The organism is Herbiconiux oxytropis, from assembly GCF_024979315.1.
Classification (GTDB): Bacteria; Actinomycetota; Actinomycetes; order Actinomycetales; family Microbacteriaceae; genus Herbiconiux; species Herbiconiux oxytropis.
In genome coordinates this window covers 55,924-111,833 of sequence record NZ_JANLCK010000008.1, presented here as the reverse complement: position 1 = coordinate 111,833, position 55,910 = coordinate 55,924, and the positions used below count along the sequence as shown (strand labels likewise).

Here is a 55,910-nt window from a genome sequence, read left to right as displayed (position 1 = left end):
AAGGGCATGTCCTCGTCGAACTCCTCGTAGTAGTGCAGGGCGTCGGAGGCCAACAGCACGTCGCCCTCGCTGGTCGCGATTCGGGCGATGGCCTGGCCGGGCGTGTGCCCGCCGACCTCGATCAGTTCGATGCCGGGGGCCACCTGGAACGACCCCTCGAAGGCCGTCACCCGGCCCTCGTCGAGGGCCTGCCGCAGCGCGTCGATCTCCTCGGGCTCTGTCGACCAGCGGAACTGCGCCCGCGTGCCCATCGACGAGAGCCAGAAGTCGAGCTCGGCCTGCGCGATCACGATCTGCGCCTTCGGGAAGGCCGCGAGGTTGCCGATGTGGTCGTAGTGGGCGTGGGTGATCACGAGGGTCTGCTCCGCCGACATGTCGATGCCGAGGGCGTCGTAGATGTCCGGGATCTCGGCCACGAAGGTGCGGTTGCGATTGGCCCCGCCCTGCACCGAGAAGCCGGTGTCGAAGAGGATCGTGCGGTTCTCGTTGCGCGCGACCCAGACGAAGTAGTCCATGTCGATGGGGCCGTCGGGCTGCCCGTGCACGTGGTAGTTGAGGTAGACCTCGGAGCGGTGGCCGTGCCGGGTGCCGTACTTGACGACGGTGAACTGGTACTGCTCGCTCACCGTCAGGCCCCCTCGGGCACGACCGTGGGCACAGGCGGCCAGCCGGCCCGCCGCTCGAGCATGAGATCGCGGAGGGTGCGCGGAGCGCGGCCCGTGAAGCGCTCGACCACGTCGGTGGTGCGGCCGAGGTGCCCGGCGCGGATCATCTGCCCGAAGGTCACCATGCCGTCGCTGGCCCACGGGACCGGCGAGTTCGAGAAGTCGCCCGTGGCGTCGCGCGGCACGCCGAGCGCATCCCACATGGCGTACATCTCGTCGTCGGTGAGGTCGACGATCTGGATGGGCGCACCGCTCAGCTCGGCGATCATCTCGCCGACCTCGCGATAGGTGAGGAGCTCCGGGCCCGTCACGTCGTAGCCCGTGTTCGGCTCGCCCTCGCCCTTCAGCACCGCGGCAGCCACGGCGGCCACGTCCTCGCGGGCCACGAACGCCACCGTGCCGTCGCCGGCGTTGCCGATGCTCTGGCCGGAGGTGATGGCGATCGCGGCCTGGTTCTCGGCCATCGCGTCGGCGTACTGGTTGTTGCGCAGGAAGTTCCAGGTGATGCCGCTGTCCTTGATCAGGCCCTCGGTGAACTTGTGGTCGGCCACCTCCACCGAGTTGACCTCGGGGCGCTCGGTGCCGATGAACGAGGTGTAGACGATGTGCTCCACCCCGGCCTCGACCGCCGCCTCGACCGCGTTGCGGTGCTGAGCCTGCCGGCTCGGCCCCGCCTCCATGGCCGAGACCATGAAGAGGTGCGTTCCCCCCTGGAACGCCGCCACGAGCGACTCCTTGTCGCCGTAGTCGGCCCGTCGCGTGGTGGCACCGAGCTCCCGCCACTCGGCGAGAGTCGCGTCGTCGCGGCTGGTCACCACGAGCTGGTCCGGTCCGAGTTCTTCCAGCAGCTGCCGGGCGACTGCGCCCGAGACGTAGCCGCCCACTCCGGTCACGATGTACATGCGGTTTCCCCTTCGAAACTGCCGGACCGCGTCGTCGCGGTTCCGAGACCCATGGTTGCCCACGGATTGTATGATGTCAATATCGTATGACAATCAGGCTTCGAATGCGGCGATGAGGTCCGCATCCACGGGCGCCGGATCCCAGAGCCCTGCGCCGCCGCCCCACCGGTTCGTGTTCTGCACGCTCGCGCCGCCGTCGACCGAGAGCACGGCCCCCGTGACGTAGGAGGAGTCGTCGCTGAGCAGGAATGCCACGGCAGCGGCCACCTCGTCGGGCTCTCCGGCGCGGCGGAGCGGAGACGTGCTCGCGCGCTTCTTCATGTCCTGGATGCCCGCCTCGCCGAAGATCGGCGTCGGCACGATGCCGGGAGCGACCCCGTTCACGCGCACGCCGATCGGACCGGCGTAGACGGCGGCGCCGTGCACCAGGCCGATGACGCCGTGCTTCGACGTGGTGTAGGCGAGGAGGTCGGACGCGCCCCGGAGGCTAGCGATCGAGGCCGTGACGACGATCGATCCCGTCGTGCCGGTCTTCACGAAGTGGCGTAGCGCCGCCCGGGTGCCGAGGAACGGGCCACGGAGGTTGACGGCCATCACGGCGTCCCACTCGTCGACGGTCGCGTCGGTCAGCTGGATCCGGGGCTTGCCGGCGATCCCGGCGTTGAGGTGGTGGAGGTCTGCCGATCCGAAGGTCTGGATCGCCGCCTCGAGGTAGGCGTCCACGCCCGCCTCGGTCGAGACGTCGGCGCCCACACCGATGGCCTCGCCCTCGAGCGCGTCGGCCGCCGCCTTCGCGCGGTCGCCGTCGAGGTCGACGATCACGAGGCGCGCCCCCGCCGCCGAGAGCCGGTCGACGACGGCCGAGCCGATGCCGCCGACGCCTCCCGTCACGATCGCGACCTTGCCTTCGAGTCCTGCGTACGTCATCGTGCCGCCTTTCACTGCCCCGGAGAACCGGTCGTCGCGGCCGCCGGATGCGTCGTCGCATCCGATCGTCTGCCGCAGATTGTCTGACGATAATATATTGTCAAGCGCCGCGCCTGCGTCGCAACCCCGATTCGCGCCGCCCGCCTTCCCCTGGTCCGTCACGGGCTCCCTGTATGATCGGCACACCATCACGCAGTTAGGACCTATGATGACCGCTCCCAACACCCTCTCCGCGGCCTGGTCGAGCGCCCATGTGGAACGCGTGGCGGCACCGCTGCGCGAGCAGGTGATCACCGCTCTCCGCTCGGCCATCCTCGACTTCACCCTCCGGCCGGGTCAGCGGCTCGTCGAGCGCGAACTGATCGAGCAGCTCGGCGTCTCCCGCACCACCATCCGGGAGGCCCTGCGCGAGCTGACGAGCGAGGGGCTCGTGACGGTCGTCCCCCAGCGCGGTGCCATCGTGAGCGCTCCCTCGCTGGCCGAGGCGGAGGATCTGTACGAGATCCGCGCGGTGCTCGAGGCGATCCTCGTCGAGCGATTCGTCGAGCGCGCCACCGACGAGCAGCTCCAGCGCCTGAAGGACGCCGTCGACCACTTCGCGACCGCCACGGCCGGCAGCAACGAGATCCGCGTCGTGCTCGACGCGAAGGACGTGCTCTACGTCGTGCTGATCGAGGGGGCCGCGAGCCCGGCACTCAAGAACATCATCGAGGGCATCCAGGCCCGCGTGCGCATCCTGCGGGCCACGTCGATGGGCGAGCCCGGGCGCGCCGAGGAGGCCGCGGCCGAGCTGCAGGCCATGGCCGAGGCGGCCCTCCGCCGCGACGGCGCCCTCGCCGCGCAGCTGTGCGCCACCCACGTGCGCAACGCCTCGAAGACGGCGCTGAAGAGCCTGCGGCTCTCGGAGAAGTCGTCCGACGCGACCTGAGCAGTCGCCCTCCGACACCCTCCGAACGGGGGTGGGGGGCCTTGACCATTCCGGCAGATCATATTATTGTCCGACAAAAGCCATGATCTGTCTCAATGGAGAGGACCCTTCATCATGTCTGCACGTCCACAGCACACTCAGCGCCTGATCCGCGCCCTCGCGGGCGTCGCAGCCCTCGGCCTCGCGGCGTCCCTCGCCGCCTGCTCCTCGGGCGGGTCCTCCGGGGGAGACTCCGGCGGCAGCGTCGCCGACGAGGTGGCCCCGGGCGATCCGTTCGCCCCCGAGACCACCGACGTCTCACTCACCGGCATCAAGGGCCCCGGGACCATCCCGCTCCAGACCGCCGCCGACGAGTTCGGCGCCGAGTACGGCCTCACCATCGAGCCCTACTTCGTCGACAACAGCGGTGTGGCCGTCACCTCGGTGATCTCCGGCGACGCCGCGGCCGCGAACACGAGCTACTTCGGCGTCATCGACGCCATCCAGCAGGGCCTCGACCTCGTGGTGATCGCGGAGGGCTGGGCCAGCTCGCCGCTGACCAGCTCGCTCGAGGCGCTCCCGTCCTCCGGCATCACCGAGCTCGCCGACCTCGAGGGCAAGACCGTCAACGTGATCTCGCTGTCGTCGAGCCACGCCATCAAGCTCCGCGACGCGATGCTCAAGGAGGGTCTCGACCCCGACGCCGTCGACTGGGTCGAGCTGCCCTACGGCGAGGTCGCCGCGGCGCTCGAGCAGGGCACGATCGACGCCTCGAGCGCCGTCGGGCCGACCCTCGCGGCCGTTCGCGCCCTCGGCGGCGTCTCGGTCTTCGACTACGGAGCCGGTGACTACGAGGGCATGGCCGAGTCCGGCTGGGTCGCGTCGCGGGAGTTCGCCGAGGCCAACCCCAACACGATCGCCGCGATCCAGTGCTCGCTCTTCGACGCGCAGGGCGCCCTGGTCGAGGACCGCGCCTACTTCGAGGAGCAGTTCTCGGCCTTCCTCGGCGCACCCCCTGCGGTCGCCGCCGCCGAGGTGATGCTCGACTACCAGTCGGAGAACCGTCTCGACGAGATCCAGCGCAACGCCGACGTCTACTTCGAGAGCGGACGCCTCACCGAGGAGTTCGACCTCACCGAGTACGTGCTCCCGGCTCCCGAGAGCTGCGACGCCGCGTGAGGCACCGGGGCGCCCTCACCACCGCGTGAAGGCGCCCCACCCCCTCCTGCCAGCCCGCTCGACCGGCCGCATCCGTCCGTCTGGAGACCCGACCTTGGCGATCGCCACCCCTGCTCCCCCCGCCCCCACCACGGGCCCCACGCCGCCCCGCGCGCAGAAGCCGCGCAGCACCGCCCGACGCAACGCCGTGCTGCGGGGGCTCGCGGGCGTGGTCGGGCTCATCCTGCTGCTCGAGATCGTGTCGCGCTCCGGGCTCGTCAACACCAACTTCCTGCCGCCGTTCTCGAGCGTGCTGTGGAAGGCCATCACCCTCTGGGGCGACGAGGTCTTCCGCGCCGACGTGCTCTCGACGCTGCTCACCTACGTCTACGGCATGCTCATCGCCTGCGCCATCGCGATCCCCGTCGGCGTCGTGCTCGGCATGTTCCGGCCCGCCTACCGCGGCGCCCGCGCGATCGTGGAGCTCATGCGCCCGATCCCGCCGGTCGCCCTCGTGCCGCTCGTGCTGCTCGTGCTGGGCGCGGGCCTCGAGATGAAGCTCGTGATCGTGGTCTTCGCCGCGATCTGGCCGATCATGTTCAACACCCTCTACGGCGTGCACGACGTCGACCCCTACGCCAAGGAGATGGCGCGCAGCTTCGGGGTGAGCCGCTTCGGCGTCATCCGCCGCGTCGTCATCCCCTCGGCCGCGCCCTTCGTGGTCACCGGCATCCGGATCGCCTCGTCGATCGCGCTCATCGTGGTGATCACGGTCGAGCTCATCGCCGGCGGAGCCCAGGGCATCGGCGCCTTCATCTCGCGGGAGCGCGCGTTCAGCGACGCCGAGAGCTATCTCGCCGTGCTCGCCGCCACCGTGACCGCCGGTCTCCTCGGCCTCGTCATCAACCTCGGCATCGGCTGGCTGGAGCGTCGCTTCTTCGGCTGGGACGCCACCGCGAGAGGAGGTGCGTGATGACCGTCGCACCCGAGAAGAACACCCGGAAGTCCGAGCGGGCCGAGCGCGCAGCCCGGCCGGGGCGCCCCGGCCGTGGACGCGGCGTGCTCGTGGCCCTCGGCTACTTCTTCATCCCGCTCGCCGTGCTCGTCGTGCTCTGGCAGATCGCCACCACCGTCGCACCGTCGCCCTTCTTCCCGCCGCCCGTCGACATCGCCGAGAACCTCGTGAAGCTGCTCTTCGGCGGTGACGCGGTCTTCACCGAGGTGTTCTACAACGACTTCCTCGCCACCGTGGGGCGGATGCTCGCGGGCTACGCCATCGGCGCGGCGTGGGGCATCGTGGTGGGCACGGCCATGGGCCTCAGCCAGGGCTCGCGCGAGACCGTGACGCCCATCGTGGAGTTCCTGCGGTCGATCCCCGCCACGGCCACACTGCCGCTGTTCATCATCCTGCTCGGCGGCGGAGACGACATGCGCATCATCTTCATCGCCTACGGAGTCTCCTGGTTCGTGCTCATCAACACCGCCTCCGGAGTCGGCTCAATCCACCGCACGATGCTCGATCTCGGCAAGGTCTTCAAGATCTCGCCCGCACGCCGGCTGTTCAGCATCGTGCTCCCGGCGGCGAGCCCCAAGATCTTCGCCGGCCTCAGGATCGCGAGCACCGCGGCGCTGCTGCTCGCGATCGTGTCGGAGTTCATCCTCGCCTCCAACGGCATCGGCTTCCAGCTGATCCAGGCTCAGGGCCGGTTCCAGCTGCTCAACATGTGGTCGTGGATGCTCGCGCTCGCCATCCTGGGCCTGCTCATCAATTTCGTGCTCGACGCCGTGGAGAACCGCGTCCTCTCCTGGCACAAGCTCTCCCGACAGAAGATCTGAAAGACGGTGCTCCCATGACCGACAGCCTCCCCACGACCAGCGCCGGTGCGCCCACGCAGGGTGCGGCTCCGACGCGACCGGCCGGCACCGCTCCCGGCACGCCGGGCGCCGCGGTCGTCGTCGACCACGTCTCGCACACCTACGGGCGCGGCGACACCGCCCACCACGCCATCCACGACCTCAACTTCGAGGTCATGCCCAAAGAATGCGTCTCGATCGTCGGCCCCTCCGGCGCCGGCAAGACGACCCTCCTGCGCACCCTCGCCGGGCTCCTGCAGCCGAGCGAGGGGGCCGTGTGGGTCAACGGCAAGAAGAACACCGGGGTGCCGGACGGCATGGCGATGGTGTTCCAGGACTACAGCCGCTCGCTCCTGCCGTGGCTCTCGGTGGAGCGGAACGTCGCGTTCCCGATCGCCGGCTCCTCGCTCTCGAAGCCCGAGCGCAAGGCCCTCGTCGACGAGTCGCTCGAGGCCGTGGGGCTCAAGGGCTTCGAGAAGCGCTACCCATGGCAGCTCTCCGGCGGCATGCAGCAGCGCGTCGCCATCGCCCGCGCGCTCGCCTACCGGCCGAAGCTCATGCTCATGGACGAGCCGTTCGCCTCCGTCGACGCTCAGACCCGCGAGGGCCTCGAGGATCTCGTGCTCTCGATCCGCGACCGCTACGACATGACCATCCTCTTCGTCACCCACGACATCGACGAGAGCGTCTACCTCGCCAACCGCGTGCTCGTGCTCTCGCGCCCGCCCGCGACCCTCGTGGAGGACATCCGGGTGGAGCTCGCCGAACCGCGCGACCAGATCACGACCCGCGAGGATCCCGCGTTCATCCACCTCCGTGGCCACGTCGCGCGCCTCATCCACAGCGGCGGGGAACCGGTCTAGCCGCCGTGCAGACCCGCGCCGCCGTTCTCACGCAGTTCGAGAGCGATTTCTACGTCGGCCCCATGCAGCTCGCCGAGCCGGCCCCCGGCCAGCTCGTCGTGCGCACGACGGCCGCGCCCTTCTGCTCCACCGACTGGATGGGCTGGCGAGCGATGCGGCGCAAGCAGCCGCCGGTCGTGCTCGGACACACCGCGGTGGGCGTGGTCGAGCACGTCGGCAGCGCGGTCAGGGGCTTCGCACCGGGAGACCGCGTGGTGGTGGCCGGCACCCCGGAGTGCGGCGAGTGCTTCTACTGCGGGATCGGCCGCCCCGACCAGTGCTCGGTGCTGATGGACGGCTCGGATCCCGTCGTGGCCACTCTCCCCGACGGCCGCGACGTGCGGGCGGCCGGGCGCGTGGGTGCCTACTCCGAGCGGATGCTCGTGCAGGCCATCCAGGTGCACAGGCTCCCCGACTCGCTGCCGGACGAGGTCGCGTGCCTGCTCGGCTGCGGGGTCTCGACCGCGCTCGGCGCCGTCTTCACGATCGGTGAGGTGCAGCCCGGTCAGTCCGTCGCCGTGGTGGGCCTCGGTCATCTCGGGCTCTGGGCCGTGCAGGCCGCCCGGCTCGCGGGCGCCGGGCGCATCATCGGGATCGACGGCCACCCCGGCCGTCGGGAGCTCGCCGTCTCGATGGGGGCGACCGACACCGTCGACTCCGGCAGCAGCGATCCGGTGGCCGCCGTGCAGCAGCTCACCGAGGGCCGGGGCGCCGACGTCGTGATCGAGGCGGCGGGGCCCGCGATCGCCACCCGCCAGGCCGTCATGATGGCCAGGCGGGCCGGCACGGTCGTGCTCGCCGGTGTGGCCCACTCGGCCACCGAGGTCGACCTGCCCCAGCTGCAGCTCACGGTGCACGGCAAGCGCATCCTCGGCTGCCAGAACGGGCAGATCAGCCCGCGCACCGACATGCCGCGCTTCATCTCGCTGCTCGAGTCGGGCGAGCTCGATCCGAGCCCGTTCGTCACGCGCACCTACGCGCTCGACGAGATCGACACCGTCGTGCGTCGCTCGCTCGCCCTCGACGACATCACCGGCGTGCTCACGCCCTGACGGAAGGAACCCGATGGACAGCACGAGCGGAGCCGCCCACGTCATCGTCGCCGGAGCAGGGCCCGTGGGGCTCCTCGCGGCACTCGCACTGGCCCGCCAGGGCGTCACGGTCACGGTCCTCGAGCGCGAGACGGCGCTGAACGACTCGCCGCGCGCCGCCGTCTACCACTGGTGCGTGCTCGAGGTGCTCGAGAAGTTCGGGGTGCGCGCCGACGCCGAGGCGGAGGGTGTGATCGTGAAGGGCAACTCCTTCCGCCGGCCCTCCACCGACGAGTCGGTGTTCATCGGCAACTCCGTGATGGAGGGCGTCGTGCCCTTCCCCTACAACCTGAACCTCGGGCAGGGTGCGCTCGGCCGCATCTGCGTGGAGCACCTCGACGAGCTGCCGAACGCGACCGTGCTCTGGGGCGACGGCCTCGCCGCGATCGAGCAGCACGACGACTCGGTCACCGTCACCCTCGACTCCGGTCGCACGATCACGGGCGACTGGCTCATCGGTGCCGACGGCGGGCGCAGCACGGTGCGGAAGCTCCTCGGCCTCGGCTTCCCGGGCATGACCTGGGACGACCGGTTCGTGGCCACGAACATCCGCTTCGACTTCGAGGCGCACGGCTACCACCGGGCGAACATGGTGATGGATGCCGAGCTCGGCTGCATCGTGGCCCTGCTCGACCGCGACGGCCTCTGGCGGGTGACCTTCGCTGAGAGCGAGGAGCTGCCGGAGGAGAGCATCCCCGAGCGGATCGACGCGTTCATGCAGGCGTTCCTGCCGGGCGACAAGCAGTACGAGCTCGTGCAGTACTCGCCGTACCACATGCACCAGCGCTCGGCCGAGTCGTACCGAGTGGGCCGCGTGCTGCTCGCGGGCGATGCCGCGCACCTCACCAATCCCACGGGGGCGATGGGGCTCACGACCGGGGTCTTCGACGTGGAGCTGCTCGTCGACCGCCTCGGCGCCGTGCTCGCGGGCGAGGCCGGTGAGGAAGCCCTCGACGACTACGCCGAACGCCGGCGCACGGCGTTCCTGGAGAAGGCCTCCCCCACCGCGAGCCGGTTCAAGCATCTCGTCTACGACGGCGTGAAGGCCGACATCGACGAGGCCTTCGAGCTGTACCAGCGGGTGGAGGGCGACCCCGTCGCCTCCCGCGCCTTCTTCCTGGGCGTGCAGAACCTGCGCGAGCCCGAGTTCCGCAGCGTCTGACGCCGTCGGCCGCAGACCGGCTTGCCAGCCGACCAGGTGACGGAGTCAGGCCAGGGGCTGTGAGCCGAGCACCGAGAGCAGCTGCAGCTTCTCGTGCGACTCGGTGCCGGGAGTGGCGGTGTAGACGAGCAGCGAGTGCGACTGCACCGGGTCGAGCAGGCTCTGGCAGGTGAGCTCGAGGGCGCCCAGCTCGGGATGCACGAAGTGCTTGGTCTCGTGCGGGCGGAGGCCGACCTCGTGCTCGTCCCACAGCGCCCGGAACTCCGCGCTGCGCTCGAGCAGGTCGTCGCAGAGCGTCGCCGCGCGGGACGGTCGGCCCCGGCGGCCCAGCACCTCGCGGATCCCCGAGACCCACAGCCGGGAGAGGTACTCGTGCTCGTCGGCTCGGTACAGCGAGCGGCTGGCGGGATCGGCGAACCAGCGGTAGCCGATGCTGCGCATCGGGCCGGGCAGGGCGGCCATGTCTCCCGTGAGCGCGACGCCGAGTGGGGTCTGCCGCAGCGTCTCCCCCAGCTCCGTGACGATCTCGGCCGGGGTGTCCTGCAGGCGGTCGAGCACGCGCAGCAGGCCCGGACTGATGTGGTCGGCCGAGACCCCACGCACCGGAGGGCGATGGCCCGCCAGCTCGAAGAGGTGGTCGCGCTCGTCGACCGTGAGATGCAGCCCCTGAGCGATCGACGCGATCATCTGCTCCGAGGGCTGCGGGCCCGTGCCCCGCTCGATCCGGGCGTAGTAGTCGGGCGACATGTGGCAGAGCGCCGCCACCTCCTCCCGACGCAGCCCGCTCGTGCGGCGCCTCGGCCCGCGCGGCAGTCCCACGTCCTCCGGCTGCAGCGCCTGTCTCCGCCGCAGCAGGAACCCGGCCATGCCCTCGCGATCGATCACGGTCGCACCGCCCTCCTCGTCGACTCCCTTTCTACCGGAGCCGTGGCATCCGCAGCAGTGACCTGACGAGTCCTGGATGCGGATCGGCGGATGCCGGAGGCTCGGGGGACACAAGACCACAGGAGCCGCACATGCCTCACACCACGACCGATCTCACCCTCCCCGACCTCACCGGCCGCCGCGCGGTGCTCACGGGCGGCAGCGACGGCATCGGCCTGCGGATCGCCGCGCGCCTCGCCGCCGCCGGCGCCGAGCTCGTGCTGCCGGTGCGCAGCCCGAAGAAGGGCGAGGCGGCCCTGGCGATCATCCGTGAGCAGGCGCCGGATGCGACGGTGTCGCTCCGCACGCTCGACCTGTCGTCACTCGCGTCGGTCGCGGCCCTCGGCAGGGTGCTGCTCGACGAGGGCGCGCCGATCCACCTGCTCGTGAACAACGCCGGGGTCATGACACCCCCCTCGCTGCAGCGGACCGCCGACGGCTTCGAGTCGCAGTTCGGCACCAACCACCTCGGCCACGTCGCCCTCGTGGCGCACCTGCTGCCGCTGCTGAAGGCCGGGAAGGCGCGCGTGACCTCGCAGATCAGCATCGCGGCGAACAGCTACGGCATCAACTGGGACGATCTCGCCTGGGAGCGCTCGTACCACGGTGGGCGCGCCTACAGCCAGTCGAAGATCGCCTTCGGGCTCTTCGGGCTCGAGCTCGAGCGCCGGAGCTCCGAGCTCGGCTGGGGCATCTCGAGCAACCTCTCGCACCCGGGCGTCGCCCCCACGAGCCTGCTCGCGGCGCGGCCCGAGCTCGGGCGGAGCGTCGACACCCGGAGCGTCCGGGTGATCCGGTGGCTGTCGGCCCGGGGCATCCTGCTCGGCACCCCCGAGTCGGCGGCACTGCCGGCGCTCTACGCGGCCGCCTCGCCCGACGCCGTGGGCGGCCGGCTCTACGGCCCGAAGGGGCCGGGGCACCTCGGCGGCGCCCCGGCGGAGCAGCCGCTCTACTCGCGGCTGACGGGGCTCGACCAGGCCCGACGGGTCTGGGAGGTGTCGGAGGAGCTCACGGGCGTGGGTTTTCCGACGAGCTAGCTGTGGTTCCCCGGGCGAGTGCCTCCGCGATCTCACCGAGCACCTCGGCCGCGATGGCGAGCCGCTCGTCGGAGGCCGTGGAGAGCGGCTCGAGGTGCTCGGCCCAGACCTGACGGTAGCCCTCGAGGTTCGTGCGGGCCGTGACCGTGGGGTAGACCCGCACCTCCCGGCCGTCGCCCGCCGCCGAGCGCTTCTCGGCCAGGCCCTTCTCCACGAGGGCCGCGATCCTGGCGCTCGTGTTGCTCTTGTGCTGTCCGAAGGCGCGCGCGATCTCGGTCACGGTCGTGCCCGGCTCCTCCATCAGGATGCGCATGATGTCGGCCTCGGAGCGAGTGATGTGGATGAGGCCCGCGTGCGGCACGGTGACCTCGCGCTGGAGGTAGCGGAAGGAGTCGATCACGGACTGGCCGATCTCGCCGAGGAGCTCGGAACGGGGCGGGGTGCCGGTCATCGAAGCAGTGTAACGCGCGGCCGAAGAGGTGCTTGCAGGACGAGCCGGACATCCATATAGTTATAACCACTATAAATACCGAGTCTCGGCCGCGCGCCGGAACCGCAATGACGCGAATCGGAGACGCACGCATGTCGCTACTGCAAGACACCCCGGTCACGGACTCCCCCACGGCCGACGACCTCGTCGCCTACGCCAGGGGGCTGCGCGACCGCCTCCGTGAGCTCCAGCCCGAGCACGCGAAGCTCGGCACCTACTCCCAGGAGATCCACGACGCCTTCGTGGCCGGCCGGCTCTACGACATCCTGCGCCCCAAGAAGTACGGCGGGCTCGAGCTCGGCCTCGAGACCTACTTCAAGGTCGCCGTCGAGATCTCGCGCGGCGACCCCGGCGTGGGCTGGTCGTGGGAGCTCGGCTCGAGCCACGCCTACCAGTTCGCCTCGCACTTCCCCGAGCGCGCCCAGGAGGAGGCGTTCGCCGCCGAGCCCTTCATCTCGGCCTCGCGCGCGTTCCCGCAGAAGGCCACGGTCACCCTCGTCGAGGGCGGCTACCGGCTCTCCGGCCGCTGGGACTACAACTCGGGCTGCACCTTCAGCACCCACTTCATGCCGGTCGCGTTCGTGGAGCAGCCCGACGGCTCGAAGAAGCCGTTCATGTTCATCCTGCCCCGCGAGGACTTCACGATCATCGACGACTGGGGCGAGGGCCGCACCATCGGCCTGCACGCCTCGTCGTCGAACTCGATCGAGATCGACGACGCGTTCGTGGCCTCCTACAACGCGGTGCCGTTCAACTTCAAGGACATCGAGTGGGGCGCCGACGGGACCCCTGGCTACCAGCTGCACGAGAACCCGCTCTACCTCGGGCGCACCTCGTCGATCTTCATCGCCGGGCTCACCCAGACCATGGTGGGCTGCGCGCTCGCCTGCATGGACGAGTACGAACGGCTGATGGACCGCGGATCGAGCTTCCCGCCGCGCATCCCGCGCAGCGAGTCGCCCGAGTACCAGCTCTGGTACGGCAAGGTCGTGTCGCTCGCCGAAGCCTCCGAGGCCCTGCTGCTGGCCGCCGTGCGCGAGTTCGCCGAGCGCAACCAGGCCTGGGTCGACGGCGGGCCGGAGTTCACCACGCGCGACGACGTGCGCATCCGTGGCCAGATCGTGCAGGCGGCCCGGCTCTCGCAGGAGGCCATCGACGTGGCGTTCTCGACCGCCGGCACCACCTCGGCCGGCCTCGCGGGCACCAAGCTCGGCAAGTACTACACGGACGCGGCGATGTACCGCACCCACATCGGCGCCCAGCACGACGTGCTGCTCGCCTCGCTCGGCCGCGTGCTGCTCGGCCAGCCGCTCACGATGTAGCCCCTGCGGCCGGCTCGGCGATCGCGGGGCCGGCCGCCTGTCTTCTAGGAGTCCGACACCGTCCATCGGCCCGCCGCACCGTAGCCGACGGATTCCAGCGTGGCCCCGCTCTCGACCATCAGGAGCTGGCAGCCCTCCGCCTGCCCCTCGGTCACGTCACCGGTCGGGTTGCAGTCGAAGTTCCCGCCGATGTCGATGATGTTCAGCGGAGTCACCTCGCCGCTCGAAGCGGAACCCTTCCACAGGCTCCTGTCGAGGGAGTCGTCAGCTCCGTCGAACTCCACCTCGTAGTGCACGAAGTACGGGGTCTGGCCCTCGAGCTCGTCGAGTTCGATATCGACGAGATCGGAGGCCGGCCGCTCCTCGATCGAGGTGATCGTCAGGGATCCACCGGAGATGCCGGCGCTCTCGCCCACCGTGAGGTCGGCAGGCACACCGCAGGCCGCCAGCAGCAGCGCGACGGGCGCGGCGAAGGCGACCGACGCGATCGAGCGTCGGAGGGTTGTCGTCCCCCCGCCCCACCGCCGGTGTGCACTCGTTCTCCGTGTCGCCGTCTGCGATTCGCTGCGCATCGATCTCCCCTTCGGTCGTGTCCGGGCCTTATGGCTCCCTCCAGCGTCGCCCAGCACCGCGCCGCCCTCAATGGGCACAACTCCCCATCGGGCCGGGGTTCAGTCGACGGGCGGGACCGGCGTGCGACTCTCGGCGCCGCCCTCGCCCTCGAAGCGGCGACCCCAGCCGGTCAGCACCGAGATGGCGATCACGAGGGTGAGCGCGAGCGGGTAGAAGGCGCCGAGGAAGATGGCGGGCGCCGCGACCTCCGGAACACCCTCGTGGCCCTGGGTGAGCAGGCTCGCGATGAGCAGGAACGAGCTCACGATCGGCACCACCGAGCCGAGGCCGAGGGTGAAGCCCTCCATCACGTTGGCCCGGCGGTAGGGGTGCAGCCCGGCCGCGGCGCCGATCCGGTCGGCCACGGGGCCGAACATGATCATCGACGGCCCGTTCACGCCCGCGAACACGGTCGCCGTGGCGAGTGCACCGAGGCCGATCACGACCTCCGCTCCGCGTGGCGTCCTCGCGAACGCCGAGCGGCTCGCGGCGTTCACGATCGCGTCGAACACCCCGGCCTCCTGCAGCACGCCGATCATGCCGAAGATCACGATGCCGAGGCCGATCAGCGGGATGATGTCGCCGACGCCCGCCACGAGGAATCCGCCGGGGGTGCCGTCGTCGTTCGCCGAGATGATGTCGGAGAAGTCCAGCAGACCGGTCACGAGGCCCAGCACGGTGCCCGCGATGAGTCCCACGGTCGTGGCGAGGAAGATGTCGCGCTTCCAGAACGCCGTGAAGAGCAGCAGCGCGATCGGCACGAGCATGATCAGCGGCAGCGGGCCGGCCCCCGTTGCGTCGACGATGTCGGCGGCGCTCATGTCGGTGCCCGGCGACACCGCGGAACCGATCACGAGGAACAGGATGGCGCTGACGGCTGCGGCCGGCAGCGCGAACTTCGCCCGCGACCGCACGACGCCGCCGATCTCGGCCGTGCCGACCTTGCGCCGGTAGCGCTGGGTCGAGGCCGAGACGATCGTGGAGTCGGAGATCGGCGCGAGGCTGTCGCCGAAGAGCGCTCCCGAGAGGATGGCTCCGGCCAGGAGCAGAGGATCGGCCCCGAGCAGCACGCCGGCCGGGTAGAAGATCGGGAACGCGGTGAAGAGCGTGCCGATCGAGGTGCCGGTCGACATCGAGATGGCACAGGCCATGAGGAAGATGACGGCGATGAAGACTCCACCGCTCACGCCGAGGGTGCTCGCGAGCCAGACGAAGCCGCCCGAGACGTCGGTGGCCGTGATGAGCGCCGAGACGAGGCTCACCGTCAGCAGGATCAGCAGAAGCGTGACCGAGGGGCGCGACGAGACGCCCGAGATCACCGCGTCCCAGAACCGGCTGTACTTGCGCGAGAACAGCGCCGCGATGATGAGGCCGGCGAGCCCGGATGCGGTGAGGGCGTTCATGTCGAAGACGGCGAAGACCACGAAGTAGGCGATCACGCCGATGAGGAAGACGAAGGGCGCGATGAGTGCGCCGAGCATGCCGACGCGGAAGGTCAGCGGCTCGTGGGCCGTCGCCTGCTCGCTGGCCGGGGCCTTGCTGTCGGTCACGATGCGTCCTTCCCATGGCGCGCGGCGGCGATGGCGGTGAGCGCGGCCTTCACGTCCGCTTCGGTGTTGTAGTAGTGCAGCGACAGCCGCAGCAGGCGGCTGCGGGGCGCCGACATGACGCGGTGCTCGTGGATGGCGGCCGAGAGCGCCACCGGGTCGTCGTCGTAGAGCGCCACCTGGGGGCCGCGGCGCGCCGCCGAGGCCGGGCGGCTGAGCTCGACGCCGAGCTCGGTGAGCCCGTCGGCCAGCAGGTCGCTGAGCCGCACGACGTGCGCCCAGCCGGCCTCCTGGTCGATCGACTCGAGCAGAGTGAGTCCGGCGCCGGCGGCGTACACCGCGGGGACGGCCGGGGTTCCGCTCTCGAAGCGGCGTGCGGTCTCGGGGTAGTCGACGAGCGCGGGGTCGAAGGCGAAGGGGTCGACCCGGCCGAACCAGCCGGTGAGTTCTGGCATCCGATCGCTCGTGATGCCACCGCGCACGTAGAGGAACGCGACGCCGGCGAGACCGAGCATGTACTTCAGGGATCCGGTCGTGAGGTAGTCGCAGTCGAGCGCCTTGACGTCGATGGGCACGACGCCCGCGCCCTGATAGGCATCGACGAACACCCGGGCGCCCGCCGCGTGCGCGAGCTCGGTGACGGCGGCCGCGTCGGCACGCGATCCGTCGTGGTAGCTCACGAGCGGCACAGACACGAGCCTGACTCCCTCGTCGATGAGGGGCGCCCACGCGTCGGCCTCGAGCGCGGCGATGCGGTCGTCGATCGAGCGGATCTCGGCCCCGTTGGCCTGCTGGGCCCGCAGCACGTGGCCGACTGAGGGGAACTCCAGATTCGAGGTGAGGATGGCGCCGCCCTTCGACCAGTCGAAGCTCGAGACCATCTGGTACGCGGCCTCGGAGGCCGAGGGGACGATGGCGATCTCGTCAGGCGAAGCGTTGATGAAGGCCGCGATGCGCACGCGCAGGGATTCCACCTCGTCCATCCAGAGACCCCAGGGGGCCGCGGAGTCGGTGATGGAGTCGGTGACCGCGGTCAGCGAGGCGGAGAGCTGATTCGAGAGCGCACCCTGGCTGCAGCTGGCCAGGTGCACCATGTTCGCAAGGGGCGGGAAGTTCGCTCGGAAGTCCTCGGCCGAGAAAGGCGTCGAGGAGGGATGCGTCGTCGTCATGCGGGCGACTCTAATGCCGATCGTCACCTGGATGAAAGAGAGTTAACGTGATTGAAACTTATTCTGACGCCGCCCCTAGGATTCCATCATGACTTTCCGAATCCGCGAGATCCGGGCCCAGCGCGGCCTCACCGTGGCGCAGCTGGCCGGTGCGGCGGGCGTCTCGAGCGGGCTGATCAGCCAGGTGGAGCGGGGTCTCGCCGATCCGAGCCTCGAGACCCTGCGCCAGATCGCGCGGGTGCTCGAGGTGCCCCTCTTCGAGCTCTTCGTCGACGAGGAGGAGTCGAGCCGGGTCTCCGTGATGCGCAAGGGCGAGCACATCGAGATCACCACCCCGGCGACCTCGATCACCTACACGCGCCTGTCGAAGGCGCGCGGAACGATCGAGGTGCTGCAGGGCGACATCGCGCCGGGCGGCGAGTCGAGCACCGAGCCGCGCAGCCACGCGGCGGAGGAGTGCATCGTGGTCGTGGCAGGAACCCTGTCGATCGACGTCGACGGGTCGACCGTCGTGCTCGAGGCGGGGGACAGCTGCCACTACGACTCGCGGCTGCCCCACCGCCTCTTCAACGACAGCGAGGAGAAGGCGACCTACATCGTCGCCATCACCCCGCCGAGTTATTAGACGGTCCTGCTGCTGAGAGCCGGCTGCTAGGAGATGCGGCCTATCCATTCCAGGATCGGCACGATCGCCTCGTCGGAGTTCTTCTCCAGCATCATCGCGTGTCCGTTGCCGCGCGCTCCGTGCTCGCCGAGATTGAGGAACTCGGCGCTGCCCCCGGCGGCATTGACGTAGTCGACCATGAGGGGCGCCCACGCCGTGAACGGCGAGGTCTCCCCCACCACCACGACCACCGGCAGATCCTTCAGCGCCGGGAGCGTGTGGCTGCCCGGGTTCTCGGTCACCGCCGCCTCGAGCGCGGCCGCGTCCGACACGGGCGGGTCGTAGGTGAGCGGCGACGCCGCGATCCCCCAGTCGAGCCGGGTGCCGGGGCCGAACTCGTGGAACGGGGGCCCCATCGGCTCGATCGCCACATGCGCCTTCACGAGCTCCGGCCGGGCGTCGGCCACGAGCCACCCCGTCGGCCCGCCCGCGGAGTGCGTCACGAGCACCGCGGGGCCGATCCGGTCGAGCAGCCGGCTGATCCGGTCCTGGTCCATGCGGTGCGACTCGGCGAGGTCGGCGGGGAGGAACCCCATGCCGGAGATGAGCTGGTCGAGCATCGGATCGCCGATGCCGCCGGACCAGAGAGACTGGTCGTGCCCGTCGATCTCGGTGTCGAACAGGCCCATCGCCATCTCGTAGCTGAACTGGGCGCCCGGGGTGCCCACGACATCCGGATGCGCCCACGAGCGACCGTGCGCCGGCCGGTCGACGAGGTACACGAGGTATCCGGCGTCGACGAACTTGTCCGACCAGCCGGGCCGGCCGTCGGGCGTGCCGCGCCAGTCGGTGATCTGACCGCCGCCGCCGTGCACGAGCACGAGCGGATATGGCCGGGTGATCTCCTCGGGCGCCTCCCACTCCACGAAGAGCGGGGCGCGCTGCACGGTGCCGCGCTCGCTCTCGACACGCTCGCCCGCGATCCAGAAGTGACCGCGGCGGACCGCGCGCACGGGGTAGTGCTCGAACTCCGCGGGGAGCGCCGCTACGCGGCCTTCGGCGACGTCGGTCGCTGCACCCTCGCTCACATCTGGCCCAGGGCCTGGCGGGCGATCAGCTGGAAGGTCGCATCCCGCAGCTGCGGGTTGCGGTGACCGGCGGCCTGCGCCATGTCGCGGAAGATCTGCTCGAACCGCTCGCCCTTCTTCGAGGCCGAGGCCCCGATGGTGCGGTAGAGGTCGCGCTCCACGACCTCCCAGGTCTGGATGATGACCTCGCGGCCGATCGCGCCGAGGATGGCGTCGGTCTCCTGGGAGAACGGCGCGATGCCCGCCACGTTGTCGGCGGCTGCGTCCTGCCACATCTCGAGCGCCTTGTAGGTGGCGGCCTCGTTCATGGCGAGCTTCGCGATGGCTCCGCCGTAGTAGCGCAGGAAGTCGGGGTCCTGGCTGCGCATCACGAAGGGCGGGATGGTCGTCTTGCGGGTGGTCATGAGCGCCGCGAACTCGTCGAGGGCGCCGTACGCTCCGCCGAGGCAGAGCGCGGCGAGGGCGAGACCGAACGAGCTCATGTGGCGCGCCGAGTACATCGAGTTGCCGTAGGCCGCCGATCCGGGGCTGTCGCCGTCGAAGGCGTAGTCCATGAGGTCGGCGTCCTCCACCAGGAAGCGCTCGGGCAGGAAGGTGCCGTCGAAGCGGATGCTGTTCGAGCCCGACGAGCTCAGGCCGATCATGTTGCCCCAGTCGTCGAGGATCTCGAACGTCTCCTTGGGCGCGATGTAGAGGCCGAGCCGTGGCCCGCCCTTCTCGGTCTTGCCCGGCAGCATGCACTGACCGAGGAAGTAGGTCGACCACGGGATGCCGGAGCAGAAGTTGACGACGCCGTTGAGCTCCCAGCCGCCCTCCACGGGCGTGGCCTTCACGGTGGGCGCGTACATCGATGCGGCCCGGAAGTCGCCGCCGGCGTAGACCTCGGCGTGGATCTCCTCGGGGAACCAGTTGGCGAACATGAGGGCGTGGTTGGCCGAGAGGCAGAAGCTCCAGGCGATCCCCATGTCGGCGCGCGCGATCTCCTGCACGACCTTGAAGAACGTCACGGGCGGCACCTCGAGCCCGCCGTGGGCGCGCGGGATGTACATCCCGTAGAAGCCCTCCCCGTCGAACCGGCGGTGCAGCCCCTCGGGGATGTGGGTGACCTCCTGGCCCTCGGCCGAGTAGGAGATGATCTCGTCCCGCATCGACCGGGCGGCCGCGACGAGCCGCTTCTCGAGCGCGGCGGGATCCTCGTGGGGCGTGCTCTCGGCCTGGCTGGGCCGGGCCTCCTCGGTGATCGTCATCGTGCGTTCCTTTCGTCGTTGAAAAGGCACCCGGAGAGGGTGTCGGGTCAGGTGATCGACCAGCCGCGGTCGACGTAGAGGTTGACGGCCGAGACGCCGCGGTTGCGCAGCAGGAACTGCGTCGCGTCGACGACGTCGGCCATGGTGGCGAGCTTGCCGCCAGGGGTGCGGCTCTCGTAGCCGTCGAGCACGCCCTCTGGCTTGTTCGCCCAGAACGGGCTGTCGCCGATGATGCCGGGGTGCAGGGCGTTCACGCGCATGGGGGCGAGCTCCAGAGCGAGGGTGTTCACGAGCCCGGTCACGCCGCCGTTGATGGAGGAGACGGTCGTCGAGCCCGGATACGGCAGGTCTTTGGCGCGGCCGCCGAAGAGCACGATGCCGGTGTCGACCGTGGGGTCGAGGCGGTCGAGCAGGGTGTGGATGGTCTCGGTGTAGCCCACGAGCTTGAGGGTCACGAGGCGGATGGCGCGCTCGATGTCGTAGTCGCGGATGGTGTTCTGGTCGCGCTCGATGGCGGCGAGCACGAGGCCGTGGGCCTGGCCGACGGGCTTCAGCTGCTCGGCGATCGAGCGGGGCTCGGAGATGTCGAGGGCGATCCCGGTGGCCTTCGGGCCGAGCGAAGCGGCGATCTCCTCGGTGCGGGACTGGTCGCGGCCCGTGATCACGACGCTGTCGCCGCGATCGATGCAGTCCTTGGCGAGCTCCAGGCCGATGCCGGAGGTCCCTCCGACGACCACGATGGTTCTGTCGCTCACTTCAACCAGCCCTTCTTCGCGCTTGTGTTCGTTCTACATACTATAACTAGTTGCTTCGGATTGTCTGTCAAACTTTGTCTGACAATAGTGCCAAGCTCTACTGGACAACCTGTGCAGTAGAACTTAATCTGAACGCAGCAGTGAAACGCAAGTCAAGGAGGATGAGCGCCCACATGTCCAGCACCCCCACACCCGATCAGCCCATCGTGTTCCGGAACGGGATCGTCCTCACCATGGACGATGCCCACACCGTCATCCCGAACGGTGACGTCCTGGTGATCGACGGGAAGATCGCCGACGTCGGCGTCGGCCTCGCCGCTCCCGACGGAGCCTTCGAGATCGACGCCAAGGGCGGCATCCTGCTGCCCGGCATGGTCGACACGCACCGCCACATGTGGCAGTCCGCCATGCGCGGCTACGGCGCCGACTGGACCCTCACGCAGTACTTCGTCTGGTACTACCTCGAGCACGGCATGAAGTTCCGCCCGCAGGACGTCGCCGCCGGCAACCTCATCTCGGCGCTGGACGCCGTGGAGTCGGGCGTCACCACGAGCGTCGACTGGTCGCACGGACTGCGCACGCCCGAGCACGGCGAGGCGGCGCTCGAAGCCCTCGCCGACTCCCCCGGCCGCTTCGTGCTCGCCTACGGCAACCTTGCCGCGGCACCCTGGGAATGGACGCAGGATCCGGAGGTGCGCCGCCTCGTCGAGCGCGCCCGCGACGACTCGCGCCTGTTCGGCGCCCAGCTGGCCTTCGACGTGCCGGCCGCCGAGGAGGAGTTCCTCGAGAAGGCCGCCTTCGAGGCCGCTCGCGATCTCGGCGTGGGCGTCACCACCCACGTGGGCGTCTGGGGAGCCACCAACGACAACGGCGTGCGCCGGATGTACGAGAACAAGGTCATGGATCCCGGCACGGTCTACGTGCACGCCGCGAGCCTCAACGACGAGTCGTACCAGATGATCGCGGGCACGGGCGGCACCGTCTCGCTCTCCACCGAGAGCGAGCAGACCTGCGGTCAGGGCTACCCGCCCGCGCACGCGCTCCGCCGCCACGGCATCCAGGCCTCCCTCTCGGTCGACACCAGCGTGTGGTTCAGCGCCGACATGTTCGCAGCGATGCGCTCGACCATCGGCGCCGACCGCTCGCTCGAGCACCTGCTCGCGCACGAGAAGAACGAGACCGTCACGCACGCTGTGCTCCGGGTGGAGGACGTGGTCGACTGGGCCACCCGCGGCGGCGCGAAGGCGCTCGGCAAGTGGGACCAGATCGGCAGCCTCGAGAAGGGCAAGCTCGCCGACATCGTGCTCATCAAGAACGACGACTCCCCCACGATGACCCCGATCCTGAACCCCTACGGCCACGTGGTCTACCAGGCCGGCCGCGGCGACGTGCACACCGTGCTCGTGGGCGGCAAAGCGGTCAAGTTCGACGGCAAGCTCACGGGCGGCGACCTGCCCTCCGTGCGCGCGAAGCTCGAGGACACCGTCTCGTACCTGCAGGGCGAGCTCGGCGACGACACCTGGAAGTCGGGTATGAACCCCGAGATCCCCGAGGTCGAGATCCTCACGAACCCGTACCAGTACCTCAAGGACGAGGCGGACCAGCCGGCCGCCGCGCACGCGCACAAGCACTAGAGCAGCGCTTCGATCACGGATGGCGGATGCCCGCCCGGGAGACCGGGTGCGGCATCCGCCATCGCTCGTCTGGGCGCCCCTCGTGCTCAGGCGACGATGGCGAGCAGCTCGTCGAGCGAGCGGATGACGTGGGCGGCTCCCGCCGAGCGCAGCGCCTCGCAGTCGGGGTGCTCGTCCGGCACCGCCGCCGCCACCCCCACCGGCGTGTAGCCGGCGGCCGAGGCCGAGCGGATGTCGTCGGGCGAGTCGCCCACGAAGAAGGCCAGCGGGCGGATCGGCCGGTGCCGCAGGAGCATCCCGTAGGTGTCCGAGACGGCGGCGTCGATCGAGTTCCAGACGGGCGGCACGGCGAGCGAACGCTGGTCGAACCGCACGGCCGCGGGCGAGGATCCGGAGACGACCCCGAGCCACGCTCCTCCACCGCGCAGGGCGCCGAGGCACTCGACCGCACCCTCACGGAGGTGCGCCCGCACCTCGGAGAGCTCGGCCATCCACTCCTCCTCGGCCCCGGCGCGGTCGTCCTCGGCGAGGCCGAGGCGCTCGAACAGCTCCGCGAGGGGCAGCCGGAAGCGCATGGCGAACTCGGCTTCCCCGAGGCACGGCAGACCCCGCCGTGCGAGCACGAGATTGAGCGCGGCCCTGGCACGATCGGCGTCGACCACGATCGTGCCGTTCCAGGCGAACATCACCATGGTCTCGGCGAGCGGGCCCGGGGGCGCGCTCGAGCGGGTCGCCTGCGCCCGCCCGGTTCCCGCACCCATGGAGCAATCCTCGACGGCGCCGGCGGCCGGCCGACGGCACCGCACCCCACCGGAGGGTGAACGACGGGTGAAGAGCCGGTGCGCGGTGAGGTCGGGGCACTGTGCTGTCAGCACGCTCTGCGGTCAGTGCGTGCCGGTCTCGCGAGCGTGCTGCAGTTCGAGCTGATCGAGGATCAGGGCGAGCCCGTAGCCGAACTCGTCTGCGAAGGCGAAGTCCTGGCCCACCACCATGACCGCGAGGTATTCGGCGAGAAAAGGGTACTGCTCGAGCGGCACCCCGATCTCCTCGACGAACTCGTCGGTGCGCTCGCCCTCCTCCATCGGGAGGTTCTGCTCGGTGAGCGCGAAGCCGTAGACGTAGGAGTCGATCGCGGCGAACGCGTGCGCGGCGAGCGGCACCGACAGCCCGCTCGTGCGGAGGCAGGCGAGCACCGCCTCGTGATCGGCGAGGAGCGTGGGCCCTGGCGATCGGCGCGCCTCCACGAGCGTGAGCGCCCACGGGTGCGCGGTGAGCACGCCCCTCAACGATCCGGCCCGCGCCTCCATCGCCTCGCGCCAGGGGTCGTGCCGGCCGGGGACCGCGACGCCGGCGAAGATCCAGTCGGCGAGCGCATCGAGCAGATCGCCCTTGCTCCGCACGTGGTGGTAGAGCGACATGGCCTCGACGCCCGCCTCGCGGCCGACGTTGCGCATGCTGACGGCCGACAGGCCGCCCCGGTCGGCCACGGCGACGGCCGCCTCGAGGATGCGCTCGCGGGTGAGGGCAGGGCGGTCCTTCACGCGATCGGCCTCCTCATCCCGTGCCGCCCCTCGACGGCCGGTTGCGCTTCTTACAGGTGTAAGGATACTCTCCTGGAAGAGGCTTACAGGTGTAAGGAGATGTCATGCGGGCTGCGGTCAACACGGAGTACGGCGACCCCGAGGTGGTTCGGGTCAGCGATATCGAGCGGCCGGTGCCCGGGCAGGGCGAGGTGCTCGTGCGGGTGCACGCCGCCGCGGTCACCGCCGCCGACTCGAGGCTCCGCGCCCCCCGGTTCCCGCGCGGCTTCGGGCCGATGGGGCGGCTCGCACTCGGCCTCCGCCGGCCGCGCCGGCCGGTGCTCGGCAACTGCGTCTCGGGCGTGGTCGAGGCCATCGGAGGCGAGAACGCGGGAGCCGGCGGAGGACGTCTGCGCGTGGGTCAGGAGGTGGCCGGCATGACCGGGGCCCGGATGGGCGGGCACGCCGAGTTCGCGCTCGCGAAGGCCTCGCGCCTCGTGCCGAAGCCCGCGGGCGTCTCCCACGATCAGGCGGCGGGGGTGCTCTTCGGTGGCACGACGGCGCTGCACTACCTGCGGGAGAAGGGCCGGCTGGCTCCAGGTTCCTCGGTGCTCGTGGTGGGGGCATCCGGAGCCGTCGGCACGAACGCCGTGCAGCTCGCGGTGCACCTCGGCGCGCGGGTGACAGCGGTCACGAGCGGAGCCAACGTCGAGCTCGTGGAGCAACTCGGGGCCTCCTCGATCGTCGACCACTCCGCGCCGGGCACGCCCGCCGCCTGCGGTGGGCGCGGGCACGTGCCCTACGGACTCGCCGAACGCTTCGACCTCGTGCTCGACACCGTGGGCGTGCTCTCGCCGACGACCGGGCGGCGGCTCCTCACCGGGCGCGGTGTGCTGCTGCTCGCCGTGGCCGACCTCGGGCAGACGCTCCGCTCCGTGGGCCGGGTGAAGAGCGGGCCCGCCCCGGAGCGGCCCGGGGTGTTCGCCGAGCTGCTCGACCTCGTCGACCGCGGACTGATCGAGGTGGTCGTGGAGTCGGTGCATCCGCTCGATGACATCGTGACCGCCCACCACCGCGTGGACTCGGGGCGGAAGGTGGGCAACATCCTCGTGCACCCGTGACGCGCGCTGCAGCCGCCCGGTCGGGTGCCGGCAGCAGGCGTCAGCAGCGGGCGTAGACGTGGCCCTCGGCGCCGGCCGGAGCGAGATCCCGGTCGCGGAGCACGGTGCCGAAGGGGCGGGCCGGGTCGGCGCACGCCTCCTCGAAAGAGGTGAGGGCGCCCTCGAACCCCTCTGCGCCCGCCTCGAACGCGTCGGCGTACTCGATGTCGATCACGCGGTCGCCGTAGACATCGGTGTAGGCCGAGCACTCCTCGTAGTAGGCGCACTCCTCCGCCACGGCGAAGTCGAACCCCATCTCGTCGTGGCCGCGATCGGCGAGCTGCGGCGTGTTCTTCTGGCCGGCGGCGAGCCCCGCCGCGTGCGCCTCCTCGACGAGGAGGGTGCCGAAGGCGACCGCCTCCTCGAGGCCGAAGGCGCCGTCGGACCGCGTGTACGAGTCGAGGTTGTCGAACTCCACCGCCTGGAACCCCGCGTCGGCGCAGCCGCCGATGACCGGAGCGAGAACCTCTGCGGCCGCCTCCCGGTTCTGGGCGGTGCGGATGTCGAGCAGGCGCTCGTCGGGCCAGCCCGGGTCGAACACCTCGGCTCCGGATGCGTCGTGCAGCACGAGCTCGTCGGGCCAGTCGGCGCCGGGCTGGGTCTGGAAGCCGTTCACGTAGCAGATGCTGTAGACGCCCGCGGCGGGCTCGTCGGTGCTGTCGCGCGCCACGACCGTCACGCCCTCGGGCTGCGTGTAGCCGCCGCCGAGCTGGTAGTCGACCACGGGGTCAGCGGGGAAGAGCGTGGGGTCGGTGGTCGGCCCCGCGCATCCCGCGAGCAGCAGGGAGAGGGCGCCGGCCGCCGCGACGGCGAACGCGGCGAACGATCCAGCCGCCCTCACCCGCGCTGCCCGAACCGGTCCGTGGCCCGGATGAGCGCATCCAGGATGCCCGGCTCGTCGAACGCGTGACCGGCATCCGGGATGATCTCGAGGTCGGCCTCCGGCCACGCCCGGTGCAGGTCCCACGCGTTGTAGAGCGGCGTGCAGAGGTCGTAGCGGCCGTGCACGATCACGGCGGGGATGTGCTTCAGCCGCGGGGCGTCGCGGAGCAGCTGCGACGGCTCGAACCAGCCGCCGTGCACGAAGTAGTGGTTCTCGATGCGCGCGAAGGCGAGCGCGTACTCCGGCACCGCGAACGCCTCGACGAGAGCGGGGCGCGGCAGCAGGGTGAGCGCCGACGCCTCCCAGGTCGACCACGCGACGCCCGCGGGGCCGTGCACGGCGGGGTCGGGGTCGTTCAACAGGCGGTGATAGGCCTCGATCAGGCTGCCTCCCCGCAGCTCCTCGGGCACCGGGGCGAGGAACGACTCCCAGAGGTCGGGCAGGATCGCCGAGGCGCCGCCTTCGTAGAACCACTCCAGCTCGCTCGGCCGAAGCATGAAGATGCCGCGGAGCACGAGCTCGGTCACCCGCTCCGGGTGGGTCTCGGCGTAGGCGAGCGCGAGCGTGCTGCCCCACGATCCGCCGAGCACCTGCCAGCGCTCGATGCCGAGCGCTTCGCGGAGGCGCTCGATGTCGGCCACGAGGTGCCAGGTGGTGTTGGCCGCGAGATCGGCGCCCGGCGAGCTCGCGTGCGGCAGGCTGCGACCGCAGCCGCGCTGGTCGAACAGCACGATGCGGTAGACGGCCGGGTCGAACAGCCGGCGGTGCGCCGGGCTCGTGCCGCCGCCCGGGCCACCGTGCAGGAACACCACGGGCTTGCCGTCGGCGTTGCCCGACTCCTCCCAGTACACGGACTGGCCGTCGCCGACGTCGAGCATCCCGTGCGCGTGCGGCTCGATCTCGGGGTACAGGGTTCGCATGCTGCGAGCCTATTGCTGCTCGGCCGCGCCGGCTCAGCCCCGGGGGTTCAGCCGCGGGGGTTCAGCCGCGCGGGTCGGCCGCGATCTTCTCGATGATGATCGGCAGCGCGGGCGCGGCCGGCTCGGCGGTGACGGTCACAGCGGCCCGGATCCGAGCCGCCCCCCGCTCCCACTCGGCCTCGCTGCGGGCGTGCAGCACGCAGATCGGCGCGCCCGGGCCGACAGCGTCGCCGAGCTGGGCGAAGCGGCTGAAGCCCACGGTGAAGTCGATGTCGTCCTCGGGCTTCTGCCGCCCGCCGCCGAGCTCCACGAGCGTGAGCCCCACGTCGGTCGTGTCCATCGAGGCGAGGTGCCCCGCCGTGGTGGGCTCGACCGGGCGGATGACGGCGGCCGAGGGCAGGTGATCGCGCGCGTTCTCGACGAAGTCGGCGGGGCATCCCTGCGCCGTCATGATCTCGCCGAACTTGGCCGCCGCCCGGCCCGACTCGAGCTGCTCGAGGGCGATCGCGCGGGCCTCGTCGAGCCCAGCGGCGAGCCCGGCCAGCACGATGATCTCGGAGGTGAGCTCGAGCACGAGCTCGAGCACCCGGGCGTCGCGCTCGGCACCCGTGAGGAAGTCGACCGTCTCGATCATCTCGACTGCGCTGCCGACGGTCGTGCCGAGCACCGAGTTGAGCTCCGTGATCATGATGACGCTCGGGATGCCGGCGCCGGTCGCCACGTTCGACATCGAGTGCGCGAGCTCCCTGGCCCGGTCGAGCGTGTGCATGAAGGCGCCCGTGCCGCAGCCCACCGAGATCACGACGCCAGACGGGTTCGCCGCGAGCTTCTTCGACATGATCGAGCCCGTGATGAGCGCCACGCTCTCGACCGTGGCCGTGGTGTCGCGCACCTTGAAGATGGTGCCGTCGGCCGGCGCGAGGTCGGGGCTCGGGCCGATGATCGCGCCGCCCGTGCGGGCGACGGTCTCGACGAAGGTCTGCACGCTCGGTGCGCCGTCGTAGCCGGGGACCGAGTCGAGCATGTCGATCTCGCCGGGGCAGTAGTCGAGCCCCCAGGCCGACATGTTCGGGATGAAGACGCCGGCGGCCGCCACGATCGGCACCACGAGCAGCGTGATCTTCTCGTCGCCGACCCCACCCGAGGAGTGCTTCTCGATCACGCGCGCGTGGTCGACGCCCGCGGCCTCCCAGTCGGCCACCGTGCCGGAGTCGCGCATGGCGAGCACGAGGTCGACGATCTCGCGGGTCGTCATGCCGTTGAGGTAGGTGGCCATCGTGTAGGCGCCGATCTGCGCCTCACCCACCTCCCCCGTGCCGATGCCGGCCACGAACGAGCGGATCTCCTCGGTCGAGAGCTCGAGGCCGTCGCGCTTCCTGCGGAGCACTTCCTGGGCTTGGAACATGGGGGTCCTTCCGAGTTCAGTGTGCGGCGGCCGCGGTCTGCTTCTTCGGCAGCACGCGCCGGATGCCCGCGATCACGAGCACGATGAGCATGCCGAGCACGAGCCCGAACACGGCCGACATCGCGGTGTCGGCGATCCAGACCACCACGGGCCCGGCCGCCTCGACGGCGTGGGTGACCACGTGCACGAGGTCGTGGGGCCCGTGCCAGAAGGTCTCGGCGAGGTTGGCGATCACGAGGTGCCCACCCACCCAGAGCATCGCGACGGTGCCCACGATGCTGATCACGCGGAACACCGCGGGCATCGAGGCCACGATCCGCGCGCCGGTGCGGCGCACCTTCCGCGAGGGGCTCTTCATCAGGCGGAGGCCGACGTCGTCGATCTTCACCAGCAGCGCCACGGCGCCGTAGACGAGCGCGGTCATGCCGAGGCCGATCACGGCGAGCGCGCCGAGGGTCATCCAGATGCCGAAATCGGGGTCGAGGCTCGCGAGCGCGATGAGCATGATCTCGGTGCTCAGGATGAGGTCGGTGCGGATGGCGCCGAAGACGAGCTTCTTCTCGTCGCGCGCCCCTTCGTCGTGGCCGCCGTGGTGCACCCCGAACCACTCGGTGACCTTCTCGGCGCCCTCGAAGCACAGGTAGGTGCCGCCGATGATGAGCAGGAACGGCAGCACCCAGGGCGCGAACGCCGAGAGCAGCAGGGCGAGCGGGATGATGATGACGAACTTGTTGAACAGGCTGCCGAGGGCGATCCGCCAGACCACAGGCAGCTCGCGGGCGGGCGTGAGGCCCTGCACGTACTGCGGGGTCACGGCCGCGTCGTCGATCACGACGCCGGCCGTCTTGGCGCTCGCTTTGAGAGCGGCGGTGAGGATGTCATCCACCACGGCGAGGAGGCCTACCGACATGTTCGCTTCTCCTGGATCAGGGGGTGGTCGGTCTCCAGATTAGCGCGGCCGGGCTCACACCAGTCCCGCACCGTACGCGTAGATGACCGCCTGCACGCGATCCCGCAGCTCGAGCTTCAGGAGCACGCGGCCCACGTGGGTCTTCACGGTCGACTCGGAGAGGTAGAACCGGGCGGCGATCTCGGTGTTCGTGAGCCCCTCGGCCATGGCCACGAGCACGTCCCGCTCGCGTTCGGTGAGGCTCGCGAAGCGCTGGTCCGGTGCCGGGGCGGTGTCGGCCGCCGCGCCTCCCGGCGCACCGGAGGGCAGCTGCGGCCCGAAGAGCTCGAGGAGCTTGCGGGTGACGCGCGGCGACACGGCCGCGTCGCCCGAGGCGACCGCGCGGATGGCCGCGGCGAGCTCGGCCGGCTGCGCATCCTTCAGCAGGAAGCCGCTGGCGCCGGCGTTCAGCCCCGCGAAGGCGTACTCGTCGAGGTCGAAGGTGGTGAGGATGATGATGCGGCTCTCCGGGTGCGCCTCGACCACCCGGCGGGTGGCCTCGATGCCGTCCATGCCGGGCATCCGCACGTCCATCAGCACGACGTCGGGCCTCAGCCTGGCCACAGCGGCGAGCGCCTCGTGGCCGTCACCGGCCTCGCCCACCACCTCGAAGCCGGGGTCGGCCTCGAGCACCATGCGCATCCCGAGCCGGATCAGCTGCTGGTCGTCGACGAGCAGCAGGCGGATGCGCGGTGCGGCTGCAGGGGCGGGGGCGGGGGCGGGTGTCGAATCGGTCATCGTGGGCCTCCGGGGTCGTGAGGGGTCGAGGGCAGGGTGGCGTTCACGCGCCAGCCGCGGCTGCCGGCCGGGCCCGCACTCACGGTGCCGCCGTAGACGGCCACGCGCTCGCGCATACCGATGAGGCCGCGACCGGATCCGGCCGAGGAGGCGCCGCGGCCGGGGTCGACGCCGTCGTCGGTCACCTCGATCGAGACGGCCGATCCGCCTCCCGGTGTGCCCACGTAGCGGAGCACGACGTCGACGGCGGTCACCTGCACGGCGTAGCGAAGGGCGTTCGTGAGGGCTTCCTGCACCACGCGGAACACCGTCACCTGCAGGGGGAGATCGGCCGGTGGCTCTCCCGAGGTCGTGAAGCGCACCGGCAGACCCGCGGCCCGGAACGAGGCGATGAGCTCGGGGAGGTCGGCGAGCCCCGGCTGGGGTGCGATCGGCGCTGCGCCGCCGCCGCGACCGTCGGGCTCGGTGAGCACGCCCAAGGAGCGCCGCACGTCGGTGAGCGCGCGCCTGGCCGTGATGCCGGTCTGCCGCACCGCCTCCTTGGCGGTCTCGGGCGAGCGCTCGATGCTCGCCTCCGCGCCGTCGGAGAGGGCCACGATCACGGTGAGCGAGTGCGCCACGATGTCGTGCATCTCGCGGGCGATCCGGGCCCTCTCGGCGGCGGCCGCCAGCTGGGCCTGCTGGTCGCGCTCCCTGGCGAGCTGCTGGGCCCGGTCGAGCAGCGCCTGGATGTAGCGGCGCCGGTTGCCGAAGGTGATGCCCACGAGGGTGGCGATGGTCATGAGCATCGTCATGAGCAGGCCGTAGCCCACGATCGACGCGAGGTCGAAGGGATCGGAGAGCACCGTCGAGGCGATGCCCACCGCAGACGCGATGAGTGTCCAGAGCCACGCCGCCCTGGCCGAGCGGTACACGGCGAGCGCATAGAGCGCGAACATCATCGGCACGGCGTCGATCTGGTTCGTCACGGGCGCCGAGACCAGCATCGCCGCCGCGCAGATCGTGGCGGTGACGAACGGCACGTGACGGCGGAACAGGAGTCCCACCGTCACGGCCGCCGTCGTGTAGAGCATGAGCAGGCCCCAGACGGGGGTGCTGCGGATCGGGTCGTCGGTGAACGGCGACGCCCCGAACAGCGAGGCGACGAAGGCGACGAGCGAGACCGCCCCCATCGGCACCACGTAGCCCGCGGCGATGAGGCTGTCGAGCACCCACGGGAACCGGTTGAAGTACGAGCGGATGAAGCCGGGGGGCTTCGGGAGACGCAGATCCTCGCTCAGACGCGTCTCCCCTCCTTCTGCTCGCACCCTCTGCCCCGGCCGATCAGGCGTCGCGGCGCTTCAGCAGGATCGCAGCGGGAACGGCCACGACCGCGATCCACCCGAGCATAACGAGGATCGCCTGCCAGGGCTGGAAGACGGTGGCCGGGAAGAACAGGTTCTGCCCGACGCTCATAGGCAGCCACTGCCCGAGCACGGTGACCCACTCGGCGCTGATGAACCCGAGCACGCTCGGCACCACGAGGATGAGACCCATGGCCGCAGCGACACCGCCCGCGGTGTGGCGGATGAGGGCGCCCAGGAAGAAGGCGATGAGGCCCACCAGGGCGAGGTAGCCGGCGGCCCCCACGAGGTAGGGCCACACCTCGGCGTCGAACAGGGTCACGGAGACCCCGCGCGACTGCAGCAGCACGGCGTTCAGCCCGAACGAGGCCAGCACCGAGACGATTCCCACGACGAAGCTCGTGACGCCGAAGACGATCGCCTTGCCCCAGAGCACGGGGAGCCGCCTCGGCACGGCGGTGAGGCTCGAGCGGATCTGCCCGGTGCCGTACTCGCCGGTGATCACGAGCACGCCGAGCACCGAGATCACGAGCTGGTTGAGCATCACCCCGAGGCTCGCCGAGAAGACCGCGACGTCTGCGGGGGCCGACGCTTCGAGGTACTCCTCGGGCTGGGAGAGCACGATCACGGCGCCCATGCCGAGCTGGAGGAGGAAGATGATCGCGTAGGCCCAGACGGTCGAGCGCACGGTCGTGAGCTTGATCCACTCGCTCCTCAGCACGCCGCCGAAGCCGAGCCTGGCCTCCGGGAGGGGCTGGTGCGAGAGGCGGGCCACGGCGGGCCCGGTCACGGTGGCGGTCATCGGAGGGCTCCTTCGGTCGACGCGGATGCTGCAGAGGGGGCGGACGGGCCGGCGGAGGCTGCGGAAGCTGCGGAGGCGCCCACGGTGGTGCGGTACTCGACCTCGTCGCGCGTGAGGTCCATGTAGGCGTCCTCGAGCGATCCGGTGATCTCGGTGAGCTCGTGCAGCGCCACCCCGAGCTGCAGGGCGGCGTCGCCGATCACCTCGGCCGTGATGCCTCGCACCTCGATGGTGTCGGCGGCGGTGCTCGTGACCTCGACGTCGGGCTGACCGAGCCGGCGTGCGATCTCGTCGATCCGAGGGCTCCGTACCCGCACGTAGGTCTTCGTCGAGCCGACGATGTCGCCCACCGGCGCATCCGCGATCACCCGGCCCTTGCCGATCACGATGATGTGGTCGGCGGTCAGCGCCATCTCGCTCATCAGGTGGCTGGAGAGCAGCACGGTGCGGCCCTCGGCGGCGAACTGCCGCACGAAGCCGCGCACCCAGAGCACGCCCTCGGGGTCGAGGCCGTTGACGGGCTCGTCGAGGATGAGCGTGGCCGGGTCGCCGAGGAGCGCCGCAGCGATGCCGAGCCGCTGGCCCATGCCGAGCGAGAAGCCGCCCACACGGCGGCCGGCCACCGAGTGCAGCCCCGTGAGGTCGATGACCTCGTCGACGCGGCGGCGCGGGATGCCGTGGGTCGCCGCGAGCGCACGCAGATGGTTGCGGGCGCTCCGGCCGGTGTGCACGGCCTTCGCCTCGAGCAGGGCCCCCACCTCGTGCAGGGGCGAGCGGTGCTCGGCGTAGGGCATGCCGTTCACGGTCACTCGACCGCTCGTGGGGCGGTCGAGGCCCACGATCATGCGCATCGTGGTGGACTTCCCGGCGCCGTTGGGCCCCAGGAACCCGGTCACGAGCCCCGGGCGCACCGCGAAGCTCACCCCGTCCACCGCTGTCTTGGCGCCGTAGCGCTTGGTCAAGGTCGTCGCTTCGATCACTGTCGTCCCCGCTTGTTCGAGTTGTTCGAGAGGCGCGTCTGCGCCACCTCTCCCACGCTACGAAGAGAGCCCCGCCCGATCGTCGGCCGCGGGTGCCGACGTGGGGCGGGGCTCTGGTACCCGGGTACCAGTGGGGCGGGCGGCACCTCCTACCGGCGCACCTTGGGCTTCTTCTCGGGGGCGGGGAGGGTGCCGGCCGCGCGGGCGTCGCGGTAGTGGTCGCGGGCCTCGGCCTGGCGGGTCTTCTCGGCGCCGGTGGCGATGGCCGCGCGGGTGTGGGCCGGCCCGTAACCGAACGCCTTCACGAGATCTTGGGCGTGCGGGCGGATGCGGGCCGAGAGGCGCTGCGTGTACTGGCCGACGGCCTGGGCGCGCTGGGGCGAGAGCCGACCGTTCAGCAGGTACCAGGCGAGGTGCTTCTCGACGAGGCCGAGACCGAAGAGGTCGCGGAGCCAGGTCAGCACCACGCGCGTACCGTCATCCATGCCCGCACCGACGCCGTGGGCTCCGGCGTCGCCCTCGACGGCCTGGGTGAAGGCCTCCCACTGCAGCAGCTCGGCGTGGGCACGCGCGGCCTCGATGATCTCGACCTGGTGCTGGTTGAAGAGGTCGGCGGCGGCCTTCTGCGAGAGCTTCGACGCGGGGCGGAGCTTCGCGGCGACATCCCCCACCATCGTCTCGACTCGGTCGGTGAGCAGCTGTCGCTGCGCATCGGGATCGCGCAGCTGCCCGACCGAGCGGGCGGTGGAGCCGAAGTCGGCCACGCGCTGCGCGAGCGAGCGCAGCCCGGAGCCGTGCACCGCACGATCCGAGGCCTGCTCCACCACGTAGCGCGCGAGCACGCCGAAGTCGGCCTTGGCGAAGCGGCGGCTGTAGTCGCTGAGGAGGCGCTTGGCCACGAGCTGCAGGAGCACGTGGTTGTCGCCCTCGAACGTCGCGTAGATGTCGAGGTCGGCGCGGAGGCCCACCAGACGGTTCTCGGCGAGGAATCCGGCGCCCCCGCAGGCTTCGCGCGCCTCCTGCAGGGTCTCGAGGGCGTGCCAGGTGCTGAGCGGCTTGAGGGCCGCGGCGAGGGTCTCGAGATCCTGCCTGTCGTCGTCGGTGTCGGCGGCACCGGAGAACACCTGGTCGAATTTCGTGAGCAGCTGCTCGTGCGCGAAGCTCGCAGCGTAGGTGGTGGCGAGCTTGGGCATGAGCCGCTTCTGGTGCAGCTGGTAGTCGAGCAGCACCTCCTCGTCGGTGTCGCTGCCTGCGGTGAACTGGCGGCGCTCGTTGCCGTAGGTGACCGCGATGGTGAGGGCGATCTTCGCGGCGGCCACCGAGGCGCCGTCGAGCGAGACGCGGCCCTGCACGAGGGTGCCGAGCATGGTGAAGAAGCGGCGGCCGGGGCTCTCGATGGGGCTCGAGTAGGTGCCGTCCTCCGCCACGTCGCCGTAGCGGTTGAGCAGGTTGGCGCGGGGAACCCGCACGCCGGTGAAGTGCAGCCGGCCGTTGTCGATGCCGTTGAGGCCGCCCTTCAGCCCGTCGTCCTCCCCGCCGATGCCGGGCAGGAACTCACCTGTCGCCGGATCGCGCAGCGGCACATAGAAGGCGTGCACGCCGTGGTTGACGTTCTTGGTCACGAGCTGGGCGAAGACCACGGCGGCGAGACCGTCCTTGGCGGCATTGCCGAGGTAGTCCTTCCAGGCTCCGCGGAAGGGGGTGTCGAGCACGAACTCGTGGCTCGCCTCGTCGTAGGTGGCGGTGGTGCCGATGGCGGCCACGTCGGATCCGTGCCCGGTCTCGGTCATGGCGAAGGCGCCGGGCACCTCGAGGCTCATGATGGCGGGCAGGAAGGTCTCGTGGTGGTAGGCGGTGCCGAGGTGCAGCACGGCCGCGCCGAACAGGCCCCACTGCACGCCCGACTTGATCTGCAGGCTCGGGTCGGCGGTCACGAGCTCCTCGAAGCCCGCGATGTTGCCGCCGTGGTCGTCCTCGCCACCCTGCTCCTTGGGGAAGGCGCGGTGCACGGCGCCGTCCTCGACGAGCAGCTTCAGCTGGCCGAAGACCCGCTCGCGGTGGTCGGCCATCGTCTGGCCCTCGATCCGCTGCATCTCCGGCCGGGCCGTCAGCTCGCGGGAGGCCAGACGCACGTCGGCCCAGGTGCCGAGCAGGTAGCGGCCGAGCCACTCCACGTCGGTGCGCGCCACCACCACGTCGGAGCGCTCGGACTTCGCGCCGCTCTTGTCGCGGCCGCCCTTGCGGGGCACGCGAGCGCTCTCGTCGAGGTCGTTCTCGATCACCTCGACCGCTTCGTCGGTGCTGGGTGCCGTGGTTGTGTTCTCGACCGTGTGCGTCATCGCCATCCTCGTGATCGACCGTGTTCGTGTGGGCGGATCCCACGCTAGGTCGGGGGTCGGGGATGCGGAAACCAGGCGTGCGCCGCCTACAAATGCGCGGGAGCAGTCGAGGAGGCAGCTGTGGAACGGCTACAACGGGCGGGGCTCGGGACGTGTCGAGTCAGACAAAGCGCGCACGGCGCCTCGCCGGCCGGCAGCGCGATCGATCGCGGCCAGCACGAGCGCCGCCGTGGCGAGGAGCGCGAGGATCGGCGCCATCACGTCGATCGCCGGGCCGAGCCCCAGAGCCGTGGCCAGCGCTCCCGCCCCGACCGCTGTCGACGCCTGCAGCAGATAGGCCACGAGGTAGACCAGCGAGAGGGTGGCGCCGCGATGCTCACCCGGCGCCACGCGGGTCACGAGTGCGAGGCCGCCACTGAAGGCGAAGGAGTAGCCGGCACCCCCGACGACGCACCAGGCGAGGAAGAGGCCGAGCGACCCGCTCGCCGCCGACCACGCCATGAGGCCCAGGGAGGCGAGCACCACGAGGCCACCCGTGATGATGGCGGCGTGCGCCGGCACGGAGCGCAGGAAGAGCGCGGTGAGGCCGATGGCGACCGACGAGATCCCGAGGAGGGCCCCGATCACCAGGAGGTCGGTCGTGCCGGTGAGCTCGCGGGCCATCTGGGCGCCGAGCGAGAGGAAGACGGCGCCCATGCTGTAGGCGGTCGCCACCGAGAGCGCGGCGGCGAGGAAGGGCAGCAGGATGCCGTGTGGCAGCCGGAGCGCTGCCGGGCGCCAGGCCGCTCCCTCGCGTCTCGCTCCACCGGCACCTCTGGGCGCATCCGCGGGTGTCCGCCAGACCGCGACGGCGGCGCCGGCGCAGAGCACGGCGAGCACCACGTAGGAGAGCACGAGCGGCAGCGGTGCGTACTGCGCCAGGGCTCCGGAGACGACCAGCGCGAGCGTGAGCCCTGCCGCCGTCGACACCGTGGTCAAGGTGCTCGCCACCCGTGGGTTGCCGGTCGGGTTGTTCTCGACGAGGGCGGCGCTGGCGGCACCGAGCGCGAATCCCGTGCCGATGCCCTGCAGGATGCGTCCGGCGAACAGCCACCCCACGTTCGGCGCTGCGGCGAAGACGATCGCGGCGGCGGCCAGCAGTGCCACACCGAGGAGCATGGCGCGTCGGCGGCCGATGACGTCCGAGACCCCGCCGAAGAGGAGGAGCACGATGAGCAGCGCCGCCGGATAGGCGCCGAAGACGGAGGTCGTGACCACGGCGGGCAGGCCCCAGGCCTCCGCGTACTCGGGGTAGAGCACGCTCGGCGCGCCGCTGGCCCACAGGCACAGCGCGAGAACGGCGGCGGACGACCAGAAGGCGGCTCGGGATCGAGGCATAGCCGCACTCTACGGCTCTCGATTGGAATTTCCAACTCAGACCGGATGCGAGTATCGTGACGGCATGCAGACGCAGTCAGAGGCCAGGTCGCAGGCGGACCGAGAAGCTGTCGGCGGGGCTGTCGGCGCGGGCGACGACGGGCCTCGCTGCCAGATCGCGCGCACGCTCGAGGTCATCGGCGAGAAGTGGTCGCTCCTCGTGGTGCGGGACGCCCTGCGGGGCCGCAGCCGTTTCTCGGAGTTCCGGGACTCGCTCGGCGCCTCGACCGACATCCTCACCGACCGGCTCGCCAAGCTGGTCGCCGCTGGGGTGCTGGAGAAGCGCGCCTACCGGGAGGCCGGCTCCCGGGAGCGGTCGAGCTACCACCTGACCGAGAGCGGGCGGGGGCTGGCCCTGGTGGCGGGCGCGATGATCCAGTGGGGTGACACGTTCAATCCGTATGCAGGAGGGCGGAGCTCCCGCGTGGTGGATGCTGCGACGGGTGCCCCGCTCCGTCTCGCCTTCGTCGACGAGAGCGGGCGGGCCGTGCCGGATTCGTCGGCGGCCATCGTCCCCGGTCCGGCCGCACGCACGACCTGGTAGGGGGCGGGATCGGGTCGGAGCGGTCAGCTGGGGTCGTTGCGGTGCAGGACTCGGCGCACGCGCTCCACCACCGAGGCCGCAGGAGGCTCGTTGTAGGCGTTCGCGCGCTCCTGGCCCGACATCTCGCCGATGGCCAGCATCACGTCGTCGGTGAGTCGGCGGCGGGAGCGGGCCGCGCCCGCCTCGCCGTACGAGGTCGGGTCGATCGGCTCGCCGAACCGGATCGTGACGGGGCGGATCCGCGGCACCTTGGCATCCACGGGCAGCAGCTCCTCAGTGCCGGTGAGCGCGACCGGCACGATGGGACTGCCCGTGGTCAGGGCGAGCCAGGCCACGCCCGTGCGGCCCTTGTAGAGCCGGCCGTCGCGGGAACGCGTGCCCTCGGGGTAGATGGCGAAGGCGCCGCCGGCCTCGAGCACCTCCCGGCCGCGCTCGAGCGAGTCCTGAGCGGCGGTGTTGCTCTCACGGTCGACGGGGATGGCGCCGATCGACTCGAAGAAGCCCTTCGAGACCCGGCCCTTGGCGCCGGTGCCGGTGAAGTACTCGGACTTGGCGAGGAACCGCACGTCGCGGGGGGCGATGAGCGTGATCACGACACTGTCGATGAAGCTCAGGTGGTTGCTCGCGAAGAGCACGGGGCCTTGGCGTGGGACGTTCTCGCGGCCTGTGACGGTCGGCCGGTAGAGCACCCGGGCGACGGGGCGGGTGACGCCGCGCAGCACGGTCTTGAGCATTCTCCGATCCTCACACGGGGTGTATGCGGGTGCGGCTATGGGAGCATTCATAGGAACTCACCCTGAGGATCGTGCCGGAGCGGGGTTCGGATGCATTCTTCAGCCGGATCCGGAATAGTTGTACCGACAATAAGTCCCTTTCGAAATGAGACCCGTGACTCCTCGCAACGACGACGCCACCCGTTCCTCGTCCTCATCCGCGTCCGGCGGTTCGGCTTCCGGCGGTTCGGCTTCCGGCGGCGTGCCGCCCAAGGCGAAGGACCAGGCCAAGAAGCTCTCCGTCAAGGAGGAGCGCGAGGCCCGTCGTGCCGAGAAGGTGGCGGCGCACCTGGCGCAGCAGAAGAAGCAGCAGCGCAACCGCCGCTTCGGCATCATCGGCGGCGGCATCGCGGGTGTCCTCGCTGTGGGGCTCATCATCACGTTCGTGGTCACGAGCGCCGAGCCCGAGGTCGACCCGGCGTCGATCGCGATCGGCGACCTGCAGACCTACGAGCTCACGGCCAACCACGTCACCACCTCGGTCGACTACGAGCAGACCCCACCCGCGGGAGGCGACCACAACGCCGTGTGGTTGAACTGCGGGGTCTACACCGAGCCCGTGCCCGACGAGAACGCGGTGCACGCGCTCGAGCACGGCGCTGTCTGGGTGACCTACGACCCCGAGCTGGTCGACGAGGCCGGCGTGCAGACGCTGCGCGACTCGCTGCCCGACAACTACGTGGTGCTCTCGCCCTACCCCGGCATCCCGGCTCCCGTCGTCATCTCGGCCTGGAACAACCAGGTGCTCCTCGACGGCGTCGACGACGAGCGGCTCGGCGACTTCGTGAAGAAGTTCTGGCGCTCGAACGACGCGCCCGAGCCCGGCGCCGCCTGCACCGGCGGCCTGAACGCCCCGGGCAAGGTCGCTTGACGCCCGGGGAGCTCTCCGGCAGCGCTCCCCCGGATCCGGGAGATCGAGCGACCGCGACGACCGCGACGCCCGCGACGCCCGCAGAGGCCGTGCCGCGACGCGGTGGGCGGGGGCGGCTCGTGCTCGCGGGCGTCGTGGCGGCGGTCGTCGTGGTGGTGGCGGTCTTCTCCGCCGGGTGGCTCGCGGCTCCCCGCGTGCCCACGCCCTCCGACGGCAGTGTCGAGGCGGGCTTCGCGCGTGACATGCAGACCCACCACAACCAGGCGGTCGAGATGTCGCTCATCCTGCGCGACGTCACCGACGACGCCGAGGTGCGTTCCCTCGCCTACGACATCGCGACCTCCCAGTCGCAGCAGTCGGGCCAGATGTACGCGTGGCTCAACATGTGGGGTCTCTCGCAGGCCTCGACCCGCCCGGTGATGAGCTGGATGCTCCAGCCCACCCTCGACGGCTCCGACTCGGGCCACGGTCACGGTGGCGCGCAGGCCACGGCGGATCCGCTCATGGATGACGCGGCGTCCACCCCGGCGTCCGAGCCCATGGTGCCGGGCGATCCGATGCCGGGCATGGCCACCTTCGAGCAGCTCAACGAGCTCCAGCGGCTGCGCGGAGTCGAGGCCGAGCGCCTCTACCTCCAGCTGATGATCGCGCACCATCGTGGTGGTGTCGAGATGGCGGAGGCGGCGGTCGCCCGCACCACGAACCCCCTCGTGGTGACGCTCGCGAACGCCATCATCGTGGCTCAGCAGAGTGAGATCGACTACATGCAGTCTCTTCTCGACGCCCGCTCGTAGCCGTCGCCCGTGGCACGCGCCGGTTCAGGCGTCGAGGCCGGCGGATCAGGGCTGGGCAGGCGGGGCGTCGAGGTCGTCGTAGGGCGGGTAGTCGTCGTAGGGGACGTCGTCGTCCGGCGGGACGTCGTCGAAGGGAGGCGCCTCATCGAAGGCGGGCTGCTGACCACGGGCGGACGTGAAGCGACCACCGCGCGACGCTGATCTGCCATTGGCACCGCCGCGTGAACCCGATCCGGTGCCGGAAGAGCCACCGCTGCGCGAGCCCGCACCCCTCGCGCCAGAGCCTGCATGGGAGCCGCTCGAGGCCGCGGCGTCGCCCGCAGCGCCGGAGCCGGCGGCATCCGCCGCACCGTCGGACTCCACCGGGGTGAAGGTGCCGGCGACGACGACCTCCACGAGGCCGGCCCCGTAGGAGTCGCGCTTGCGTTCGCCGATGCCCGCGATGCCCTCGAGGTCGGCGACCGAGGCGGGACGCAGGGAGGCGACCGCCGCGAGCGTGGCGTCGTGGAAGACGACGTAGGCCGGCACTCCCTGCTCCCGAGCCGTGGCCGCTCGCCACGCCCGCAGCTCCTCGAACAGCGCGGCATCCGCCTCAGAGAGATCCGCCTTGGCGGCCGACGAGCGAGTGCGCCCCGAACCGCCCGAACCCGAACCACCCGAGCCGGAACCCGAACGCGCCGCCCGTTCGGGCTCGCGCCGGAGCTGCACGGTGCGGGTGCCCGAGAGCACCTCCGCGCTGGCGGGGGTGATGACGAGCGTGCCGTAGCCGTCGTCGTTCACCGCGAGCAGGCTCTGCGCGAGCAGCTGCCGCACGACACCGCGCCACTGCTGCTCGCTGAGGTCTTCGCCGATGCCCCAGGTGCTCAGCGCATCGTGCCCCCACTGCCCCACCCGGTCGGTGCGCTTGCCGCGCAGGATGTCGATGAGGTGCCCCGCGCCGAAACGCTGATTGCGCTCCCGCTCGAGCCGCACCACCGTGGAGAGCAGCTTCTGCGCCGGCACCGTGCCGTCCCACGCCTCGGGCGGGGTGATGCACGTGTCGCAGTTGCCGCACGGCTCGCTCGGCTGGCCGAAGTACCCCAGCAGGTTGACCCGGCGGCAGTGCACGGTCTCACACAGCGCGAGCATCGCATCCAGGTGCGACGACAGCCGACGACGGTGCGCCAGGTCGCCGGGCGACTCGTCGATCATGCGTCGCTGCTGCACCACGTCGTTGAGCCCGTAGGCCATCCACGCCGTCGACGGGAGGCCGTCTCGGCCGGCACGACCCGTCTCCTGGTAGTAGCCCTCGACCGACTTCGGCAGGTCGATGTGCGCCACGAACCGCACGTCGGGCTTGTCGATGCCCATGCCGAACGCGATCGTCGCGACGATCACCACTCCCTCGTCCCGTAGGAACCGCGCCTGCGTGCGCGCCCGCACCCCCGCGTCGAGCCCCGCGTGGTACGGCATGGCGTCGATGCCGTTCTGCGCCAGGAACGCGGCGGTCTGCTCCACCGTCTTCCGCGACATGGCGTAGACGATCCCCGCGTCGCCCTGGTGCTCCGAGCGGATGAACGACAGCAGCTGCTTGCGCACCTCGTTCTTCGGGTCGATGCGGTATTGGATGTTCGGCCGGTCGAACGACGCGACGAAGTGCCGCGCCTCGCCGAGCGACAGCCGAGAGGTGATCTCCTTGTGGGTCGCCTCGGTGGCCGTGGCGGTGAGGGCGATGCGCGGCACGTCGGGCCAGCGCTCGGCGAGTTCGGCGAGCGCCAGGTAGTCGGGCCGGAAGTCGTGGCCCCACTGGGAGACGCAGTGCGCCTCGTCGATCGCGAAGAGCGCGATCTCGCCGCTCGCGAGGAACCGCTTGGTGCTCTCGGAGGAGAGCCGCTCGGGTGCGACGTAGAGCAGGTCGAGCTCACCCGCGAGGTAGGCCGACTCGACCTCGGCCCGGGTGCCTGCGTCTTGCGTGGAGTTGAGGAACGCCGCGCGCACGCCCACGGCCTTCATGGCCTCCACCTGGTCGTGCATGAGCGCGATGAGCGGCGAGACGACGACGCCCGTTCCCTGCCGCACGATCGACGGCACCTGGTAGCACAGCGACTTTCCCGCACCCGTGGGCATGAGCACGACCGCGTCTCCCCCGCCGATGACGTGGTCGATGATCTCGGCCTGGTCGCCACGGAACGAGTCGTAGCCGAACACCCGGCTGAGGGTGTCGAGGGCGGCGGAGGCGGTGGGGAGGGTCACGTGTCGAGCCTAGTTCGCGGATCCGACATCCTGGACTTGTCCACAGGGATCCCGCCCGGGCATCCGCTGTGCGTCGGGTGTGGAGGAGAGGACGCGGACCGAGTGGTCGAGGCGGTCGCGTTCAGCGCGCGAGCCGGACCTCGATGATGCTGCGGCCCGGAGGCGGTGACGACAACGCAGAGTCGAGATCGCCGCGGCGGGTGATGAGGCGGTGGGTCCAGCCGTAGGCCGCGGCGAGCGCCGCCAGGTCGACCTGCTGGGGGGTGAAGAGCACGCGGTCGAAGGCATCCGGTGCCGCAGTGCCCGCCACCTCGAGCCCGTCGAAGATGCTGCCGCCACCGTCGTTGCCGACCACGAGCTGGAGGCGCGGAGCGGTCTCCCCTGGGGGCAGCAGCAGGGCACCGGCGTCGTGCAGGAGAGTGAGGTCGCCGAGGAGCACGCGGGTGGTGCCGGCGCGGGCCGTGCGAGCGGTGCCGGCAGGAGCCGTGCCCGCGCGAGCCGTGCGGGTGGCACCGGCACCGGCGCTCTGGCTCGCGAGGGCGATGCCCGTGGCGGTCGCCACCGTGCCGTCGATCCCGGCGAGTCCGCGGTTCGCGTGCACCGAGATCCGCTTGCCCGGCGCCGCCGCATCGAGCTCCCGGATGAGGCGCGACGCCCCGAGCACGAGCCGGTCGTGCGGCCAGGTCGCCCGCCACACCGCGAGCGCGAGGGCGCGCCGGGTGATGGGGGCGTTCAGGGCCGCGAGCTCGCCCTTGGCGTAGGCGCGCGACCCCTCGATGTCCTCGCTGCCGCCCTGCACGATCACGGGCGGTGCCACGTCGTCCTCGGCGGCGGCCTCCTCGGCCAGGTCGCGGCCGGCGAACACCCACTGGCCGGTCCAGGCACGGGCGGCCCGGTCGGCACGGTCCTCGGGGTCGACCGTGACCTCGTCGACGAGCACGGCATCCGGATGCGGGACCACGGGCTCGCCGGGCCCGGCCACGACGGTGAGGTCGAGTCCGTCGCGGCTGAGCAGTGCGGCCACCTGGCGGCTGAGCGTGGGATGCCCGAGCACGACCACGCGCTCCACCCGCCCGCCGAAGTCGGGATGGTCGAGCAGTTCGCGATGGTGCTGAGCGAGAAGGGGACCGAACCGCGCTCCGCTCGAGACCTCCGCCACGAGCGGCCAGCCCGCCTCGGCGGCGATCTCCTGGGCGCGCTCGCCCGCATCGGCGCCCGCGACGACGAGGGTGCGGGGGCCGCGCGGCAGGTGGCGGGTGCGACGCTCGGCGGTGGTGCCGGTGCGGGCGGCCGGCGAGGCGTCGGTGCCTGTGCGGGCGGCCGTGTCGTTCGCCGCGGTGCCGGCGGCCGGCGGGGTGTCGTTCGCGGCGCCGTCGTCAGCGAGCACCGTGCCCGACAGCGGCTCGACGAACTGCAGGTTCAGGTGCACCGGGCCGCGATCCGGGCCCGTCGAGACCGCGACCGCCTCGGCGGCGAGGCGCCGCGCATCCGGGATCGCCTCGAGGGTCGGTGCCGGCACGTCGGCCTCCCAGCGCGCGAAGCGGCCGAAGAGCCCGGGCTGGTAGGTGGTCTGGTTGGAGCCGGTGCCTCGGAGGTGCTCGGGGCGATCGGCTGTGAGCACGATCATCGGCACGCCGGAATGGCTCGCCTCCACGACCGCGGGCAGGAGGTTGGCGGCCGCCGTGCCCGATGTGGTCACGACGAGCGCGGGAACCCCGGTCTCCCGTGCGATTCCGAGAGCGGTGAAGGCGCCGACGCGCTCGTCGATGCGCACGTGGAGCTGCAGCACGCCCTCGGTCTCGAGTTCGGCGAGCGCCAGAGCGAGGGCCTGGGAGCGGGAGCCCGGGGAGACCACAGCGTGCTGCACCCCGAGTGCGGCGAGGGCGCGCACGAGGCGGTCGGCGAAGGTCGCCGCAGCACTCGCGTCCGCGCTCCCTGACGGTGTGGGGGCGGAGGCGGTCACCGGTCGGTTCTGCCGTTGTCCGTCTCGTCGTCGGTCTCGGCCAGACGCTTCTCGAGCTCGCGGATGCGCTCATCTTCGGTCGGATCGGGGACCATGCGGATGGTCCCGAGGAAATCGGGATCGTCATCCGGACCCATGGCGCGCATGGTCGGGGACGTGGTGCGTCGGGCCCGCCCGAAGACGAGCCACAGGATGCCGCCGATCGGGGTGAACAGGATGATGATGAACACCCACGCCACGCGCGGAAGAGCCTTCACGCGCGCCTTCGGCAGCATCAGGCAATCGACGAGCGCGTAGACGGTGAACGCCACGACGACGATGACGAGAGCGAGGAGTACGCGGGCCATGCCGTAAGCGTACCCCCGCCATCCGGGAGCCGACTGCGTGTTCCACGACCGTGACCTGACCGGGATCTGCGGCGTCCCGAGCCTGGCCAGGTGCTCCCCTCCCGCAGCGGCTCGGCGGGCCATCAGGATGCACGCTTTAGACTCGACGGTGTGAATCCTGGACGCACCTGGCTCGTGTACACCCTCATCCGTGTGGGCATCTTCGCCGGCGTCCTCGCGATCCTCCTGCTGCTGCAGATCACCCCCTGGCTCGCCGCCGTGATCGCCGCTCTCATCTCGCTCTGCATCTCGATCATCGTGCTGCGGAAGCCCCGTGACGAGGCCTCGCGCTCGCTCTACGCCGCCCGGGAGAATCGCGGTCAGGCGCGGAACGCCAAGCCTGCCGCCGTGTCGGAGGACGAGGACGTGGAGGACTCGGCCGTCGACCGCACCGAGCGCTGACCCCGCCCACGGCGCCGCGCCCGCCGGCACCGCCGCGGCCGCCGGCGCACAGGCTCAGAACGCGAAGGCCAGCCCGAGGCCGATCCCGTAGAGCAGTCCGAACAGGCTCGTCAGCTGCAGCACGGTCACGAACTCGCGCGGCTTCCTGGCCGTGATCATGATGATCGAGGCCGGCACGGTGATGAGCAGCGTGAAGAACACGAGGGGCGCAAGCGGGTAGAGCAGCCCGAAGAACCACAGGATCGCGTAGGCCAGCACGAGGTAGACCACGTAGACCACGCGGGAGGCGGTGCGGCCGATCAGCACCGAGAGGGTGCGCTTCTTGGCGAGCTTGTCCTGATCGATGTCCCGGATGTTGTTGGCCATCAGCACCGCGCACGCGATCAGCCCGATCGCGACTCCGGAGAGCCAGCTCTCGGTGCTGATGTCTCCTGCCAGGATGAACGTCGTGCCCCCGGTCGCCACGAGTCCGAAGAAGATGAAGACGAAGACCTCGCCGAGCGCGTAGTAGCCGTACGGATGCTTGCCGCCGGTGTAGAACCAGCCCGCGGCGATCGCGACGGCCCCGACGGCCAGGAGCCACCAGTGGCCCGTGATGACCGTGATGGCGAGGCCTGCCACGGCGGCCAGCCCGAAGAACACGAGGGCGGCGGTGAGCACTCGCCTGGCCGGGACGAGACCGGATCCGGTGAGGCGGGGCGGACCGACGCGGTGGTCGTCGGTGCCGCGGATGCCGTCGGAGTAGTCGTTGGCGTAGTTCACGCCGATCTGCAGGAGCACCGAGACGGCGAGGCACAGGAGCACGAGGGGGAGGTCGATGTCGGTCATCACGGCGGCCGCGCCGGTGCCGAGCGCGACGGGCGCGATGGAGAGCGTGAGGGTGCGCAGGCGCGCACCGGCTATCCAGGCGGCCGCCGGCGTGCGGGGACCGGCCGGCGGTGTGGCCGGGCGGCCATCGACCGTGGTGCCGCCGCCGCCGTCCGCCACTCGGTGCGCGCGGGCGGGGTTGCCGGATCGCGCGGGGTTGCCGCGGGGTCGCTTCTTCTTGCTGGTGGACATCGGCCTGATTCTATTCGCGTGGGCTGGGGTGGGGATGGGGGCGCTCCCCTGCACGCCGGTTCACGGCGGGAACGAAGGAGTCTTCGGGCCAGCGCGGTGGAGGCTCCGTCGTTCGCTCCCAAGAGTAGGTTCTTCCGTCGTTTCCGCCGACCGCCGCCCACCGGGCCCCTCCGGCGGCCGCTCAGGGCCGCGGGGTCGCGAACCACTCGGCCAACGCTGCGCGGTCGGGCTTTCCGGAGGCCAGGCGCGGGAGCGACCGCACGAGGGTGAGCCCCGCCGGAGCAGCCGGACGGCCCGCGGCCTCGATCACCACCGCCCGCACCCGCTCGAGCGCGCTGTCGGGGCCCCGCACACCCAGTCCGCCCGGGACGCGCTCGCCGCCACCGCCCGCCGCACTGCCCTCTGCCGCGCTGGTTTCCGCCGCACTGCCCTCTGCCGCGCTGGCCTCCGCCGCACTGCCCTCCGCCGCACGGCCCTCCGATGCACTGCCCCCCGCCGAACTGGCCTCCGCCGAACTGCCGTTCACCGAACTGCCGTTCACCGAACTGCCGTCCACCGCGCTGCCCTGGCCCGTCGTGCCGCTCGCGCCCTCCTCCACGACGAGTTCGCTCACCTGCCCCCAGCGCTCACTGGCACGCGGCACCACGACGGCCTGCTCGAAGCCCGGAACGCTCTGCACGAGTCGCTCGACCCGATCGAGCGAGACCTTGACGCCTCCCGAGATGATGACGTTGTCGACCCGGCCGGTCACCCGCACGACGCCGTCGACCACGGTTCCGCTGTCAGCCGTGCGGTACCACCGCGTGCCGTCGGCCACGCGGAAGCGATCGGCCGTGAGCTCGTCGTCTCCCAGATACCCCTCGGCGAGCATGGGCCCCGCGAGCTCCAGCTCCCCGTCGACCACCCGCGCCGAGGCCCGCCCGATGGGGATGCCGTCGTAGACGCACCCGCCCGCCGTCTCGCTCGATCCGTACGTGCGCACCACGCGGATGCCGAGTCCCGACGCGCGCTCGGCCAGCAGGTCGGGCAGCGCCTGTCCGCCCACGAGCACGGCATCGAAGCGGGCGGCAGCGGCACGGATGCGCGGGTCGGCCTCCGACGCCTCGACGAGTCGCACGAGCTGGGCTGGCACGAGCGATGTGAAGCGCAGCGGCGCCTGGAGCTGCTCGGCGAGATCGGCGAAGGTCTCGGCCGAGAAGTGACCGCGCGGGTGCACGACCGGGGCGATGCCGGCCACGATCGACCGCACGAGCACCTGCACCCCCGCGATGTAATGCGTGGGAAGAGCGAGCAGCCACTGCCCCGGCCCGCCGAGGGCTGCCTCGGTGGCGGCCGCGGAGGCCAGCAGCGCGTCGGAGCTGAGCGCCACGCGCTTGGGCAGCCCCGACGAGCCCGAGGTCTCGATCACGAGCGACACCCGTTTCGGCACCTCCGTCGGCAGCACCGGACCCGCGACCGCGGGATCTCCCAGCCCTCGCACGCCCTCCCGCGGCAGGATCGCGGACCCGTCGTTGCCCAGCGCCCGCCGCAGCTCCCGCTCGACCACCGCAGCGTCCGACCCGTCGATGACCTCGAGCGCGCGAGTCACCCCGCCGCCCCAGCCATCGTCGCTGCCCGCACCCGCGTCGCCCGCACCGCAGCCACGCGCACCACCTGCGCCGCATCCGCCACCCACCGCGCATCGGCCGCGGTGACTCGCTCCTCCTGCGCCGCAGCACCGCCCCCGGCCGGCACGCCGATCACCCGCGCCGCAACCACGGCCCCCGCAGACACCACCGCGCCGCCGGCCCCGCGCACCGCGCTCGCCGCACGCATCAGAAGTGGTACGGAAAGCCCGACCAGTCGGGATTCCGCTTCTCGAGGAAGGAGTCGCGGCCCTCGACCGCCTCGTCGCTGGCGTAGGCGAGGCGGGTGGCCTCGCCCGCGAAGATCTGCTGACCCACGAGGCCGTCGTCGACCGCGTTGAACGCGTACTTCAGCATGCGGATCGCCGTGGGCGACTTGCCGAGCACGATGCGTGCCCAGCGCAGCGCCTCGGCCTCGAGCTCGGCGTGCGGCACCACCTTGTTGACCGCCCCCATCTCGTAGGCCCGCTGCGAGCTGTACTCCTCAGCCAGGAAGAAGACCTCGCGCGCGAACTTCTGCCCGATCTGCTTGGCGTAGTAGGCGCTGCCGTAGCCTGCGTCGAACGAACCGACATCCGCATCCGTCTGCTTGAAGCGACCGTGCTCGGCCGACGCGATGGTGAGGTCGCAGACGGCGTGCAGCGAGTGCCCGCCCCCGGCCGCCCAACCGGGCACGACCGCGATGACGACCTTGGGCATGAAGCGGATGAGCCGCTGCACCTCGAGGATGTGCAGGCGCCCGGCCCGCGCCGGATCGATGCCCGCCGCGGTCTCCTCTTCGGAGTACTTGTAGCCGTCGCGGCCACGGATGCGCTGGTCTCCCCCGCTGCAGAACGCCCACCCGCCGTCGCGCGGGCTCGGACCGTTGCCCGTGAGGAGGACCGCCCCCACGCGCGGGTTCTGCCGCGCGTCGTCGAGCGCCGAGTAGAGCTCGTCGACCGTCTTGGGTCGGAAGGCGTTCCGAACCTCCGGCCGGTCGAACGCGATGCGCGCCACCTGACCCGCCGTGTCGAGGTGGTACGTGATGTCGGTGAAGCCCTCGGAACCGGGCGCGACGACCCACTCGGAGGGGTCGAAGATGTCGGAGACGGTGGTGCGATCGCTCATGCTGCAAGGTTACGCGCCCGGCCGATCCGGCCCACGTCGGGGGGCGGGATTGTGGATGGGTGTGAGCGGGACGACACTTGTGGAGTGCTGGACGAACAGGAACACCCCGCCCTGGCAGACATCCTCGAGCGGATGCGCGTGGTCGCCCTCCCCCTGCACACCCGCTTCCGCGGCCAGACCGTGCGCGAGCTCGCCCTCATCGAGGGCCCCGAGGGCTGGACCGAGTTCTCCCCCTTCCCGGAATACGACGACGTCGAGTCGGCCGCCTGGCTCCGTGCCGCCCTCGAGTTCGGCTGGCGGCCAGCGCCGCCCCTCGTCCGCACGAGCATCCCCGTGAACGCGACCCTGCCCGCCGTGCCGGCCGCCGACGTCGAGCGCGTGCTCGCGCACTACGACGGCTGCCGCACGGTCAAGGTCAAGGTCGCCGAACGCGGCCAGACCCTCGTTGACGACGTCGACCGGATCGCCCGCGTGCGCGAACTCGTCGGCCCCGAGGGCCGCATCCGCCTCGACGCCAACGGCGGCTGGAACCTCGACGAGGCCGAGCACGCCGTGCACCGCCTCGCGGAGTTCGATCTCGAGTACCTCGAGCAGCCGTGCGCGAGCGTCGACGAGCTCGCCGAGCTCCGCCGCCGCATCGGCTACCTGGGCATCCCCGTGGCCGCCGACGAGAGCGTGCGGAAGGCCGACGATCCGCTCGCCGTGGCCCGTGCGGGCGCCGCCGACCTGCTCGTGGTGAAGGCCCAGCCGCTCGGCGGCCTCCGCCGCGCCCTCGCCGTCGTGGCGGAGGCCGGCCTCCCCGCCGTGATCTCCTCGGCACTCGAGAGCTCGGTGGGCATCGCCCTCGGCGCGCATCTCGCCGCGGCCCTCCCCGAACTCCCCTACGACTGCGGGCTCGCCACGGTCGACCTCTTCGAGACCGACGTCGTCGCACCCGCCAGGAGCCTGCGCGCCCGAGGCGGCAGCATCACGGTCGAACGGCCGGTGCCCGACGCCGGCCTGCTCGAGCGCCTGCGCCCGGCCCTCGCCCGCGAACAGTGGTGGCGCGACCGAGTCACCCGCGTGCACGCTCTGCTCTGACGTGCGATCCGGTTCGAAACCGCAACGCAGACGGCTTCCGAGCCGTCAGAGGCCGCGGTCCTCGGGAGGATTGCAGTTCTGAACAGCCGGCGGCGGTCTACAGCCCCGAGTAGGCGTGCAGTCCCTTGAAGAACACGTTCACCACGCCGAAGTTGAACAGCACCGCCGCGAAACCCACGATCGCGAGCCACGCCGACCTCGACCCGCGCCACCCGCGTGTGGCCCGTGCGTGGATGTACCCCGCGTAGATCACCCAGATGATGAAGGTCCACACCTCTTTGGTGTCCCAGCCCCAGTAGCGGCCCCAAGCGCGCTCGGCCCAGATGGCGCCGGCGATGAGGGTGAAGGTCCAGAACACGAAGCCCACGATGTTGACCCGGTAGGCGAGTCGCTCGAGCGAGTCGGCGTCGGGCAGCGTGCGGAGGAACCGCAGCCTGAGTGCCGCGCTCAGCCGGCCCATCGCATCCCCACGGGTCTGCAGCAGCTGGATGATCGAGAGCGCACCGCCGAGCGCGAAGAACGCCGTGCCGAGGATCGCGACGAGCACGTGGATGACGAGCCAGGCCGACTGCAACGCCGGCGGCAGCGGCGAGATCGCCACGTAGTAGTTGATGGTGGAGACGCCGAGGAGCACCAGCACGAGCCCGGTCACGAAGGTGCCAAGGAACCGCAGGTCCTCCCTGAGCAGCAGCACGAGGAAGACGGCCACGATGAGCACGGTCCCCGTGATGGAGAACTCGTACATGTTGGCCCACGGCACGCGGGCGGCCGCGATGCCGCGGAGGATGACGCCGGCGAGCTGGATGACGAAGGCCAGCACCGTGAACACCACGCCCAGCCGCAGCGCGAGCGAGCGGCGGCCGGAGGAGTCGCGACCCTCGAGCGAGACGAGCGAATCGGCCGAGTCGCCAGAGTCGCCCGAGCCGCCCGAGCCGCCCTTGGAGAGGACGGATCCGGATGCGCCGGAGACTCCCGCCCCCACGGCCACGGGCACATCCTCGGCCACGGCCTTCTTGACCGTCGACGACCGCCGCGCCAGGTCGAGCGTGAACGCGATGAAGGCGAGGGCGTACACCCCCATGGCCGAGTAGATGAGGATGAGGGAGAGATCGTCGAGCGTTTGCGTCACAGAGAGAGCCTAAGCCTTGGATTCGGGAGGAGACGAGGGTCCGCCGGAACCCGCAGGATCCGCAGCGGGGAACCCGGCGGCGTGCCGGGTGGCGAGGGCGTCGACGGCCTCGTCGAGACGGGGGTCGTCGCCACGGGCGAGCCCCGCGTACTCGACGTGCAGGGTGCCGTCGGCCCGTTCGGCCGCCTTCACCCACACCCGTCGCCGCGGGATGAACAGCGACGTGAGCAGCCCTGCCGTGACCAGGATCGCGAACAGCAGCACCCAGCCCTGGGTCGAGTCGTGGTGCACGTCGAACGACGCGAAGCGCTTCACGTCGTCGAGGCTCACGGTGCCGAGTCCGTTCGGCAGCTCCGCCTCCTGGCCCGGCACGAGTTCGATCGAGTCGACACCGGTCGATCCGCCCGTGAGCTGGTTCATGCTGTCGGTGTCGAGCGAGTAGACGGATGCCGGCACGCCGCCGTCGAGACCGAGGTCGCCGTCGTAGACGTTGAGGGTGAGCACCGGGTACTCCAGCGACGGGAACGAGGAGAAGTAGGCGCCCGTGGCCGACTCCGCCTGGGTGGGGTAGAAGAAGCCGATGAGACCCACCTGGTCGGCGAGGCCATCCGGGATCTTCACGACACCGAGCGAGGTGAGGTTCGAGTCCTGCGGCAGGAACGGCACCGAGTCGGTGAAGACGACCTCGCCCTCGGTGTCGCGCACCGTGATGGTGGGCGCGTAGCCGTTGCCGAGCAGGAAGACGTCGGTGCCGCCGATCTTGAGCGGCTCGTTGACCTTGATGGCCGCCTCGGACTCGTCGCCGCCCTCGCTCGTCGTGACCGAGGCGGTGTAGTCCAGCGGCTGGCCGAAGGCGTTGTTCGGCTGGGTCTCGTAGGTGGCCTCGAACTCGTCGAGGGTGATGGAGTAGGGCGCGAGCTGACTGTCGTTGAAGAACCGGCCCGGGTTGAAGGAGTCGTAGGCCAGCAGGGTGTTCACGAAGGTCTGGCCCTCCACGATCACGCGCTGACCGCTGTAGCCGAACCCGCCGCCGATGCCCACGGCGAGCAGGATGCCGACGAGCGCCGAGTGGAAGACGAGGTTGCCGGTCTCGCGCAGGTAGCCGCGCTCGGCCGACACCGAGACGACCTCCTGCCCGGTGCGCTTGTCGACGTTCGTGAACACGACCGTGCGGTAGCGCTGGCGCTTGAGCAAGGCGCGCGCCGACTCGATCACCGAGGCGGCCGAGCGATCCGGAGCGCCCTCGATCTCGCGCGTCGTGAACCCCGCGAGCCGCGACAGCCGTGCGGGGGTGCGCGGCGGCTTGGCGCGCAGGGCCTCGAAGTGGTGCTTCGTGCGCGGGATGACGCAGCCGATGAGCGAGACGAACAGCAGCAGGTAGATCGACGAGAACCAGACCGAGGTGTAGACGTCGAAGGCCTGCACCGAGTCGAGCACGGGCGCGAGATCCGGGTTGTCGACGAAGTACTGCGTGACGCCGTTGGGGTCGGCCGCACGCTGCGGCACGAGCGAGCCCGGCACGGCGGCGAGGGCGAGCAGGAGGAGGAGGAACAGCGCCGTGCGCATGCTCGTGAGCTGCCGCCAGAACCAGCGCAGCCAGCCGACCGGGCCGAGCCGGGGCTGGGTGATCTCGGTGGAGTCGTAGTGATCAGACGGGCGTGACATAGCCGGTGATCACCGCCTGCAGCTGGTAGACCCAGATCGTCCAGAGGCCCGAGACCATCAGGATGCCGATGAGCACGAGGAGTGCGCCACCGATGATGTTGATGGTGCGGATGTGCCGCTTGAGGAACGCGACCGAGCCCGCCACCCACTCGAACCCGAGGGCGACGAGCAGGAAGGGCACGCCGAGGCCGATGCAGTAGAAGAGGCCGAGGAGCACGCCGCTCCAAGCGGAACCGCTCGTGAGGCTGAGCGCCTGGATGGCGCTGAGGGTCGGGCCGATGCACGGGGTCCAGCCGAGACCGAAGACGATGCCGAGCACGGGGGCGCCGATGAGCCCCGTGGCCGGTCGCCAGCTCGGTTTGAAGGTGCGCTGGAGAAAGCTGAATTGCCCGATGAACACGAGGCCGAGCACGATCACGACGGCACCCATGATGCGGGTGATCGTGTCCTGCCACTGGATCAGCCAGAAGCCGAGGGCTCCGAAGACGGCGGAGTAGGCCAGGAAGATGAGCGAGAAGCCGAGGATGAACAGGGCGATGCCGAGCAGCATGCGGCGGCGCCCGGCCCGGCGCGCGGCCTTCTCGTCGGCGCCCGAGGCGCTGCCCGCGGCCCTCCCCGCCTCGGAGATGCCGCCGACGTAGCCGAGGTAGCCCGGCACGAGCGGCAGCACGCAGGGGGAGGCGAAGGAGACGAGACCCGCGAGGAGGGCGACCGGGATGGCGAGCAGGAGCTGACCGCTCAGCACGATCTCGGCGAAGGGGTTGTCCACCGTCAGCCGGCCAGGTTCGACTTCACGAGCGCGTCGAGGATCGACGCCTCCGTGACGCGCCCGAGGATGCGGGCGGCGACCCGTCCCTCGGTGTCGACCACGAGAGTGGTGGGCACGGCATTGGGTGCGATCGTGCCCGAGAACGCGAGCTGCAGCGCTCCGTCGGTGTCGACGACGGAGGGGTAGGTCACGCCGAAGGTCTTCGCGAACGACTGGGCGGTCGACGCCTGATCGCGCACGTTCACGCCGAGGAAGGATGCTCCCTGGCCCGCGTACTCGGCGTTGACCTCTTCGAGCAGGGGCGCCTCGGCGCGGCACGGGGCGCATCCGGCGTACCAGAAGTTGACCACGAGCACCTCGCCCGCGTAGTCGGCGGAGGAGACCGTCTCGCCGTTCTCGTCGACGCCCTTGAACTCGATCGGCTCACCGCGGTCGGCCTCGGCGATCTCGGTCACGGCGCCGTCACCGGAGATGAAGTTCTTGCCGCTGCCCTCGCGGTACTGCTCGGCGAGCGGGTCGTTCGAGCAGCCGGTCAGCACGAGAGCGGCGGCAGCGAGCGTGGCCGCCACCGCGAGTCGCCGTCTCATACGGCTCCCACGTCGACCGCAGCAGCGGCGAGGGGGGCGCCGGGATCGGAGTAGCCGACCTCCACGAAGCGGCCGTCGCGGCGCTCGAAGGTCGTGATGCTGGAGAGGGCGCAGCGGCGCTTCCGCGGGTCGTGCGGCAGTCGCTCGCCTACGATCGCTCGGTGCGCCATCCAGATGGGGAGCTGGTGGCTGACCATGACGACGTCGCCGTCGCCCGCCTTCTCTGCGGTGTCGAAGGCGTCGTCCATGGCCGCGAGCATGCGCCCGGAGATGCTCCGGAAGGCCTCGCCCCAGGCCGGCCGCCACGGGTTGTAGAGGTGCCGCCACATCCGCGGATCCCGGAGCGCCCCGCCCTTGCCCTTCATGCGCCGGCCCTCGAAGGCATTCGTGGGCTCGATGATGCGCTCCTCGATGCGCGGCTCCAGCCCGAAGGCGGCCACGATGGGCTCACCGGATTCGCGGGCTCGCTGCAGAGGCGAGGTGTAGATCGCGCTCACCGGGCGGGCGCGCACGGCGAGGTCGTTCGCGGCGGCCGCCGCCATCCGCTTGCCGAGGTCGGAGAGCCCGAAGTTCGGCAGTCGCCCGTAGAGCACTTCGTCGGGGTTGAAGACTTCTCCGTGACGGACGAGATGGAGTTGGGCGGCGGGCACGGCATCCAGTCTACGATCGCGGTCGCCGTGTATCCGCCGAGAACAGGATCGTGTAGCTGCGCTACACCAGAGCTGTAGAACTATGAGATTGTGCTGAACAGTTGTAGCGACTGGAATAGAGAGGAAGAAAGGCACCGACCATGACCATCATCACCCTCTCCGCGTTCGCTCTCGTCTCCGTCGCCGGCATCGCCGCCACCGTGCGCGCCATCGGCATCGACGGCTACCGCCGCATCCCCACGCGCCGCGCCTGAGCTCCTCTATCCGGTGCGCCGGACCCGGCCCGGTGCACACGGGGCCGGGCCGGTAGACTCCTCTACCGTGACCGAACCGACTCGCACCCTCGTCAAGAACCTCTCCGCCCTCGAAGCCGGCCCCGTGGTCGTCTCGGGCTGGGTGGACACCGTTCGCGACCAGAAGAAGGTGCAGTTCGTCGTGCTGCGCGACGAGTCGGGCGCCGTGCAGCTCGTGAATCCGCGCACCGACGAGACCGAGGCGATCTCGGAGGCCATCTCGGGTCTCGCCCAGGGCTCCTTCATCACGGTGACGGGTGAGCTCAAGCACGACGAGCGCGTGAAGCTCGGCGGCATCGAGGTCAAGCTCACCTCTCTCGAGGTCGTGACCGCCGCCATCCCCGAGACGCCGATCGCCCCCGACTCCGGGGTCGACAAGCGCATGGACTGGCGCTTCCTCGACCTGCGCCGCCCCGAGCAGAACCTCGTCTTCCGGGTGCAGACCACCCTCGAGCACGCCTGGCGCACCTACTGGGTGGAGCACGACTTCATCGAGATCCACACGCCCAAGCTCATGGCGTCGGCGAGCGAGTCGCGCGCCGAGCTGTTCGAGGTCGACTACTTCGAGGGCAAGGCGTACCTCGCGCAGAGTCCGCAGTTCTTCAAGCAGATGGCGCAGCCGGCCGGTTTCGGCAAGGTCTTCGAAGTGGGGCCCGCGTTCCGCGCCGACCCCTCCTTCACCTCGCGACACGCGACCGAGTTCACGAGCGTCGACGCCGAGATCTCCTGGATCGATTCGCACGAAGACGTCATGCAGCTGCACGAGGAGCTCATGGTCGCGGGGCTCCGCGCCGTCAAGGAGAAGCACGGCGACGAGATCAAGGCGCTCTTCGACGTCGACATCGAGGTGCCTTCGCAGCCGTTCCCGCGCATCCCGCTCGCCGAGGCGAAGCGCATCGTGGCCGAGAACGGCTACGTCGTGCCCCGCGAGGACGCCGACATGGACCCGGAGGGCGAGCGCCGCATCGCGGCCTACGTCAAGGAGACCTACGGGCACGACTTCGTGTTCCTCACCGACTACGACTCGAGCATCCGGCCGTTCTACCACATGCGCCACGAGGGCGACGGATCGCTCACCAACAGCTACGACCTGATCTACAACGGTGTCGAGATCTCGACGGGAGCCCAGCGCGAGCACCGCGTGGAGGTGCTCGTGGAGCAGGCGAAGGAGAAGGGGCTCGACCCCGAGGAGCTCGAGTTCTACCTCGACTTCTTCCGCTACGGCGTGCCGCCGCACGGCGGATTCGGCATGGGGCTCTCGCGCGTGCTGATGCTCATGCTGCACCAGACGAACCTGCGCGAGGTCGTCTACCTGTTCCGCGGGCCGACGCGCCTGACGCCCTAGCCGAGTTTCGGTAGAAATGACGAGGACTGACGCCGTATAGGGCGTCGGTCCTCGTCATTTCTACTGTTACTCGGTCATCGACCTCAGATCTCGATGTCCACCGAGGCCCGATCAACCACGAGCGCGGCCACGACGGGCGCCGCGGCGACGTGCGCCGGATGCGCCTGGTACGCGTCGAGATCGG

Annotated in this window: 55 protein-coding genes (2 of these 55 only partly in view); 18 read left to right on the top strand and 37 right to left on the bottom strand. The window is 70.8% G+C overall.

The window, feature by feature from the left end; all coding sequences use genetic code 11:
• From N1028_RS14480 to N1028_RS14470, 3 genes are all read right to left on the bottom strand, one after another.
• Window positions 1–626, bottom strand: partial view of an N-acyl homoserine lactonase family protein gene (locus N1028_RS14480; RefSeq protein ID WP_259530074.1) — the 5' portion only. 187 nt of this gene lie to the left of the window's left edge; the window shows 626 of its 813 coding nt (coding positions 1–626); the start codon lies at window positions 624–626; the stop codon falls past the left edge of the window.
• A gap of 2 nt (window positions 627–628) precedes the next feature.
• On the bottom strand, window positions 629–1,567 hold the full coding sequence (locus N1028_RS14475) for an NAD(P)H-binding protein (RefSeq protein ID WP_259530073.1): 939 nt from the start codon (window positions 1,565–1,567) through the stop codon (window positions 629–631).
• Window positions 1,568–1,660: 93 nt separating this feature from the next.
• Window positions 1,661–2,494 (bottom strand): SDR family NAD(P)-dependent oxidoreductase, encoded by an 834-nt coding sequence (locus N1028_RS14470; RefSeq protein WP_259530072.1) that lies wholly within the window; start codon window positions 2,492–2,494, stop codon window positions 1,661–1,663.
• A gap of 208 nt (window positions 2,495–2,702) precedes the next feature.
• Here N1028_RS14470 and N1028_RS14465 point away from each other — a divergent pair, with 208 nt between their 5' ends.
• From N1028_RS14465 to N1028_RS14435, 7 genes are all read left to right on the top strand, one after another.
• Window positions 2,703–3,422: a GntR family transcriptional regulator gene (locus N1028_RS14465; RefSeq protein WP_259530071.1), complete on the top strand. Its 720-nt coding sequence runs from the start codon at window positions 2,703–2,705 to the stop codon at window positions 3,420–3,422.
• Window positions 3,423–3,536: 114 nt separating this feature from the next.
• Window positions 3,537–4,580 (top strand): ABC transporter substrate-binding protein, encoded by a 1,044-nt coding sequence (locus N1028_RS14460; RefSeq protein WP_259530070.1) that lies wholly within the window; start codon window positions 3,537–3,539, stop codon window positions 4,578–4,580.
• A gap of 94 nt (window positions 4,581–4,674) precedes the next feature.
• Entirely contained in the window at window positions 4,675–5,532 is an 858-nt protein-coding gene (locus N1028_RS14455) for an ABC transporter permease (RefSeq protein WP_259530069.1), read from the top strand.
• A complete protein-coding gene (locus N1028_RS14450) occupies window positions 5,532–6,395 on the top strand; it encodes an ABC transporter permease (RefSeq protein WP_259530068.1) in 864 nt (287 codons plus the stop codon). The genes N1028_RS14455 and N1028_RS14450 overlap by 1 nt, the downstream gene beginning before the upstream one ends.
• Window positions 6,396–6,409: 14 nt before the next feature.
• Complete coding sequence (locus N1028_RS14445) at window positions 6,410–7,276, top strand: ABC transporter ATP-binding protein (protein WP_259530067.1); 867 nt, start codon at window positions 6,410–6,412, stop codon at window positions 7,274–7,276.
• Window positions 7,277–7,281: 5 nt separating this feature from the next.
• Window positions 7,282–8,367, top strand: a complete 1,086-nt coding sequence (locus tag N1028_RS14440) for a zinc-binding dehydrogenase (protein WP_259530066.1) — start codon at window positions 7,282–7,284, stop codon at window positions 8,365–8,367.
• A 13-nt stretch (window positions 8,368–8,380) separates the two neighbouring features.
• The gene (locus N1028_RS14435; protein ID WP_259530065.1) at window positions 8,381–9,568 is read left to right on the top strand and encodes an FAD-dependent oxidoreductase; all 1,188 of its coding nucleotides are present in this window, start codon (window positions 8,381–8,383) and stop codon (window positions 9,566–9,568) included.
• 45 nt (window positions 9,569–9,613) lie between these two features.
• On the opposite strand, the gene N1028_RS14430 is transcribed toward N1028_RS14435, so the two are convergent.
• Window positions 9,614–10,453, bottom strand: a complete 840-nt coding sequence (locus N1028_RS14430) for a helix-turn-helix transcriptional regulator (protein ID WP_259530064.1) — start codon at window positions 10,451–10,453, stop codon at window positions 9,614–9,616.
• Window positions 10,454–10,584: 131 nt separating this feature from the next.
• On the opposite strand from N1028_RS14430, the gene N1028_RS14425 reads away from it, so the two are divergent.
• Window positions 10,585–11,529, top strand: a complete 945-nt coding sequence (locus tag N1028_RS14425) for an SDR family oxidoreductase (protein WP_259530063.1) — start codon at window positions 10,585–10,587, stop codon at window positions 11,527–11,529.
• Here N1028_RS14425 and N1028_RS14420 read toward each other — a convergent pair.
• On the bottom strand, window positions 11,501–11,980 hold the full coding sequence (locus N1028_RS14420; protein ID WP_259530062.1) for a MarR family winged helix-turn-helix transcriptional regulator: 480 nt from the start codon (window positions 11,978–11,980) through the stop codon (window positions 11,501–11,503). The genes N1028_RS14425 and N1028_RS14420 overlap by 29 nt on opposite strands.
• A gap of 131 nt (window positions 11,981–12,111) precedes the next feature.
• Between N1028_RS14420 and N1028_RS14415 the strand changes: the two genes are divergently transcribed.
• Window positions 12,112–13,341 carry an acyl-CoA dehydrogenase family protein gene (locus tag N1028_RS14415; protein WP_259530061.1) on the top strand — a complete coding sequence of 410 codons (1,230 nt, stop codon included), beginning with the start codon at window positions 12,112–12,114 and terminating at the stop codon, window positions 13,339–13,341.
• A gap of 44 nt (window positions 13,342–13,385) precedes the next feature.
• Here N1028_RS14415 and N1028_RS14410 read toward each other — a convergent pair whose 3' ends face one another.
• The 3 genes from N1028_RS14410 to N1028_RS14400 all read right to left on the bottom strand — a co-directional run bounded on the left by N1028_RS14410 (window position 13,386) and on the right by N1028_RS14400 (window position 16,669).
• The gene (locus N1028_RS14410; protein WP_259530060.1) at window positions 13,386–13,913 is read right to left on the bottom strand and encodes a hypothetical protein; all 528 of its coding nucleotides are present in this window, start codon (window positions 13,911–13,913) and stop codon (window positions 13,386–13,388) included.
• Between the two features lie 99 nt (window positions 13,914–14,012).
• Complete coding sequence (locus tag N1028_RS14405; RefSeq protein WP_259530059.1) at window positions 14,013–15,503, bottom strand: Na+/H+ antiporter NhaC family protein; 1,491 nt, start codon at window positions 15,501–15,503, stop codon at window positions 14,013–14,015.
• Entirely contained in the window at window positions 15,500–16,669 is a 1,170-nt protein-coding gene (locus N1028_RS14400; protein WP_259530058.1) for an aminotransferase class V-fold PLP-dependent enzyme, read from the bottom strand. Before N1028_RS14400 ends, N1028_RS14405 begins: the two co-directional genes overlap by 4 nt.
• An 88-nt stretch (window positions 16,670–16,757) precedes the next feature.
• Here N1028_RS14400 and N1028_RS14395 point away from each other — a divergent pair, with 88 nt between their 5' ends.
• Window positions 16,758–17,294, top strand: coding sequence for a helix-turn-helix domain-containing protein (locus N1028_RS14395; RefSeq protein WP_259530057.1), 537 nt, complete (start codon window positions 16,758–16,760; stop codon window positions 17,292–17,294).
• Window positions 17,295–17,320: 26 nt separating this feature from the next.
• Here the strand turns inward: N1028_RS14395 and N1028_RS14390 are convergent, their stop codons facing one another.
• The 3 genes from N1028_RS14390 to N1028_RS14380 are packed head-to-tail and all read right to left on the bottom strand — an operon-like array spanning window position 17,321 to window position 20,363.
• Window positions 17,321–18,361, bottom strand: a complete 1,041-nt coding sequence (locus N1028_RS14390; protein WP_259530056.1) for an alpha/beta fold hydrolase — start codon at window positions 18,359–18,361, stop codon at window positions 17,321–17,323.
• Window positions 18,358–19,608 carry an acyl-CoA dehydrogenase family protein gene (locus N1028_RS14385; protein WP_259530055.1) on the bottom strand — a complete coding sequence of 417 codons (1,251 nt, stop codon included), beginning with the start codon at window positions 19,606–19,608 and terminating at the stop codon, window positions 18,358–18,360. Before N1028_RS14385 ends, N1028_RS14390 begins: the two co-directional genes overlap by 4 nt.
• Before the next feature lie 47 nt (window positions 19,609–19,655).
• Window positions 19,656–20,363, bottom strand: coding sequence for an SDR family NAD(P)-dependent oxidoreductase (locus N1028_RS14380; protein WP_259530054.1), 708 nt, complete (start codon window positions 20,361–20,363; stop codon window positions 19,656–19,658).
• A 173-nt stretch (window positions 20,364–20,536) separates the two neighbouring features.
• Here N1028_RS14380 and N1028_RS14375 point away from each other — a divergent pair, with 173 nt between their 5' ends.
• The gene (locus N1028_RS14375) at window positions 20,537–21,997 is read left to right on the top strand and encodes an amidohydrolase family protein (RefSeq protein WP_259530053.1); all 1,461 of its coding nucleotides are present in this window, start codon (window positions 20,537–20,539) and stop codon (window positions 21,995–21,997) included.
• A gap of 86 nt (window positions 21,998–22,083) precedes the next feature.
• Here the strand turns inward: N1028_RS14375 and N1028_RS14370 are convergent, their stop codons facing one another.
• The gene (locus tag N1028_RS14370) at window positions 22,084–22,758 is read right to left on the bottom strand and encodes an HAD family hydrolase (RefSeq protein WP_259530052.1); all 675 of its coding nucleotides are present in this window, start codon (window positions 22,756–22,758) and stop codon (window positions 22,084–22,086) included.
• A 123-nt stretch (window positions 22,759–22,881) separates the two neighbouring features.
• On the bottom strand, window positions 22,882–23,538 hold the full coding sequence (locus tag N1028_RS14365) for a TetR/AcrR family transcriptional regulator (RefSeq protein ID WP_259530051.1): 657 nt from the start codon (window positions 23,536–23,538) through the stop codon (window positions 22,882–22,884).
• 104 nt (window positions 23,539–23,642) lie between these two features.
• Between N1028_RS14365 and N1028_RS14360 the strand changes: the two genes are divergently transcribed.
• Window positions 23,643–24,638 carry an NAD(P)-dependent alcohol dehydrogenase gene (locus tag N1028_RS14360; protein ID WP_259530050.1) on the top strand — a complete coding sequence of 332 codons (996 nt, stop codon included), beginning with the start codon at window positions 23,643–23,645 and terminating at the stop codon, window positions 24,636–24,638.
• Window positions 24,639–24,678: 40 nt separating this feature from the next.
• Here N1028_RS14360 and N1028_RS14355 read toward each other — a convergent pair whose 3' ends face one another.
• From N1028_RS14355 to N1028_RS14310, 10 genes are all read right to left on the bottom strand, one after another.
• Complete coding sequence (locus N1028_RS14355) at window positions 24,679–25,518, bottom strand: endo alpha-1,4 polygalactosaminidase (RefSeq protein ID WP_259530049.1); 840 nt, start codon at window positions 25,516–25,518, stop codon at window positions 24,679–24,681.
• Window positions 25,515–26,480: a prolyl aminopeptidase gene (gene pip, locus N1028_RS14350; protein ID WP_259530048.1), complete on the bottom strand. Its 966-nt coding sequence runs from the start codon at window positions 26,478–26,480 to the stop codon at window positions 25,515–25,517. Before pip ends, N1028_RS14355 begins: the two co-directional genes overlap by 4 nt.
• A 61-nt stretch (window positions 26,481–26,541) precedes the next feature.
• Complete coding sequence (locus tag N1028_RS14345) at window positions 26,542–27,885, bottom strand: thymidine phosphorylase (protein WP_259530047.1); 1,344 nt, start codon at window positions 27,883–27,885, stop codon at window positions 26,542–26,544.
• A 16-nt stretch (window positions 27,886–27,901) separates the two neighbouring features.
• Complete coding sequence (locus N1028_RS14340; RefSeq protein WP_259530046.1) at window positions 27,902–28,795, bottom strand: DUF808 domain-containing protein; 894 nt, start codon at window positions 28,793–28,795, stop codon at window positions 27,902–27,904.
• A gap of 54 nt (window positions 28,796–28,849) precedes the next feature.
• Window positions 28,850–29,572 (bottom strand): response regulator, encoded by a 723-nt coding sequence (locus N1028_RS14335; protein ID WP_259530045.1) that lies wholly within the window; start codon window positions 29,570–29,572, stop codon window positions 28,850–28,852.
• Window positions 29,569–30,879: a sensor histidine kinase gene (locus tag N1028_RS14330; RefSeq protein ID WP_259530044.1), complete on the bottom strand. Its 1,311-nt coding sequence runs from the start codon at window positions 30,877–30,879 to the stop codon at window positions 29,569–29,571. Before N1028_RS14330 ends, N1028_RS14335 begins: the two co-directional genes overlap by 4 nt.
• Window positions 30,880–30,895: 16 nt before the next feature.
• The gene (locus tag N1028_RS14325; protein WP_259530043.1) at window positions 30,896–31,717 is read right to left on the bottom strand and encodes an ABC transporter permease; all 822 of its coding nucleotides are present in this window, start codon (window positions 31,715–31,717) and stop codon (window positions 30,896–30,898) included.
• Window positions 31,714–32,697, bottom strand: a complete 984-nt coding sequence (locus N1028_RS14320; RefSeq protein WP_259530042.1) for an ABC transporter ATP-binding protein — start codon at window positions 32,695–32,697, stop codon at window positions 31,714–31,716. Before N1028_RS14320 ends, N1028_RS14325 begins: the two co-directional genes overlap by 4 nt.
• 149 nt (window positions 32,698–32,846) lie before the next feature.
• Entirely contained in the window at window positions 32,847–35,036 is a 2,190-nt protein-coding gene (locus tag N1028_RS14315; protein WP_259530041.1) for an acyl-CoA dehydrogenase family protein, read from the bottom strand.
• A 129-nt stretch (window positions 35,037–35,165) separates the two neighbouring features.
• On the bottom strand, window positions 35,166–36,413 hold the full coding sequence (locus N1028_RS14310; protein ID WP_259530040.1) for an MFS transporter: 1,248 nt from the start codon (window positions 36,411–36,413) through the stop codon (window positions 35,166–35,168).
• A gap of 64 nt (window positions 36,414–36,477) precedes the next feature.
• Here N1028_RS14310 and N1028_RS14305 point away from each other — a divergent pair, with 64 nt between their 5' ends.
• Window positions 36,478–36,996, top strand: coding sequence for a winged helix-turn-helix transcriptional regulator (locus N1028_RS14305; protein ID WP_259530039.1), 519 nt, complete (start codon window positions 36,478–36,480; stop codon window positions 36,994–36,996).
• 23 nt (window positions 36,997–37,019) lie between these two features.
• Here N1028_RS14305 and N1028_RS14300 read toward each other — a convergent pair whose 3' ends face one another.
• The gene (locus tag N1028_RS14300; RefSeq protein WP_259530038.1) at window positions 37,020–37,730 is read right to left on the bottom strand and encodes a lysophospholipid acyltransferase family protein; all 711 of its coding nucleotides are present in this window, start codon (window positions 37,728–37,730) and stop codon (window positions 37,020–37,022) included.
• A gap of 154 nt (window positions 37,731–37,884) precedes the next feature.
• On the opposite strand from N1028_RS14300, the gene N1028_RS14295 reads away from it, so the two are divergent.
• Complete coding sequence (locus tag N1028_RS14295) at window positions 37,885–38,640, top strand: thioredoxin-like domain-containing protein (protein ID WP_259530037.1); 756 nt, start codon at window positions 37,885–37,887, stop codon at window positions 38,638–38,640.
• Entirely contained in the window at window positions 38,637–39,434 is a 798-nt protein-coding gene (locus N1028_RS14290; RefSeq protein ID WP_259530036.1) for a DUF305 domain-containing protein, read from the top strand. Before N1028_RS14295 ends, N1028_RS14290 begins: the two co-directional genes overlap by 4 nt.
• Before the next feature lie 45 nt (window positions 39,435–39,479).
• On the opposite strand, the gene recQ is transcribed toward N1028_RS14290, so the two are convergent.
• The 3 genes from recQ to N1028_RS14275 all read right to left on the bottom strand — a co-directional run bounded on the left by recQ (window position 39,480) and on the right by N1028_RS14275 (window position 43,976).
• Window positions 39,480–41,666, bottom strand: coding sequence for a DNA helicase RecQ (gene recQ / locus N1028_RS14285; RefSeq protein WP_375163426.1), 2,187 nt, complete (start codon window positions 41,664–41,666; stop codon window positions 39,480–39,482).
• 121 nt (window positions 41,667–41,787) lie between these two features.
• Window positions 41,788–43,629, bottom strand: a complete 1,842-nt coding sequence (gene menD, locus N1028_RS14280) for a 2-succinyl-5-enolpyruvyl-6-hydroxy-3-cyclohexene-1-carboxylic-acid synthase (protein WP_259530035.1) — start codon at window positions 43,627–43,629, stop codon at window positions 41,788–41,790.
• Window positions 43,626–43,976, bottom strand: coding sequence for a PLDc N-terminal domain-containing protein (locus N1028_RS14275; RefSeq protein WP_259530034.1), 351 nt, complete (start codon window positions 43,974–43,976; stop codon window positions 43,626–43,628). The genes menD and N1028_RS14275 overlap by 4 nt, the downstream gene beginning before the upstream one ends.
• Window positions 43,977–44,126: 150 nt before the next feature.
• On the opposite strand from N1028_RS14275, the gene N1028_RS14270 reads away from it, so the two are divergent.
• Window positions 44,127–44,417, top strand: coding sequence for a DUF4229 domain-containing protein (locus tag N1028_RS14270; protein WP_259530033.1), 291 nt, complete (start codon window positions 44,127–44,129; stop codon window positions 44,415–44,417).
• A 54-nt stretch (window positions 44,418–44,471) separates the two neighbouring features.
• Here the strand turns inward: N1028_RS14270 and N1028_RS14265 are convergent, their stop codons facing one another.
• From N1028_RS14265 to N1028_RS14250, 4 genes are all read right to left on the bottom strand, one after another.
• Entirely contained in the window at window positions 44,472–45,476 is a 1,005-nt protein-coding gene (locus tag N1028_RS14265) for a 1,4-dihydroxy-2-naphthoate polyprenyltransferase (protein WP_259530032.1), read from the bottom strand.
• A 181-nt stretch (window positions 45,477–45,657) separates the two neighbouring features.
• Entirely contained in the window at window positions 45,658–47,064 is a 1,407-nt protein-coding gene (locus N1028_RS14260) for an AMP-binding protein (RefSeq protein WP_259530031.1), read from the bottom strand.
• The gene (locus N1028_RS14255) at window positions 47,061–47,291 is read right to left on the bottom strand and encodes a hypothetical protein (protein WP_259530030.1); all 231 of its coding nucleotides are present in this window, start codon (window positions 47,289–47,291) and stop codon (window positions 47,061–47,063) included. The genes N1028_RS14260 and N1028_RS14255 overlap by 4 nt, the downstream gene beginning before the upstream one ends.
• Entirely contained in the window at window positions 47,291–48,208 is a 918-nt protein-coding gene (locus N1028_RS14250; RefSeq protein WP_259530029.1) for a 1,4-dihydroxy-2-naphthoyl-CoA synthase, read from the bottom strand. Before N1028_RS14250 ends, N1028_RS14255 begins: the two co-directional genes overlap by 1 nt.
• Window positions 48,209–48,292: 84 nt before the next feature.
• Here N1028_RS14250 and N1028_RS14245 point away from each other — a divergent pair, with 84 nt between their 5' ends.
• Complete coding sequence (locus N1028_RS14245) at window positions 48,293–49,288, top strand: o-succinylbenzoate synthase (protein WP_259530028.1); 996 nt, start codon at window positions 48,293–48,295, stop codon at window positions 49,286–49,288.
• A gap of 97 nt (window positions 49,289–49,385) precedes the next feature.
• Here the strand turns inward: N1028_RS14245 and ccsB are convergent, their stop codons facing one another.
• From ccsB to N1028_RS14220, 5 genes are read right to left on the bottom strand one after another with little or no spacing between them, the layout of a single operon-like run.
• Window positions 49,386–50,417: a c-type cytochrome biogenesis protein CcsB gene (gene ccsB, locus N1028_RS14240; protein WP_259530027.1), complete on the bottom strand. Its 1,032-nt coding sequence runs from the start codon at window positions 50,415–50,417 to the stop codon at window positions 49,386–49,388.
• 9 nt (window positions 50,418–50,426) lie between these two features.
• Entirely contained in the window at window positions 50,427–52,082 is a 1,656-nt protein-coding gene (gene resB, locus N1028_RS14235; protein WP_259530026.1) for a cytochrome c biogenesis protein ResB, read from the bottom strand.
• Window positions 52,066–52,857 carry a cytochrome c biogenesis CcdA family protein gene (locus N1028_RS14230; protein ID WP_259530144.1) on the bottom strand — a complete coding sequence of 264 codons (792 nt, stop codon included), beginning with the start codon at window positions 52,855–52,857 and terminating at the stop codon, window positions 52,066–52,068. The genes resB and N1028_RS14230 overlap by 17 nt, the downstream gene beginning before the upstream one ends.
• Window positions 52,854–53,438: a TlpA family protein disulfide reductase gene (locus N1028_RS14225; RefSeq protein WP_259530025.1), complete on the bottom strand. Its 585-nt coding sequence runs from the start codon at window positions 53,436–53,438 to the stop codon at window positions 52,854–52,856. Before N1028_RS14225 ends, N1028_RS14230 begins: the two co-directional genes overlap by 4 nt.
• Entirely contained in the window at window positions 53,435–54,088 is a 654-nt protein-coding gene (locus N1028_RS14220; RefSeq protein ID WP_259530024.1) for a histidine phosphatase family protein, read from the bottom strand. The genes N1028_RS14225 and N1028_RS14220 overlap by 4 nt, the downstream gene beginning before the upstream one ends.
• A gap of 321 nt (window positions 54,089–54,409) precedes the next feature.
• Between N1028_RS14220 and aspS the strand changes: the two genes are divergently transcribed.
• Window positions 54,410–55,726: an aspartate--tRNA(Asn) ligase gene (aspS, locus tag N1028_RS14215; protein ID WP_259530023.1), complete on the top strand. Its 1,317-nt coding sequence runs from the start codon at window positions 54,410–54,412 to the stop codon at window positions 55,724–55,726.
• Window positions 55,727–55,809: 83 nt separating this feature from the next.
• Here aspS and N1028_RS14210 read toward each other — a convergent pair whose 3' ends face one another.
• Window positions 55,810–55,910: the final stretch of a Dabb family protein gene (locus N1028_RS14210; protein WP_259530022.1), read on the bottom strand. It continues 199 nt past the right edge of the window; the window shows 101 of its 300 coding nt (coding positions 200–300); its start codon lies beyond the right edge, outside the window; it ends in the stop codon at window positions 55,810–55,812.

Excerpts from the sequence above, each read along its gene's own strand:
- N1028_RS14470 (WP_259530072.1), bottom strand. The coding sequence starts at position 2,494 with ATGACGTACGCAGGACTCGAAGGCAAGGTCGCGATCGTGACGGGAGGC.
- N1028_RS14345 (WP_259530047.1), bottom strand. The coding sequence starts at position 27,885 with ATGTTCCAAGCCCAGGAAGTGCTCCGCAGGAAGCGCGACGGCCTCGAG.
- N1028_RS14445 (WP_259530067.1), top strand. The coding sequence starts at position 6,410 with ATGACCGACAGCCTCCCCACGACCAGCGCCGGTGCGCCCACGCAGGGT.
- N1028_RS14315 (WP_259530041.1), bottom strand. The coding sequence starts at position 35,036 with ATGACGCACACGGTCGAGAACACAACCACGGCACCCAGCACCGACGAA.
- N1028_RS14340 (WP_259530046.1), bottom strand. The coding sequence starts at position 28,795 with ATGTCGGTAGGCCTCCTCGCCGTGGTGGATGACATCCTCACCGCCGCT.
- N1028_RS14265 (WP_259530032.1), bottom strand. The coding sequence starts at position 45,476 with ATGTCCACCAGCAAGAAGAAGCGACCCCGCGGCAACCCCGCGCGATCC.
- N1028_RS14450 (WP_259530068.1), top strand. The coding sequence starts at position 5,532 with ATGACCGTCGCACCCGAGAAGAACACCCGGAAGTCCGAGCGGGCCGAG.
- N1028_RS14475 (WP_259530073.1), bottom strand. The coding sequence starts at position 1,567 with ATGTACATCGTGACCGGAGTGGGCGGCTACGTCTCGGGCGCAGTCGCC.
- N1028_RS14325 (WP_259530043.1), bottom strand. The coding sequence starts at position 31,717 with ATGACCGCCACCGTGACCGGGCCCGCCGTGGCCCGCCTCTCGCACCAG.
- N1028_RS14310 (WP_259530040.1), bottom strand. The coding sequence starts at position 36,413 with ATGCCTCGATCCCGAGCCGCCTTCTGGTCGTCCGCCGCCGTTCTCGCG.
- N1028_RS14425 (WP_259530063.1), top strand. The coding sequence starts at position 10,585 with ATGCCTCACACCACGACCGATCTCACCCTCCCCGACCTCACCGGCCGC.
- N1028_RS14420 (WP_259530062.1), bottom strand. The coding sequence starts at position 11,980 with ATGACCGGCACCCCGCCCCGTTCCGAGCTCCTCGGCGAGATCGGCCAG.
- pip (WP_259530048.1), bottom strand. The coding sequence starts at position 26,480 with ATGCGAACCCTGTACCCCGAGATCGAGCCGCACGCGCACGGGATGCTC.
- N1028_RS14415 (WP_259530061.1), top strand. The coding sequence starts at position 12,112 with ATGTCGCTACTGCAAGACACCCCGGTCACGGACTCCCCCACGGCCGAC.
- N1028_RS14300 (WP_259530038.1), bottom strand. The coding sequence starts at position 37,730 with ATGCTCAAGACCGTGCTGCGCGGCGTCACCCGCCCCGTCGCCCGGGTG.
- N1028_RS14435 (WP_259530065.1), top strand. The coding sequence starts at position 8,381 with ATGGACAGCACGAGCGGAGCCGCCCACGTCATCGTCGCCGGAGCAGGG.
- N1028_RS14335 (WP_259530045.1), bottom strand. The coding sequence starts at position 29,572 with ATGACCGATTCGACACCCGCCCCCGCCCCCGCCCCTGCAGCCGCACCG.
- N1028_RS14465 (WP_259530071.1), top strand. The coding sequence starts at position 2,703 with ATGACCGCTCCCAACACCCTCTCCGCGGCCTGGTCGAGCGCCCATGTG.
- N1028_RS14460 (WP_259530070.1), top strand. The coding sequence starts at position 3,537 with ATGTCTGCACGTCCACAGCACACTCAGCGCCTGATCCGCGCCCTCGCG.
- N1028_RS14275 (WP_259530034.1), bottom strand. The coding sequence starts at position 43,976 with ATGGCCCGCGTACTCCTCGCTCTCGTCATCGTCGTCGTGGCGTTCACC.
- N1028_RS14395 (WP_259530057.1), top strand. The coding sequence starts at position 16,758 with ATGACTTTCCGAATCCGCGAGATCCGGGCCCAGCGCGGCCTCACCGTG.
- N1028_RS14255 (WP_259530030.1), bottom strand. The coding sequence starts at position 47,291 with ATGCGTGCGGCGAGCGCGGTGCGCGGGGCCGGCGGCGCGGTGGTGTCT.
- N1028_RS14410 (WP_259530060.1), bottom strand. The coding sequence starts at position 13,913 with ATGCGCAGCGAATCGCAGACGGCGACACGGAGAACGAGTGCACACCGG.
- N1028_RS14385 (WP_259530055.1), bottom strand. The coding sequence starts at position 19,608 with ATGACGATCACCGAGGAGGCCCGGCCCAGCCAGGCCGAGAGCACGCCC.
- N1028_RS14305 (WP_259530039.1), top strand. The coding sequence starts at position 36,478 with ATGCAGACGCAGTCAGAGGCCAGGTCGCAGGCGGACCGAGAAGCTGTC.
- N1028_RS14370 (WP_259530052.1), bottom strand. The coding sequence starts at position 22,758 with ATGGGTGCGGGAACCGGGCGGGCGCAGGCGACCCGCTCGAGCGCGCCC.
- N1028_RS14225 (WP_259530025.1), bottom strand. The coding sequence starts at position 53,438 with ATGAGACGGCGACTCGCGGTGGCGGCCACGCTCGCTGCCGCCGCTCTC.
- N1028_RS14375 (WP_259530053.1), top strand. The coding sequence starts at position 20,537 with ATGTCCAGCACCCCCACACCCGATCAGCCCATCGTGTTCCGGAACGGG.
- N1028_RS14400 (WP_259530058.1), bottom strand. The coding sequence starts at position 16,669 with ATGACGACGACGCATCCCTCCTCGACGCCTTTCTCGGCCGAGGACTTC.
- N1028_RS14360 (WP_259530050.1), top strand. The coding sequence starts at position 23,643 with ATGCGGGCTGCGGTCAACACGGAGTACGGCGACCCCGAGGTGGTTCGG.
- resB (WP_259530026.1), bottom strand. The coding sequence starts at position 52,082 with ATGTCACGCCCGTCTGATCACTACGACTCCACCGAGATCACCCAGCCC.
- N1028_RS14250 (WP_259530029.1), bottom strand. The coding sequence starts at position 48,208 with ATGAGCGATCGCACCACCGTCTCCGACATCTTCGACCCCTCCGAGTGG.